The sequence below is a fragment of the Pseudomonas sp. Z1-12 genome (genome assembly GCF_051132015.1).
GTDB classification, from domain to species: domain Bacteria; phylum Pseudomonadota; class Gammaproteobacteria; order Pseudomonadales; family Pseudomonadaceae; genus Aquipseudomonas; species Aquipseudomonas zanjanensis.
In genome coordinates this window covers 6,648,756-6,706,426 of the sequence record NZ_CP071647.1, presented here as the reverse complement: position 1 = coordinate 6,706,426, position 57,671 = coordinate 6,648,756, and the positions used below count along the sequence as shown (strand labels likewise).

The window sequence follows — 57,671 nt, the reverse complement described above, 5'->3', positions numbered from 1 at the left end:
TTCTTCTGGGCCAGCGAACGGGCGGCGGGCCGGGACCTCGAGGGGGCCGTGCGCGACCGCATCCAGGCACCGTACCCACCGTTGATGGAGCGCTGGGCGAGCCTCTGGCAGGACCTGCTGGCGCAGCCCGACGGCTTGGCGATCAAGCAGGGGCTGGACCGGTTCATGCCCAAGAGCCAGGTCATCATCGCGCGTAAACCCGATCGTTCTTCCGGGAGTCCTTCATGAGCAGCAAGCGGATCATGGACATCGAGTTGTTGCGCGCCGTTGCGGTGATCGGCGTGTTGTTCCATCACCTGCAAGGCATGCCGTTTCCTGGCGGATGGCCGCGCCTGGCGGCCCTGGCCGACAGTTTCCAGCTGTGGTGGGGCGTGGACCTGTTCTTCGCGATTTCCGGGTTCGTCATCGGACGCAGCCTGATCCCGCAATTGCGGCGCTGCGACAACCCCCGGCAATTCTGGGCCGTCACCCGGGACTTCTGGATTCGCCGGGCGTTTCGCCTGTTGCCGTCGGCCTGGTTCTGGCTGCTGCTGGTGCTGTTCGCGGTGTTCTTCCTGAACCGCTCCGGGGCGTTTGGCAGCGTGCAGGCCAACCTGCAGGCGACGCTGGCCGGTTTCCTGCAATTCGCCAACCTGCGTTTTGCCGATGCCTTCATGCAGTATGAATACGGCGCAAGCTTCGTGTACTGGACGCTGTCGCTGGAAGAGCAGTTCTACCTGATCCTGCCGTTGCTGGTGTTCGTCTCGCGTCGCTACCTGGTGTGGGTGTTGCTGGCGGTGGTGCTGGTGCAATTCTTCACTTGGCGGGCGCTGTGGTTGTCGGTGATCCGTACCGATGCCTTGGCGCTGGGTGTGTTGTTGTCGATCTGGAGCCTGCGGCCCAGCTACTGGCGCTTCGAGCCCACGTGGTTGCGCCGCCCGCCCATGGGCGTGCTGCTGGTGCTGGGCCTTGGCAGCGTGATGGCCTGGATCGCCACCGAGCATTTCAATTTGTCGTTCTACCGTCTCGGGGTCATTGCCGTGCTCAGCGCCGTGCTGGTCTGGGTGGCCTCGTATGATCGGGATTATCTGTTGCCCCGCGGTCGACTGAAAACGGCGCTGACTTGGGTGGGCAGTCGTTCCTATGGGATCTACCTGATTCACATCCCGGTGTTTTTCCTGCTGCGCGAATTGTGGTTTCGTTTCGCCCCCTTGGGCTCGCCGGACCCGGCAAGCCATCCCTGGCCGGCGCTGGTGTGTGCGTTGTTGTTGATCGGGCTGTTGAGCGAGCTCAATTACCGCTGGGTCGAAATGCCCATGCGCAACCGTGGTGCCCGGCTGGTCGAACGCCTGTCCGCCGCCCGAACCGTCCTTCCTCTCCCTGGAGCCCCGACATGCTGAGCCTTTTGAAGAAACTCACCACGGGCATGCCCGCGCCCGCCGAGCCGGCCGCCGAGAAAGTCGACCCGTATATGCTCGGGCTACACGATGCGATGCTCAGCGGCTGGTTCAACCAGCAAACCGGCGAACTGTTCACGGGTTTCCCGGTGACGCCTGAAGACACGCTGCTGGACGTGGGCTGCGGCGACGGCGGCAACGTGCATTTTTGTGGAATGCGCGGGGCGAAGATCATCATTGCCGACATCGACGCGGCCAAGGTCGAAGCCACTCGCCAGCGCTTGAGCGACACCCCCGCGCGCGAAGTCGAGTGCCACGTGACCGACTGCAACCCGCTGCCGATTGCCGACGCCACGGCCACCCGGGTGGTGTCCACCGAAGTCATCGAGCACGTCGACGACCCGGCGCAGTTCCTCGCCGAGCTGGTGCGGGTCGGCCAGCCCGGTGCGCTGTACCTGCTGAGCGTGCCGCACCCCAGTTCCGAAGACCTGCAAAAGGACATCGCCGCACCGGAGTACTTCCGCAAGCCCAACCACATCCGCATCATCAGCGAAGAGCAGTTCAAGGTGATGGTCAGCGAGGCCGGCTTGGAAGTGTTGAGCCACAGCCAATACGGATTCTATTGGTCGATGTGGATGCTGTTGTTCTGGGAGGCCAAGGTCGATTTCAGCAACCCCGACCACCCGTTGCTCAATCATTGGGCCGACACCTGGCAAGCCGTGCTGAATTCGCCGCGCGGCGCGCAGATCAAGCAGGCGCTGGACGCGGTGGTGGCCAAGAGTCAGGTCATTATTGCGCGTAAGCCTGGCGCGCGCTCCTAGCAGCAAGGGCGCCTTTTGTGGCGAGGGAGCTTGCTCCCGCTGGGTTGCGAAGCGACCCCTTTTGGTGGGCGCTGCGCACCCAAGCGGGAGCAAGCTCCCTCGCCACAGATATTCGTCAGGATCCGGGGGGCGTAATCTGCCAGACTTTTATGGATGGTAAGGCTTCATGACGTTTCTTTTCCGGCTCGCCCTGGCCCTCGCCGCGTTGCTTCTAGGGGGCTGCGAACAATCTCCGGCGCCGGCCCTCGATCAACAACTCTATATCTGGCAACGCCAATGGACCCCGGCCCACGGGCTGGCGCTGCGCCAAAGCCAGGGTGACTTTTCCACGCTGCGGGTGCTGGCGTTGCAGGCGTTTCCCGGGGCGGGCTGGCGTCGTGCGCGGATCGATCCGGCCTTGCTCAAGGCGGACGGCCGTCCGCTGATCGCCGTGATTCGCCTGGACGGCCAGCTCAAGGCCCTGGACCAGGACGAAGTCATCGCGCAAATCCAGCAAGTGCTGGGCGATTGGCATGCCCAAGGCCTGACCCCGGTGGGCGTGGAGATCGACCACGATGCTGGCAATGCACGGTTGCCGGCCTATGGACAATTCCTCGGCCAACTGCGGCACAGCCTGCCGGCCAATCTGCGGCTCAGCATCACGGCGCTACCGGCCTGGCTCGACAGCCCCGCATTGCCGGGCTTGCTGGAAACGGTGGACAGCAGCGTGCTGCAGGTCCACGCGGTGAGTGATCCACGGCAAGGCCTTTTCGATCCGGAACAGGCCCGACGCTGGGCGCAACGCTGGGGTGAACTCACCTCGCAGCCGTTTTACCTGGCCCTGCCGGCCTACGGCGTGGCGCTGCTGACCCAGGAGAGCGGCATGCCGGTGGTGGAAAGCGAAGTGCCGGTCGACCGCGGCGGCGAGCGTCAGGAATTGCTGGCCGATCCGCAACAAGTGGCCGGGCTTGCGGCAGATTTGCGGGCGGATCCGCCACGACATCTTGCCGGGCTGATCTGGTTTCGCCTGCCCCTGGCCGGTGACCGACGGGCATGGAGCCTGACCACGCTCGGTGCTGTCGCTCGGGGCGATCATCTGGACAGTCGCCTGGCGTTGCAGTGGGAGCAGCAGGACGGCTTGTACGATATCCGCCTGGTCAACCAGGGCAATCTCGACAGTCCCTGGCCCCAGCGCCTGACGCTGACGGTCGGCGCCTGTGACGGTGTCGATGCCCTGGCCGGTTATACGTTGCAACAAACTCCCGGACTGCTTACCTTCACCCGCATTCAGGAAGGCCGCTTGGCGGCGGGTAGCCAACGGGCAATCGGCTGGGCGCGCTGTACGAAAATTGACCAAGGAGGTTTCAATGTTTACCCGTGAGTGGCCTCGTCACCTGCTGTGCCTGAGCCTGTGCCTGCCGCTGGGCCCGGCGTTGGCCTGCGGGCCGGATTTCCCGATGCGCCTGCTGGATAACCGCGCCCAGACGCTGGCGGATTTGCCCGAAGGCAGCTTTCGCTTCGAGGTCAGCCGTCTCGGCCAGGCGATTGCCGGACTCAAGCCGGCCACCGAGGCGACGCGCAACCCGGACTACAACTATGACGACCAGGCTTCCTACGTGGAGCAACGCACCAAGGCCGAACAGATTGGGCTGACTGCGCCGCAACAAGCGGTGGTGGAGCGCTTGCGGGCGCTTGCCGACATCGACCAGGTAGCGGCTGAAGCGGCCAAGCTACCGGATGAATTGCGCCTGTATGCGCTCGGCGCGGCGGCTTTTAATGTCGGTGAACATCAGCGCGCCGTGGAGGCCTTCCAGCAATTGCTGGCATTGCCGGCTGAGCAACGTCGGTTGCGCAGCACCTGGGCCGCGTATTCCCTGGGACGGGCCTTGTTCGCCGTGAGCACCGAGGCGGGCAGTGGCGACCCCGTGGCCTTGCAGGACCAGGCGCGCGCATCGTTTCGCCAGGCCCGGGAAATGAGCATTGCCGGCTTCAGCGATCCGTTGGAACTGGGTATTGCCAGCCTCGGTGAAGAAGCCCGGGTGGCCTACACCGCAGACGACTGGGACAGCGCCATCGGCCTGTACGCGATCCAGAACCTGCAAGGCTCACCGGTCGGCTACAGCTCGTTGCTGCAATTGGCACAAGGCTTGAGCGTCCAGCCAGATGAACGCTTGAGTGAATTGCTCAAGACCAAGTCGGTGCAACGGCTGGTCACCGCCTATCTGCTCAGTCGCGTCGGCTGGTGGGACGGTGAAGAACCGTCGGGTGAGAAAAGGCTGGTCAAGCTGTTACAGGCCAACGCTCGGGACAACCTGGACGATGCCGACCGTTTGGCGGCGGTGAGTTACCAGCACGGCGATTACGCCAGCGCCCAGGCATTTGTGCAAAAGGCTGCCGACACAGGCCTCGCCTGGTGGGTGCGCGCCAAGCTGGCCTTGCGCGATGGCGACAAGGTGGCCGCGGCGGCAGCTTATGCCAAGGCTGCCCAGGCCTTTCCGAACGATGAGTCCTGGGGCAACCGTCGCACACCGGATTGGAACTACGAGTCGGTGCAGCCCAAGTGCCGGGTCGAGGGTGAAAGCGCAATCCTGGCCTTGCAGCGCGGTGATTATCTGCAAGCCTTCGATCAGCTCTATCGCGGCCAGGGCAACTATTGGTACGACGCCGCCGCCGTCGCCGAGCGGGTGCTCACGGTGGATGAGCTCAAGCAGTACGTCGACGCCCAAGTCCCGGCGCCACCGGCGTTGAGCCAGGCGGATCGAGACAACTACGTGCCGCTGCCCGTGGCCGCGAGCCTGCGCAATCTGCTGGGTCGGCGTTTGCTGAGGGAAGGGCGCTTTGATGAGGCGCCGGCTTATTTCGATAACCCGGAACTGCAAGATAGGGCCCGCGCCTATGGGCAATTACGCCAGGATGCAGAGTCCAAATGGTGGCCAACCCGGCGGGCCGAGGCGTATTTCGATGCGTCCCGGATGGCGCGTAAATGGGGCATGGAACTGCTCGGCTATGAGATGGCGCCGGATTACGCCAGCCTGGGCGGCAACTACAGCCTGGAACCGGTCGAGCTGAAGGTCGGGCCGCTGGTGGCCGAAGGGGAAGTGCAACGCCAGCAGGCCAGCGCCGCGCAGCCGGACGTGCGTTACCACTATCGGTTTGTCGCTACGGCGTTGGCGAGCCAAGCGGCGGATTATCTGCCCCATACCAGCCAGGCGTTTGCGGCGGTGCTGTGCAAAGCCGTGGGATACAACTCCAGCCTTGAAGAGCAAAGCGCGTTGTACCAGCGTTATGTGAAGGACGGTCCGTATGTGGTTTGGGCCGGGGATTTCGGCCATCAATGCCAGGAACCGGATTTCAGCTCGGCGAACAAACGCTACGTGACCCAGGCCTTGGACCCGATCCGCTCGACGCTGCGGCCTTACAAGGTTTGGCTGCAAGTGGGAGGGGCCGTGCTGGTGGTGGCCATGGCGTTGGGGCTGATCAGCCGGCGCCGGCGCAAGGCGCGGATGTCGGCCAGCTAAACTGACGGCCAGCCGAACCCAAATTGTGGCGAGGGAGCTTGCTCCCGCTCGGCTGCGTAGCGGCCGTCATTTTGCGAGTCCGCTGCCTGACCTGGGAAACGATGGGGACCGCTTCGCGGTCCAGCGGGAGCAAGCTCCCTCGCCACAAAAGATTGTTCGCTCCAGCTTTGCGTGTTCCTACATCTGCGTCGCCATCCCCTCCACATTCATGGCCGCCTGGCGCAACGCCTCCGAGCGGGTAGGGTGGGGGTGGCAGGTCAGGGCGATGTCCTCGGCCGAGGCGCTGAACTCCATGGCCACGCAGTACTCACCGATCATCTCGCTGACGCTCGGGCCCACCAGGTGCACGCCAAGGATTTCATCGGTGCGTTCATCGGCCAGGACCTTGGCGAACCCTTCGGTCTCGTGGTTGATCTTGGCCCGGCTGTTGGCGGTGAACGGAAACTTGCCGACCTTGTAGGCCCGGCCTTCAGCCTTGAGTTGTTCCTCGGTCTTGCCGACGCTGGCCAGTTCCGGACGGGTGTAGATGACGTTGGGGATCAGCCCATAGTTGACCTCGGCGGCCTTGCCGGCGATCTGTTCGATGCAGGCCATGGCTTCGTCTTCGGCCTTGTGGGCCAGCATCGGTCCGGCCGTCACGTCGCCAATCACCCAGACGCCGGGCGCTTCGGTGCGGTGACGCTGGTTGGCGAGCATGCCGCGTTTGTCGGTGCTCAACCCGACGTGCTCCAGCCCCAGCCCTTGCGTGTAGGGCCGACGACCGATGGCGACCAGCACATAATCGGCGTCCAGGGTCTGTGCTTCTCCGCCCGCTGCTGGTTCGACCTGCAATTGCACGCCGCTGGCCGAAGTAGCGGCGCCGGTGACCTTCGCACTCAACTTGAATTGGATGCCTTGTTTAGCCAAGGCCCGTTGCAAGGTCTTGCCGGCCTCGGCGTCCACGCCCGGGCAGATACGATCCAGGTATTCCACCACGGTGACCTGGGCGCCCAGGCGCCGCCAGACCGAGCCCAGTTCCAGGCCGATCACACCGGCACCGATCACCACCAGATGCCGGGGCACCTCACCCAGGGACAAGGCACCGGTGGAGTCGAGGATGCGTTGGTTATCGATGGTCACGCCTGGCAGCGGCATGGGCTCCGAGCCGGTGGCGATGACGATGTCCTTGGCGCTCAGTTCGGTCTTGGTCCCATCGTCAGCGGTGACGGTCACCTTGCCCGGCCCGTCGATGTGGCCCCAACCTTTGATCCAATCGACTTTGTTCTTGCGAAACAGAAACTCGATGCCTTTGGTCAGGCCCGCCACGCTGTCGTCTTTCTGCTTCATCATTTGCGCAAGATTGAGCGTGGGGCTGACTTCAATGCCCAGGTTGGCGAACTCCGCGCCCATGGCCGCTTCGTACAGTTCCGAGGCATGCAGCAGCGCCTTGGAGGGCATGCAACCAACGTTCAGGCAAGTGCCGCCCAGGGTGGCTCGGCCTTCGACGCAGGCGGCCTTCAGTCCCAACTGCCCGGCCCGAATCGCCGCGTTATACCCGCCAGGGCCGCCGCCCAGAATGACCACGTCGTAGTTGCTCATCGCTGTTCTCCCGCTTGGCCTGATAAAAAATTATGGCTGTAATATGAGCGTTTCCAGAGATTTCGGTCAAGGCTTAAGTCAAGCGGCCAGCGAGGGCCTTGCCATGAAGAATTCAAAACGGAAATTTCACAGCAATCGTTATAAGGTAACGACCTATAACAGAGTGTCGGTGGCGTCTGCCCACGGGCCCGGATTTTGATCGCCACAAGTGCTGGGGTGGTATGCAAGTCGATCTAGCTATCGAGGGGGCACAAGTGGCCGAATGGCCGCGTTTTCAGCAAGCGTCGTTCCAAGGGCGCCGCTTGAAACGGATCGCCTTCGCCTTGGGAAGCGTGGCGGGCATGGGCCTGGTACTGGCGTTTTTTATCGGGGTGTTTTCGCCGCAATCGCTGTGGCCAGCCTTGTTGGTCAGCCAAGGTGCGGGGCTGTTGGTGCTGGTGGCAGGCTTGCAATCGGCCTGGTGGGTGACGTTATGGCGCAGCAAAGCGCTGTTGCCGGCTGTGGATAACCTGCCGATTGAAAACGTGCCTGTTGATAACCTGGGTTGGTATGAGCGGTTGCTGGACCGCATCGGCGCACGCTCGGTCGGCCTGCTCAAGCAAATCGGTGCGCCTACGCTGTGGCTGGCCGGTTGGGCGGTGCTGGCATTATTGAGCCTGGAGCAAGCCTGGGACTTGCAACTGCCCGCCGCCGTCCTCGGGGTCTCGGCCAGTGTGGGGGCGGTGCTGTCGTTGTTGTTGGCGTTCGGGTTATTGGTATTCGAGCGGCAATTGGCTCAGCAATCCACGGCGCAATGGCCGGAAGCGCCGGCGCTGGCGCAACTGACCCGAGTGGCGATCATCGTGCTGGTGCTCGGCGCCTTGTGCTTGCTGTTCGCCACCGAAACGTCGCTCTGGCCGATGCGCCTGGCGGTACTGATGGGGCTATTGCCGGGGCTGGTGGCGGCGGAGTTGTTGCTGCGCGCGGTGCTGTCGTTATTCATTCCGCGCCGGGAAAGCCTGGAACCGACGCTGCTGGGGCGCAGCGTCATCGCCGATCTGCTGCGCTGGCCGCCGCAACCGTTGCTGGCCTTGCAGCATGAGCTGCACAACCGTTTTGGCATCGACCTGCGCCAGATCTGGGCCTTCAGCTACATGCGCCGGGCTTTTTTGCCGGTGTTGGCGCTGGTGGCGCTGGTGGGCTGGTTGTTGACGGGCGTACATGAAGTGCCGCTGCAAGGGCGGGGCATCTATGAGCGTTTCGGTAAACCGGTTGAAGTATTTGGCCCCGGTTTGCACGTCGCGTTGCCTTGGCCGTGGGGCAGGGTGCTCAACGTCGAGAATGGTGTTGTGCATGAGCTGGCGACGAGCGTCGCGGATAACCGGGCGATGATCGAGGCTGCGCCGGCGGAAGGCCCGGCGCCGGCAATTGCCAATCGGTTGTGGGACGCCAGCCATGTGAACGACAAATCCCAGGTCATTGCCAGCCGTCGTGCCGACCAACAGAGCTTCCAGATCGTCAACATGGACGTGCGGTTTGTCTATCGCATCGGCCTGACTGATGCTGCGGCATTGGCGGCAACCTACAACAGCGCCGATGTGCCAACGCTGATCCGCAGCACCGCTAGCCGCATCCTCGTGCATGAATTTGCTTCGCGTACGTTGGATGGTTTGCTGGGTGCGGACCGTGTCAGTCTGGCCGACGAAATTGGTCGCGCCGTGCAGGCGGATTTGCAGTCGCTCGACAGCGGTGTGGAAATCCTGGCGACGGTGGTGGAGGCGATTCATCCGCCGGCCGGTGCGGCCAATGCCTACCACGGCGTGCAGGCGGCGCAGATCGGCGCCCAAGCCTTGATCGCCCGGGAGCGTGGTGCGGCGGCGGAACAGACCAACCAAGCGCAGTTACAGGCCAGCATCGCCCATGACCAGGCCACTGCCACGGCCCAGGAAATCAACGCGACCGCCCAGGCTGCCGATTTGCGTTTCAGCGCCGACCGCAAAGCCTACGCCACGGCGGGGCACGCTTTTATGCTGGAACACTATTTGAGCCAACTGAGCCAGGGCCTCGGCAATGCCCAGTTGCTGATTCTCGATCATCGCCTGGGCGGCGGCGGCAACGCGCCGACCATCGACTTGCGTACCTTCACGCTGCCGGCCGACCCCGCGTCGCCGCGTAACCCTGCCTCACCAGGAGCTGCCCATTGAGCCAGTCCTCTTCACACGGTCACCACGACCACGCCGGTCACGATCACGGCCATGGCGGTCATCACCACGGCCATCATCACCACCATCACGGCGATCCGCAGCAAGCCGGTCCGTTTCCTTGGCGACGGATGGGCTGGGCGGCGCTGCTGGTGGTATTTGCCGTCGCGGCCGCGAGCCTGGTGCAGGTGCGTTCGGGAGAGGCCACGGTCATTACCCGTTTCGGTAATCCGGCCCGGGTGTTACTGCAACCCGGCCTGGGGTGGCGCTGGCCGGCACCGTTCGAGGCGGCGATCCCGGTGGACCTGCGATTGCGTACCACATCCAGCGGCCTGCAGGACGTCGGTACCCGCGACGGACTGCGGATCATCGTCCAGGCGTATGTGGCTTGGCAGGTGCAGGGTGATCCGGACAACGTGCAGCGTTTCATGCGCGCGGTGCAGAACCAACCGGACGAAGCGGCGCGACAGATCCGCACGTTCGTCGGCTCGGCGCTGGAAACCACGGCCGCCAGTTTCGACTTGGCGAACCTGGTCAACACCGATGCCAGCCAGGTGCGCATCGCCGATTTCGAAGCCCAGCTGCGTCAGCAGATCGATCAACAATTGCTCACTACTTACGGCGTGCGTGTGTTGCAAGTCGGTATCGAGCGCTTGACCTTGCCCTCTGTGACACTGACCGCAACGGTGGATCGCATGCGAGCCGAGCGCGAGACGATCGCCACTGAACGCACCGCCATCGGCAAGCGGGAAGCGGCGCAGATTCGCTCCGCCGCGGAACGTGATGCCCGCGTGGTGCAAGCGGATGCAACGGTGAAGGCAGCAGATATCGAAGCGCAGTCCCGGGTAGAAGCGGCCGAGATTTATGGTCGGGCATACGCTGGCTCCCCGCAGCTCTACAACTTGCTCCGTTCGCTGGACACCTTGGGCACCATCGTCGGTCCTGGCACCAAGCTCATTTTGCGCACCGATGCCGCGCCATTCCGCGTGCTGGTGGACGGCCCTGCTTCCGTAGAAGGCAAAGGTGGAACACAACCATGAGTGTGGTTCCACGTGGAACAAACGAGTTATCCAGCCCGTGGATCCAGGCCGGGCGCCTGGCGTTCCTGGCGCTTTACGCCGTGACGGTGTTGGCGGCGTTGGCTTGGGTCTTTTCCAATGTGCGGCAAATCGATCCGCAGAATCGCGCGGTGGTCCTGCACTTTGGCGCCTTGGATCGAGTCCAGAATGCCGGTCTCTTACTGGCGTGGCCGCGCCCCGTGGAACAAGTGATCCTGCTCCCTGCCGCGGATCGGGTGCTTGAGCGGCGGGTGGAAAATCTGCTGCGCTCGGATGCGGCCCTGCAAGCCGATCGTGTCGCCAGTTTCGCCACGCCGGTCAGCGATGCGTTGGCCGGTTCTGGTTATTTATTGACCGGTGATGCCGGCGTGGTGCAACTGGATGTGCGCGTGTTTTACAAAGTCACCGACCCTTACGCTTTCGTCTTGCAAGGCGAACATGTCCTGCCGGCGTTGGATCGGCTGACGACTCGCAGCGCCGTGGCGCTGACGGCGGCCCGGGACCTCGACACTATTCTGGTGGCTCGCCCCGAACTGATGGGCAGCGATAATCAGGCCGCCGAGCGGCGCGAACGCTTGCGGGGTGATCTGGTGCAGGGGCTTAACCGGCGCCTGGCTGACCTGGCGGCGACCGGGCAGGGGCTGGGTATCGTAGTGGTGCGGGTCGATGTGCAATCGACTCTGCCGGGGCCGGCGGTGAGTGCGTTCAACGCGGTGCTGACCGCCAGCCAGCAGGCCGACAAAGCCGTTGCCAACGCTCGCACCGAAGCGGAAAAACTCACCCAGGCCGCTCGCCAAGACGCAGACCGTGCGGTGCAAGTCGCCCATGCCCAGGCCAGCGAACGACTCGCCAAGGCTTCGGCCGACACGGCCACGGTGCTCGGCCTGGCGAAAACCCAAGGCAGCGATCCGCAAATGCTGCTGCGCCTGTATCGCGAACGCATGCCCGCCATCCTTCGACAGGCCGGTTCCGTGACCACGGTCGACCCAAAAGACGATTCTCGTCTGATCATCCAGGGAGCCGGCCAATGAGCGCCCAAACCCCCGCAGCACCGATGTTGTCCTCGGCGGAACAACGCACCGCAGCTCGGCAATTGACCTTGGCAATGGTCGCCCTCGGCTTGCTCGCATTGGGCCTGGCATGGCGCGGCTGGTCGCCGGAGCAGAGCGGTGTCAGCCAACTGCTGTTGGGGTTCGCCTCGCTGCTGGTGGCGGTGCCGGTGATGCGTTCGGCCTGGTACAGCTTGCGTTACCCAAGCCTGCACGGGATTACTGACCAACTGATCGCCCTGGCGATGCTCGGCGCCTGGGCCACCGGCGACCTGCTGACGGCGGCGTTACTGCCGATCATCATGATCTTCGGCCATGTGCTGGAAGAGCGCAGTGTCATTGGTTCCCAGGAAGCGATCCATGCCCTTGGCCAATTGACCCGCAGCCAAGGTCGCAAAGTGCAGGCCGATGGCTCGATCATCAATGTCGACAATGCGACTCTCCAGCCTGGCGATGTCGTCGAGGTACGCGCCGGCGACCGAGTGCCGGCCGATGGCCGGGTGTTGTCCGGTCAGGCCAGCCTCGACACCGCGCCCATCACCGGTGAATCGGTGCCGCTGGAGGCGGTCGTTGGCACCGAGGTTTATGGCGGGGCGATCAATCTGGACGGCCTGCTGCGCCTGGAAGTGACCCGCACCGGCGAAGCGTCCACCCTGGGCAAAGTCATTGCCCTGATGCAAAACGCCGAACGTTCCAAGCCACCCATTACCCGTTTGTTGGAGCGCTATGCCGGCAGCTACTTGGTATTGGTGCTGTTGCTGGCAGCCGTGACCTGGTTCGTCACCAACGATGCCCAGGCGATGTTGGCGGTGTTGGTGGCGGCGTGTCCTTGCGCGTTGGTGCTGTCGGCGCCAGCCACGGCCATTGCCGGCATTGCGGTGGCGGCGCGCCACGGGATCCTGATCCGCAGCTCGGCCTTCCTGGAAGAACTGGCGGACCTGACCTCGTTGGTGGTCGATAAGACCGGCACCTTGACCTACGGCGTGCTGCGTCTGCAATCCATCGAACGTGCCCAGGATGCCCACGCATCGTTGTTGCTGCCATTGGCCGCCAGCCTGGGTTCGGCCAGCAGTCATCCGGTCAGTCGTGCATTGGCGGGGTTGGTGGAACAGGAAAACGGCCTGCCGCTGTGGGAGATCCGTGAGCGCCAAGGGTTGGGTGTGGTCGCCATGACCGCACAGGGGGAAGCGGCCCTCGGTCGGCCGGAATTGTTTGCACAGCTGGGCATTCAAACATCGGCGATCCCTGAGCACGATGGTCCAATTGCCGGGCTGGCCCTGGACGGGCAATTTCTTGCCTGGCTGCTGCTGGCCGACAGCGTCAAGCCGGAGGCGCAGATGGCCATGGCTGAACTGCGGGAGTTGGGTCTGGGCCGCCAGTTGCTGTTGACCGGCGACCGTCAGAGCGTGGCTGCGACCCTGGCCCGGGACGTGGGCATCGGCGATGTGCAAGCCCAGGCCTTGCCGGAAGACAAACTTGAACGGGTCATGGCTGAAATCGACCATGGGTTCCGCCCCATGGTGGTAGGCGATGGCATCAACGATTCCCTGGCGCTCAAGGCCGGGGTGGTAGGTGTGGCCATGGGCGCGGGCGGTGCCGACATCGCCCTGGCGTCGGCGGACATCGTGTTGATCGGCAGCGACCTGCGGCGCCTCGGCACCTGCGTGCGGTTGAGTCGCCAGTGCCGACGCACGCTGCAGGTCAACGTGATCATTGGCTTGGGTTGGACGTTGGCCATCGTTGCGTTTGCCGCTTTCGGTTGGCTTGGCGCGGCGGGGGCGATGATCGCAGCGTTGCTGCACAATTTAAGCACGCTGCTAGTCTTGGGTAATGCCGGGCGCTTGCTGCGCTTCCATGAGCCATTGCTCAAGGTCCAAGCGAAAGGCACCGTCGGATAGCTTCAGGCGAACTGTGCGCCACACGCGCAGTCTGCTGTTGGAGAGGGCATACCGCCGCGGGACTTACCCGTCACAGGGAGTGATATGGGACAGCGATAGAAAAAGGCTATAAATTCGATAGCCAGCTATTTTTCTAACATGGTCTACCCTCATTTCAGACGTCTGAAACAAGGGGGATTATCCATGCTCGCGCAACTTCCACCGGCCTTACAGAATCTGCATCTCCCGCTTCGGCTGCGGCTCTGGGATGGCCATGAATTTTCATTGGGTGCCGATCCCAGCGTCACGATTGTGGTCAAGGACCCACAAATGGTCGCGCAATTCACCCACCCCAGCCTGGACGCATTGGGGGCGGCGTTTGTCGAAGGCAAGCTGGAACTCGAAGGTTCGATCCACGAAGTCATTCGGGTCTGCGATGAATTGAGCCAGGCATTGGTGGAGGATGATGCCGGTAACCAGCCGGTACGTTCGGTCCACGACAAGGAAACCGACGCCAAGGCGATCTCCTACCACTACGATCTTTCCAATGCGTTCTATCAGCTGTGGCTCGACAGTGACATGGTCTATTCCTGCGCCTACTTCGAGACGGGCAGCGAAACCCTCGAACAGGCCCAGCAAGCCAAATTCCGTCATCTGTGCCGCAAGCTGCGATTGCAGCCAGGCGACTACCTGCTGGACGTCGGTTGCGGTTGGGGTGGTCTGGCGCGATACGCCGCGCGGGAGTTCGGTGCCAAGGTCTTCGGTATCACCCTGAGCAAGGCGCAGTTGGCCCTGGCCCGGGAACGGGTCAAGGCCGAAGGCCTGGAGGGTCAGGTCGAATTGCAACTGCTGGATTACCGCGACCTGCCCCAGGACGGTCGCTTCGACAAAGTGGTCAGTGTCGGCATGTTCGAGCATGTCGGTCATGCCAACCTCGAGCAGTACTGCAAGACGTTGTTCGGCGCCGTGCGAGAGGGCGGGTTGGTGATGAACCATGGCATCACCGCCAAGCACACCGACGGGCGTCCGGTCGGTCGCGGCGCTGGCGAGTTCATCGAGAAGTACGTATTCCCCAACGGTGAGTTGCCGCACCTGTCGATGATTTCCGCGCAGATCAGCGAAGCCGGGCTAGAAATTGTCGACGTGGAAAGCCTGCGCATGCACTACGCACGCACCCTCGATCACTGGAGTGAACGCCTGGAGGACAACCTTGAGGCGGCGTCCAAGGAAGTGTCGGAGCAGGCGTTACGGATCTGGCGACTGTACCTGGCCGGCTGCGCCTACGCGTTCGCCAAGGGCTGGATCAATCTGCACCAGATCCTGGCGGTGAAGGCACACGCCGACGGCAGTCACGAGTTGCCCTGGACCCGGGACGATCTCTACGTCCCTTAAAGGATCGGCGAAATAAGCCGGGCGATCCGCATGCCGATCTTCTGCAGGCGGTGGGTCTCCCGGCTTTCCTGTTTGTCGATTTCCTGGGCCCGGGCGAAGTCTTCTTCAAGCATCTGCTCGACCTCGCTGGCGAACGGAATATCCACGGTGAGCAGCATGACTTCGAAGTTCAAGCGGAACGAACGGTTGTCCAGGTTCGCACTGCCGATGGCGCTGATTTCCCGGTCGATCAGCACCACTTTCTGGTGCAGGAAACCCGGCGCATAACGGAACACCCGTACGCCGGCCCGAACCGCTTCAAATGCATACAGGCTGGACGCTGCGTAGACGATCTTGTGATCGGGCCGCGAGGGCAGCAGGATGCGCACATCCACGCCGCGCAGTACCGCCAGGCGTAAGGCGGCGAACACCGCTTCGTCGGGGATGAAGTATGGTGTGGTGATCCACACGCGTTCGCTGGCGGCGTGAATGGCCTCGACAAAAAACAACGAGCAGGTTTCATAGTCATCGGCCGGGCCGCTGGCCAGCAATTGGCACAATACGCCCTCGTCTGGATAGCTGTCTGGCAGGATCAATGGAGGCAGCGAACGGGCCGCCCAGAACCAATCTTCGGCGAACGACTCCTGCATGCTTGCCACCACCGGCCCGCGCACTTGGACGTGGGTGTCGCGCCACGGCGCCAAGGGTGGTTTTTCGCCCAGGTATTCGTCACCGACGTTGTGCCCGCCGACGAACCCCAGCACGCCGTCCACAACGACGATTTTGCGATGGTTGCGAAAGTTGACCTGGAACCGATTGAGCCAGCCACTGCGGGTGGCGAACGCTTTTACATGGACGCCGCCGTCGCGCAAGGCTTGCACATAACGGTGGGGCAGGGAGTGGCTGCCGATACGGTCGTAGAGCAGATACACCGCCACGCCTTCGGCGGCTTTTTTCAAGAGCAGTGTTTGTAGGCGTTGACCGAGAAGGTCGTCATGGATGATGAAAAACTGAATCAGCACGGCCTGTCGTGCCTGGTCGATGGCCTGGAAAATCGCTTCGAACGTGGCGTGGCCGTTGACGAGCAACCGCACCTGGTTATTCGCCAGGCACGGCGCGCGCCCCAGTTTCGGCATGGCCCGCAATGAAGCGTAGGCCTGGGAGGCGCGAGCGGTCAGGGCTTCTTCGACCCACGGCCGCCAGTTCAGCTCGGAGATCGCCTTGCGCATTTCCTCGTTGGCTTGCCGGCGCGCCTTGATGTAGCCATCGAAGGTGCTGCGGCCGAACACCAGATATGGAATCAACGTCAGGTAGGGAATGAACGTCAGCGACAGGGCCCAGGCAATCGAGCCTTGGGCGGTGCGTACCGTCAGTACGGCATGGACAGCGGCGATGGAACCCAGGGTGTGCAGCAGCGCGATCAGGTAACCGAAAACATGCGGGCCGAAATAATCCATGGGGCAGCCTTGCTCCTGAAGTTTCAATGCTTAACAGACCATGTTCCAAGGTGAATGTCGCTATTTAATTCACAGGTCTTGGCCCTGAACCGAAGCCTGTCGGTGGCGTCTAACGGCCACTTGTCCTCTGGAGTTTATGCAATGAATGTTCGTCTGCTGGGTGTGGCCTTGGCGATGGGTTTGTCGGTTCCGATGGCGGCTCAGGCGCAGATGCTCCAGCCGGGTTTGTGGGAATTGACCACTAGCAACATGAAGGTCGATAACCAGAACCTGCCGGACCTGCAACTGATCCTCGGCCAGTTGCAAACCCAGATGACCCCGGAGCAACGGGCGATGCTGGAAAAGCAGGGGATCACCATGGGCGGTAAAGGCATTCGCGTGTGCCTGACCCCGGCGCAGGTGCAGACCAATGATATTCCGCTGCAAGACCCGCAATCGGGTTGCAAACAGCAGATCACCGATCGCACCGGCAATCAGTGGAAGTTTCGCTTCAGTTGCCCGAAAGCCCAGGGGAACGGGATCGCTACGTTCCAGAGCGATCGTGAATTCACCACCAAGGTCAACGGTACTTTTAACGCCACCGGCATCCAGCAGAACGGCAGCCTCGACACGCGCGCGGTGTGGCTGGGGCAGGATTGCGGAACGGTCAAGCCGAGGGCTTGACCATTTCAGGCGACAGCAACCCTGTGGCGAGGGAGCTTGCTCCCGCTGGGCTGCGCAGCAGCCCCACGCTCCCCACCCTTTATACAACCTGATCACGGCCGACTCAGGGCTTCATACAACGTATTGAGGTTGTACTCGAACAGGCCAGTGAACGTACTGGCCGGTCCGCTGGCGGCGAGTGCATCGGAGTACAGCGTGCCGCCGATGTGGGCGCCGCTCTCATCGGCGATCTGCTTGAGCAGGCGCGCGTCCTTGATGTTTTCCATGAACACCGCTTTGACCTTCGCCTGCCGGATCTGGGTAATCAGCGCCGCGACTTCTGCCGCCGATGGTTCGCGCTCGGTGGACAAACCCTGGGGCGCCATGAACTCGATGCCATAGGCCTGGCCCAGGTAACCGAATGCATCGTGGGACGTCACGATCTTGCGATTACCGGCAGGCAATGCGCCGAGCTTGGCCTTGGCTTCGGCGAGCAGCGCGTAGATCTTCTTCAGGTACGCCTGGCTGTTGCGTTCGTAATCGGCTTTGTTGGCCGGGTCGGCCGCTTCCAGTGCCTTGGTGATGTTGCTGACGTACAGCTCGGCGTTCGCCAGGTTGTGCCACGCGTGCGGATCGGGAATGGTCTCGCCATCCTCATCCAACGACCGCGGGATAACGCCGCGGCTGGCGCTGATCACCGGGGCGCTGGTTTCGGTGCTGGTCACCAGGCGGTCCAGCCACGGCTCGAAGCCCAAGCCATTCTTGATGATCAGTTTTGCCTTGAGTAATGCCTTGGCATCGTCTGGCGTGGGTTCGTAGGTGTGTGCATCGGCGTCCGGCCCGACCATGTTGGTGATTTGGATATGCTCACCGCCGACCTGCCGGGTCATGTCGGCGAGGATACTGAAGCTGGTCACGACCTGGAGTTTTTCGGCGGCGGACAGGGACATGGACAGCATCAGACTGAGTAGCACGAGCAGAACGCGCATCGGGAGACACCTCATTGGGATGTGAGCAAAGGCGGGCGGCGCAGCAAACCGTGCACCGGACCGAACACCACCGACAACAGATACAACACGCCTGCCACCAGAATGATGGACGGCCCGCTGGGCAGTGAGTAATAGAAGGACAGCAACAGGCCAAGCCAGACTGAGAGGCAACCGAGCAGCCCGGCGATGAGCATCAGCAGCGGCAGACGACGACTCCAGAATCGCGACGCGGCGGCCGGCAGCATCATCAGGCCGACCACCATCAGTGCGCCGATGGCCTGGAAGCCGATCACCAGGTTCAGCACCACCAAGGTCAGGAACACGCCATGGGCCAACGGGCCAAGACGACTGACGGTTTGCAGGAATAGCGGGTCGAGGGTATCGAGCAGCAACGGTCGATAGATCAACGCCATCGCCACCAGGCTCGCGCCGGAAACCCACAGCATGCCGTTGAGTGTCGGTCCGTCTACCGCCAAGGCCGAGCCGAACAGCAGGTGAAGCAAGTCCAGGCGTTTACCCGCCATGCCAAGGATCAGCACACCCGCGGCCAAGGAAATGGGATAAATCGCCGCGAGGCTGGCGTCCTCTCGCAGGCCGGTGCGGCGGGTAATCCAGGCGGCGAGTCCGGCCATGCTCAAGCCCGCGCCCAGGCCGCCAATGGTCAACGCTGGCAGGCTTAGTCCGGCAAACCAGAAGCCCAAGGCGGCGCCAGGCAAAATGCCGTGAGCCACCGCGTCACCAATCAAGCTCATGCGCCGAAGAATCAAGAACACACCCAACGGCGCCGTGCTGCAAGCCAACACCAGGCCGCCCAGCAAGGCCCGACGCATAAAGACAAACTCCAGGAAGGGTTGCCAGAAATGCGTGGCCGTGAGCATCAAGCCACCCACGTTTGGGGTTGTTGGGCAATCAAGTCGATACTGCGACCCAGCACGCAGCCAGTGTTTTTGATCAGCAGCGTATGGGGGACATGTTGGCGTACCGCCGCCAAATCATGACACACCACCACGATCGTTCTGCCCGCGGCATGCCAGCGTTGAATGTGTTTCCACAGGAGCGCCTGGCCTTGTTCGTCGAGGGCGGCGTGGGGTTCGTCGAGCAACAGCAAGGGCGCTTCGGCCAGGCTCAGGCGAGCGAGCAGGGCCCGTTGCAACTCGCCCCCGGACAAAGCCATCAAGGGACGATGTTCAAGGCCGCTCAGTGCCCAATCCTTGAGTACGGTTTGCAGCAACTGTCTTCGCATCGCAGGCGTGTGCCGATTGCCCCAGGAACCGGCGGCCACCAGTTCTTGCAAGCTGATGGGAAATTGCCGATCCAGATGTTGCTGCTGTGGCATGAATGAGACGCCACCACGTCGTGGAACATTCAGGGTGACCTTGCCGGAGAGCGGTTTTTGCAGCCCTGCGAGCACTTTCAGCAAAGTGCTTTTGCCCGAGCCGTTGGCACCGATGATGGCGGTGAGGCTGCCTTCCGGACGCTCCATGGCGAGCGGCGGCGTGAGCGGTTGGCCGGAAATGCCCCAGCGCAGTGCTTGGCAGTTGATCATGATGGGTCTCGGGTCCAGCGGCTTTGAGCCACGGCGTCATGGGCATGGAGGCTTTCGGCATGAACGACGCGTACCTCCAGGGCAGTGATCCCGGGGGACCGGGCCAGGGCCGTACTCAGTCGCCGCGCAGCGTCTTCGCAGAACATCAGGTTTTGGCCGTTGGCCAGGGCGAATGCTTGTTCATCGGCGCGTTTGACGGCGGTCTGCACAGCGGTGCCGAGGGCTGCTTCGGCTTCGTCGATGAACGACTGTAGGGGCAATTCCTCAACATCGGCGTCCAGGCGCAGGGTCAGGGTCGCGGTACTGCGCTGGCTATGAGGGGTGGCGACGATGCCCTTCGATGAACCCAACCAAGCCAGGATTTCAGCATGCTCGAGTTTCTTGTTGGCGAAGTCGTCGACGAATTGCTGCTGAATCAACTGCCGGGAAAGCGCTGCCGAGCATGGGCAAGTCGAGGAATAGGGAATCTGGATTTTCAGTTCCACGTGGAACATTGTGCTTTTCAAGTGCGCTTCAATGCTCACCGGATAGCCTTTCCAGCCCATCAACGGGCTGATTAACGCCGGACGCTTGAGCAGCAGATCGGTGTGCACGCTGAGCGAAGCCGCAACGGACAAACCTTCATGACTGTCGAGGAATTGCTCCAGGATTTGGCGCATCAGCGATGGTGAAAGCGGCCTTTCCTCAAGCAACCCTAGCGCCAGGTATAAACGTGACATGTGGATACCGCGCGCTTCACCGTCATCAAGGCTGACGCCGGCGTCGGCCGTTGCACTTAGACGCTGACCGTCAATCAACACCGGTGTGGCGATGCCACACATGCCCACCCAATCAAGGGGCAGGGTTTGACGTGAAACCTGCGCAGCCACGTCGGGCAGCGTTAACGCATTCATGGTTAAGGCCCATCGAAGGTTCAAAAACTAGATGTTATATTATAACGGTAAGGTTAAAGAAGCCTTTTCCAATGAAAGGAGTTTCATCTTCTTAAACGTTCACGTTCCACGTGAAACATCAGCGCGGTGAAGCCTGACAACCGTTCATACGGCCGCATACAAATGACCCGCCGCTACCGCCCGAGCTTGAAAAGCGATTAAGGGTTGTCCAGCCCACACGCCGGCTGTAGCCAACCCAACTTTCTCCATCCGATGCGAGGCCCGTAAAGAACGTAAGCTGACCGTAACGGCTGTTTGTTTGCGCCCAATAGCGGCGACTGGCGGCTTCAAAACCGCGTAGATAAATCGTCTTTCCCGCAGTCGCGACGCTGTAGGCATTGCCTTGGCCATCCACGCAGGCCAGCAAACTCGCGCTTCGGGTGCAGTTCGCCAAAGGTGGACTTTGAGCCGCCGCACTCAGCGTCCATAACAACAGCGGACCCGCCAAAACAAATTTCAGATGGTTGCGCATGGATTGATCTCGGACCAATGAGAGCCGGCGGGGCTGGTTGAATTGTGTTGTTATACTATAACATAAAAAGAACCAGGCCCTGAACCCAGCCAAACCCAGGAAACGAGCCGTCGTCGAAGCGGCCGCCCGATGAGGATATACCGATGCCCAACCGCCTTCCCGTAACCGTGCTTTCCGGATTTCTCGGTGCCGGTAAAAGCACGCTGCTCAACCACGTCCTGCGTAATCGCGACAATTTGCGGGTCGCCGTAATCGTCAACGATATGAGCGAAATCAACATCGATGGCGGCGAAGTCCAGCGAGATGTCACCCTGAGTCGTTCCGAAGAGAAATTGGTCGAGATGAGCAACGGCTGCATCTGCTGCACGCTGCGTGAGGACTTGCTTGAAGAAGTCGGGCAGCTCGCCAGGGAAGGGCGTTTCGATTACCTGTTGATCGAATCCACGGGGATCTCCGAGCCGTTGCCCGTGGCGGAAACTTTCACGTTTCGTGATGAAGAAGGCCGAAGCCTGGCCGACGTGGCGCGGCTCGACACCATGGTCACGGTGGTTGATGGGGTGAACTTCCTGTTGGATTACCAAGCTGCCGAAAGCCTGGCCTCAAGGGGCGAAACCTTGGGAGACGAGGATGAGCGCTCGATCACCGATTTGCTGATCGAACAGATCGAGTTTGCCGACGTCATTCTGATCAGCAAAATCGACTTGATCAGCCAACACGAGCGGGAGGAGTTGAGCGCGATTCTGCGGCGCCTCAACGCCCAGGCACAGATCATTCCCATGGTCATGGGGCAGGTGCCCCTGGGCCGAATTCTCGACACGGGGCTTTTTGATTTTGAACGCGCCGCCCAGGCGCCCGGCTGGCTACAGGAACTGCGTGGCGAGCATGTGCCAGAAACCGAGGAATATGGCATCGCCTCGACTGCCTACCGTGCCCGCCGGCCGTTCCATCCCCAACGCTTCTTCAGCTTCATCGACCGTCCGTGGCCCAACGGCAAACTCCTGCGCTCCAAGGGTTTTTTCTGGCTGGCCAGCAAGCCTGAGGAGGCGGGCAGTTGGTCCCAGGCGGGAGGCTTGATGCGGCATGGCTTCGCCGGGCGCTGGTGGCGGTTCGTGCCGAAGAATCAATGGCCGCAGGATGAAGAGAGCACGACGACAATCATGAAGAACTGGCTGGCCGCCACGGGCGATTGTCGCCAGGAACTGGTCTTCATTGGCCAGGACATCGATTTTGCCCAACTTACCGCTGAGCTGGACGATTGCCTGCTCACCGATGCGGAAATGGCCCTCGGCGTCGAAAGCTGGCGGCTGTTGCCCGATCCGTTCGGCCCATGGCATGAAGAGGTCGCAGCGTGATGTTGGCGCCGACTTTGAAAAAAATGATGCAGGTCCGGCAGGTCCAAGGCGACACGCCAGGAATCTTCACGAAGATCCTGGATGACGGCACCAACCTGGCGGTCTGGCAGCGGCAGCTTCCTGCACACATCGGCGATTTTGCCGCCATGGTGCTGGCGATGGACCAGCCACTGGCCGAATCCCGTGTGCTCGACTTGCCAGAGGAAGACACCCAGCCGGCGCTGCACGGCCTGGCTGCAGGTTTCAGCGACCTGCAGGGCTATGAAGGCTTTATCGCCGATGTTTCCTGGCTCGTCAGTGCGTTTGCCTGCCTGCTGGGCGCCCAACGTGTCGGTTTGCGTCTACGCACCCTGGATAAGGCCATGTGCCCGCGCTTCCATGTCGACCACGTGCCGGTGCGGTTGCTGACTACCTATGCGGGTGTCGGCAGCCAGTGGCTCAAGGAGGAGGCCATGGACCGCCGGCGCCTGGCACAGCCTGAAGCCGGGCCGGTTGATCCGCGCGTGATCCAGCAGTTTGGTTGCGGTGATGTCGGCTTGCTTAAAGGCGAGAAATGGCACGGTAATGAGGGGTTTGGCCTGATCCATCGATCACCGGAACTCGCGCCGGGAGAGCGTCGATTGATTCTCACCCTGGACTGGCTGGCTTAAGGCTTGAGCCAGGTGCCTTGGCTCTGCCCTTCGCAAAAGGGCTGTAGATAAGCGGCATCGGTCGCCACGCCGTAATAGTGAATATCCTGGCGGTAAGGCATATTGGCGACCTGGGCGTTGCTGCACACGCCGAACGCGCCGCCAGGGCATTGATCGACGTATTGCACCTCGACTTTCTGACCGGCAAGGTTTGGCTGGCAGAAACCGTCGGCAAACAGCTTCTGCGGGATGTTGCGGTTCTGCTGGCAGACTTTCACATCCAGTCGTTCCGCCTGGCTGTGGACCACGCAAGCCTGGGCCAATGCTTGGTTCGAAGTCAGTGCCAGAAACAACCAGGCGATCATTCGCATCTTCACCTCCATCGAAAGTCGTCGATTATGTTGCAGCACATTCCCACCCATGTCATCGCCGGTCCCTTGGGCGCCGGCAAGACCAGCCTGATCAGGCATCTGCTGGCCCAACGCCCGGCCAATGAGCGCTGGGCGGTGCTGAACAATGAGTTTGGCCAGATCGGCCTGGATGCCGCGCTGCTGACCCAGGCTGGCGATGGTATCGCACTGGGCGAAGTGGCCGGCGGCTGCTTGTGTTGCGTCAACGGCGCGCCGTTTCAGATCGGTCTTGGGCGTTTGCTGCGCAAGGCCAGGCCCGATCGGCTGTTCATCGAACCCTCGGGCCTGGGTCATCCGGCGCAGTTGATGCGGCAGTTGAGCGAAGCGCCATGGCTCGGCGTGCTGGCGGTGCAACCCTGTGTGCTGGTGTTGGATGCCCGGGCGATGGCGGACGGCAAGCCCTTGCCCGATGCACAGCAACAAGCCTTGGCGGATGCCGGACTGCTGGTGCTGAACAAATCCGAGACCCTCACCCAAGCCGACCGCGAACGGTTGACGGCGCAACTGCCAGGGCGGGCGTTGTACTGGACGCAACAAGCTGCGCTGCCGATCGATCGATTGCCAGGCCTTGCGGCTCGGGGCAGTGGGGCTGTGGATAACTTGAATCTACCGAAGCGCTTGGGCCAGATACCGGCCATCTGGTCCGACCCGACGATGCCGATCTGCTTGTATCAGCAGCAGGAAGGTGGCTGGAGTATTGGTTGGCGCTGGCACCCCAGCCAGCAATTCGACGCAGCGGCATTGACGCGATGGCTACAAGGCCACGACTGGAAACGGGCGAAGATGGTTATCCACAGCCTCGACGGCTGGGTTTCAGCCAATGCGCTGGAGGGGGCGGTGCTTAGTTGGCAAGCCAGCGAGTGGCGCCAGGATTCTCGGATCGAGCTGATTTTCGATCAGCCGCAAGACGTCGATCACCTGCAAGCCGGTCTGGCGAACTGCCGGTGTGCCTGAATCAACGCTGTTTCAAGGCTTCCACTTGTTGTGTTCCTGGCGCCACTGGCTCAACTCGATGACTTCAGCCCTGGGCCTGGTCTGGACCGGTTCAATGGGCGTTGGCGGTGTTTCTTCGAACGGCATCGGGTAGGGCGCCAGTTCTATGTGGGCGCTGTGGGCACCGAACTGGGTGATGGTGCCCGAATGGCGGCTTTCGCCGGTGACGGTGAACTCGAAGGTGTAGACGCGAGCCAGGCGTCGTCGACCATTGGCGTCCTTTACGAAGCCGATTTTTTTCAGCGCCACGTTGCCATCCAGCAGCTCGATCTTGAGATTGGCGCAATGCTGCATGACCCTCGCCAACGCCCGTTCGCGCAAGCCATGGTTGTGCCACAGCCAGGCGCCGCCGCTGGCCAGCAGCATCAGCACGAAAATGTTTCCAAGGGTCAGCATGAACGAAGTGCTCCGACAAGTTGCTGCCAGCTTAACTGTCTCGCCGGTCTGTCGTACAGGCTGCGTTTAGTCGCATACTGCGCGGCTTGAATTTCAATCGTTTTACGGAAACTTCCCGCATGAAACGTACGCCTCATCTGCTTGCCATTCAGTCCCACGTGGTGTTCGGGCACGCCGGCAATAGCGCCGCAGTGTTTCCGATGCAGCGGGTCGGTGTGAACGTCTGGCCGCTCAATACCGTGCAATTTTCCAATCACACCCAGTACGGCCAATGGACCGGCGAGGTGCTGGCGCCCGAGCAAATACCTGCATTGGTAGAAGGCATCGCCGCCATCGGTGAGCTGGGGCATTGCGATGCGGTGTTATCCGGTTACCTGGGCAGCGCGGCCCAGGGGCGGGCGATTCTGACGGGCGTGGCGCGGATCAAGGCGGCCAATCCAAAGGCGCTGTACCTGTGTGACCCGGTCATGGGGCATCCAGAGAAGGGCTGTATCGTGGCGCCCGAGGTAAGCAAATTCCTCTTGGAAGAAGCCGCTGCCGTGGCGGACCTCATGTGCCCGAACCAATTGGAACTGGACAGTTTTTCCGGGCGCAAGGCGAAGTCGTTGCTGGACTGCCTGGCGATGGCTCGCGCACTGCTGGCCCGTGGGCCGAAAGCGGTGCTGGTCAAGCACTTGGCGTACCCCGGCAAACCCGATGACAGCTTCGAAATGCTGTTGGTGACCGCCGAGGGCAGTTGGCACCTGCGCCGTCCACTGTTGGCTTTCCCGCGCCAGCCGGTGGGTGTGGGTGACCTGACCTCGGGGTTGTTCCTGGCACGGATACTGTTGGGGGACAGCCTAGTGGCGGCGTTCGAATTCACCGCCGCTGCGGTGCACGAAGTGCTGCTGGAAACCCAGGCCTGCACAAGCTATGAACTTGAACTGGTCCGTGCCCAGGACCGGATCGCCCATCCACGGGTGCGGTTCGAGGCGGTGCCGATCAGCCTCTGATCGCCCCTGTGGAAATGCTGCAAAACCCCTGTGGGAGTGAGCTTGCTCGCGATAGCAGCCGATCAGTCAATACTGATGCTGACTGACACACCGCCATTGCGAGCAAGCTCGCTCCCACAGTTGATTTTTCATTGACCGATTAAGGCCCGTCCGCCTTGATCTCCTGGTAGCGCCTCTCCAGTTCCTGGCGAATCTGCCGCCGTTGCTGGGCTTGTTCGTAGCGGCGCTTTTCTTCGCTGTTTTGCGGCTGCAAGGGCGGCACGGCAGCGGGTTTGCGCTGGTCATCCACTGCAACCATGGTGAAGAAGCAACTGTTGGTGTGGCGCACCGAGCGTTCGCGAATATTTTCGGTCACGACTTTGATGCCCACTTCCATCGACGTGTTGCCGGTGTAGTTCACCGAGGCCAGGAAGGTCACCAGCTCGCCGACATGAATCGGCTCGCGGAAGATCACCTGGTCAACCGACAGGGTCACCACGTAGCGCCCGGCGTAACGGCTGGCGCAGGCGTAGGCGACTTCATCGAGGTATTTGAGCAAGGTGCCGCCATGGACATTGCCAGAGAAGTTGGCCATATCGGGGGTCATCAACACTGTCATCGACAGCTGGGCGTTTCCGGGTTCCATAACGTACTCACGGTTCAAGGCAGTCATTCGGGAGTGCACCTCTGCGGATGCTGGGGAGTGGCCTGCAAACAGGTCACCCCGTTTTAAAAACCACCGATATCGGGACGCTGCGCCTGTGCTTACCGTCACGCGCCGATGGATCTGTTTCCATATATTGCACCGTCTTTTTGTCGGAAGTCGCGGTGTTACCCTTCAAAAGCCCTTTGCGAGGGCAATTCCTACAGCGGAAACGGATTTCTCCAGCTCGGCCGTGCGTCATTTGAACAGGGAGCCCCGACATGCATGCCATCAGTTTCATCCAGGATCTGGCGATCATCATGATGGCTGCGGGGCTGGTAACCGTACTCTTTCATCGTTTCAAACAACCGGTGGTACTGGGCTATATCGTGGCCGGCTTCATCATTGGCCCGCACACGCCGCCGTTTGGTTTTATCCACGACGAAGACACGATCAAGACCCTGGCCGAGCTCGGGGTGATCTTCCTGATGTTTTGCCTGGGGCTGGAATTCAGCCTGCGCAAACTGTTCAAGGTTGGCGCCACGGCCTTCATCGCGGCGTTCCTCGAAATCGTGTTGATGATCTGGATCGGCTATGAAATCGGTCGCTGGTTCGAGTGGAGCACCATGGACTCGCTGTTTTTGGGCGCGATCCTGGCCATTTCCTCCACCACCATCATCGTCAAGGCCCTCAACGACCTGAAGATGAAAAACGAGCGCTTCGCGCAGTTGATCTTCGGGGTGTTGATCGTCGAGGACATCCTCGGTATCGGCATCATCGCCTTGCTGTCGAGCATTGCCGTCAGCGGCACCGTGAGCTCCGGCGAGGTGTTTTCCACCGTCGGCAAGTTGTCGCTGTTCATGATCGTCGCGTTGGTCATCGGCATTCTGCTGGTGCCGAGGTTGCTGGCCTACGTGGCGAAGTTCGACAGCAACGAAATGCTGCTGATCACCGTACTGGGCCTGTGTTTCGGCTTCTGCCTGCTGGTGGTGAAGCTGGAATACAGCATGGTGCTCGGGGCGTTCCTGATCGGCGCAATCATGGCCGAGTCCCGGCAACTGCTGAAGATCGAGCGGTTGGTGGAGCCGGTGCGTGATCTGTTCAGCGCGATCTTCTTTGTCGCCATCGGGCTGATGCTCGATCCGGCGATATTGCTGCAATACGCCTGGCCGATTGCGGTGATTACGGGCGCCGTGGTGCTAGGCAAGATGTTGTCCTGCGGCCTCGGTGCCTTTATCGCCGGCAACGATGGACGCACCTCGTTGCGCGTTGGGATGGGGCTTTCGCAGATCGGCGAATTCTCCTTCATCATCGCGTCGCTGGGGATGACCTTGCAGGTCACCAGCGATTTCCTCTACCCGGTAGCGGTCGCCGTCTCGGTGCTGACCACACTGCTGACGCCTTACTTGATTCGGGCCGCCGACCCGCTGTCCGTCAAGTTGGCAACGGCCATGCCGCAACGGCTGACGCGAGTGCTAGGGATGTATGGCGAATGGCTGCGTAGCATCCAGCCCCACGGCGAAGGCGCGATGCTGGCGTCGATGATCCGGCGGATTCTCCTGCAGGTCGGCGTCAACCTGGCGTTGGTCATCGCCATTTTTGTCTCGGGGGGATATTTCGCCGAGCGGATGTCGGCTTACCTGCAAGCCTGGATCAGCGATCCGAGCTGGCAAAAAGCATTGATCTGGGGCGGAGCGTTACTGCTGTCGCTGCCGTTCCTGATCGCCGCTTATCGCAAGCTCAAGGCGCTGTCGATGCTGCTGGCGGAGATGGGCGTGAAGCCGGAGATGGCTGGCCGCCACACCCAGCGCGTGCGCCGGGTGATCGCCGAAGTGATCCCGATTCTCTCGCTGCTGGTGATCTTCCTGCTATTGGCAGCCTTGTCGGCCAGCATCCTGCCGACCAACAAGTTGCTCGTACTGATCGCCGTGGTGGCGACTGCCGTGGCGGCACTGCTCTGGCGCTGGTTCATCCGCTTGCATACGCGGATGCAGGTGGCCTTGCTTGAAACCCTGGACAACCACAAGGAGTCGTCCGGGCATTGACCGGCGGCGGGGCTCAGCTTTCCAGCCAGACGTCCCGGGCCCAGTGCCAGACCGATTCCCAGGTTTCCTCGGCGATCAGTTCTTCTTCGGCTTGCCACAACACCACCGTGCCGTCCTCTTCGACGCAGTAATAATCATCGCCGTCCTGGCAGATCGGGATCAGGCTGCGGTCGACACCAGCATCCCAGGCATTGGCGGCCACATCCGGCAGGTAGGTGTGGGACTGTGGATCGGTGACGGTTACCGGTTCCAGGCTGCCGTAGACGACGTCGCTGACGGTCAGCAAAAACTCCCTGAAGACGAACGGGATATCGATGAACAGCTGCTCTTCGATCTCTACCAGCAAGTCTTCGTCGGGCAATTCCAGCGGGACCGGTACGGGCTCGTTGGCTTCACGCAATTGTTCGATGATTTCTTCCACGTCCGGGGATCCTCTTTCTCGATGGCGCGGTTTTATATGGAGCGGTTTATACAGTAGCTCGCTATAGATGCAACCGCGAAATAGAAAACCCCGGCCTGAGCCGGGGTTCTTTTATTTCAACATGCAAAACCGGTAAAGGTTCAACCGTTCTGGCGGATACCGGCCACCAGCCAAGGCTGGTCATCGCCCTGGGCACGTTCCATGTTCCAGCTTTCGCTGAACGCTTCGCCCTTGTCGAAGCGAGAATCCTTCGACAGACCGCTGAAGGTCAGGGTGGCGATGGTCTTGTCGGCGCGATCGTCGACACCATCCAGTTGCACCTGGAGGTTGTCGATGTAGGTGGACTGGAAGCCGTCACCCAGTTCGGCCCGTTCGCGCTTGAGGAATTCCAGCAATTGCGGGGTGACGAACTCAGAGATCTTGTCCATCTCGTTCGCGTCCCAATGCTGCTGCAGGGCCATGAAGTGGTTGCGCGCGGCTTCGATGAAGCGTTGTTCATTGAACCAGGCCGGCGCATTGATCACCGGACGAGCGGCCACAGGCGCTGCCGAACCACCGAAGATCGAACCGCTGGCAGGCTGCTGATTGAACACTTCACGCTGCATCGGCGCGTGGCCAGCTGGAGCGAGTTGCTCCTGCTGCTTGCGACGACGAGCGGCAATGAAGCGGAAGACCAGGAAGGCGATGACCGCCATGATCAGGATGTCGAAGATCTGCATGCCCTGGAAGCCGTCACCCATGAACATGGAGGCGAGCAGGCCACCGGCAGCGATGCCGGCCAGGGGGCCGAGCCAGCGCGACGCGCCGCTGGCCTTGGTGGCAGCGCCCGCGGCACCGGCCGCGCCTGCGGTGGCAGCGGTAGAGCCGGCGGCAGAAGACGGCGCCATCTGGCTGGTCTGGTGAGTCGGGGCTGCTCCCGAGCTTTTACCACCGCCAAAGCGCTTGGCGGCATTGGCGTCGATGGCCATCGTCAGGCCGATGCACAACGCCATGGCGATGCTAAGAAAACGTTTCATATAAAGGCATTCCCATTTGTGGATAGCACGCGCGCCATGTTGCACAGCAGAACTGTTGCTGGCTAGCAGCAGAGTGTTTCGGGCTTTTGCGTGACAGGTGAGGTTCAGCTTCAGCTGCGCAAGAAAGCTTGTTCGCTTTGGGCTGTAGGAAAGAGGAACAAGTTCTATCGGAAATGTTTGGCATCCCCAAAACAACCTGTGGGAGCGAGCTTGCTCGCGATAGCAGTGTGTCAGTCAGCAACTATAGTGACTGATCCACCGCTATCGCGAGCAAGCTCGCTCCCACAGAGTTCCTACAAGGCCTTTAGATCGCTTCGAGCTTGGCATACCCCAGCATCAGCCACTTGCTGCCTTCGCTGAAATTCACCTGCACCCGGGCCTGGGCGCCGGCGCCTTCGAAGTTGAGGATAACGCCGTCGCCGAATACCGAATGCCGCACGGTCTGGCCGAGGCTGAAGCCGGTTTCCGGGATATCGCTGCCGCCAAACAGGCTGCTGGTGCTTTGTTGCTGGCCGCCGCCGAACGGCCGGCTGACACTGTTGGACAGCCGCACTTCCTGGATCAAGCCCTTCGGCACTTCACGTACGAAGCGCGACACCTTGTTGTAGGTCTCGCTGCCATACAAGCGTCGGGTTTCGGCGTAGGTCATGACCAGGTTCTGCATGGCGCGGGTGATGCCGACATAGGCCAGGCGTCGTTCCTCTTCCAGGCGTCCCGGCTCTTCCAGGCTCATCTTGTGGGGGAACAGGCCTTCTTCCATGCCTACGAGAAACACGTAGGGGAATTCCAGGCCCTTGGCGCTGTGCAGGGTCATCAGCTGGATGCTGTCTTCATGTTCGTCGGCCTGGGTGTCGCCGGCCTCCAGCGAGGCGTGACCGAGGAAGGCCGACAGGGGCGACAGGTCTGCATCTTCTTCGGTGTTCTCGAAGTTGCGCGCGGCGCTGACCAGTTCCTCGAGGTTTTCCACCCGGGCCTGGCCTTTCTCGCCTTTTTCCGCTTCGTGGTAGGCGATCAGGCCGGACTGCTCGATGACAGTCTGGGTCATCAAGTGCAGGGGCATTTCCCCACACTTGGCGGCCAGGTCTTCGATCAGGTCCATGAAGGCCTTCAGGGCACCGGCGGCGCGACCGGTCACGCCTTTGTTGGTGACCAGCTGGCGCATGGCTTCCCACATGGACACATGGCTGTGGCGCGCGTGATCGCGAATCGCCTCGACGGTTTTCTCGCCAATGCCCCGCGTCGGCACGTTGATGACCCGCTCCAGGGCCGCGTCGTTGCCCCGACCTTCGATCAGGCGCAGATAGGCCATGGCGTTCTTGATTTCCGCACGTTCGAAGAAGCGCTGGCCACCATAGATGCGGTAAGGGATCCGTTCGCGCAGCAAGGCCTCTTCCAGCACTCGCGACTGGGCGTTGGAACGGTACAGGATGGCAATGTCGCTACGGGCCAGGCCGGTTTTCAGCGCGCTCTCGATGGTTTCCACCACGTAGCGGGCTTCATCGTGTTCGTTGAAGGCGGCATAGAGGTTGATCGCTTCGCCTTCGCCGCCATCAGTCCACAGTTCCTTGCCCAGGCGCCCGGTGTTGTTGGCGATCAGGGCGTTGGCGGCTTTGAGGATGCCGGCGGTGGAGCGGTAGTTCTGTTCCAGGCGGATGACTTCGGCGTCGGGAAAGTCCGCCGAGTACTGGTGAATGTTCTCGATCTTGGCGCCGCGCCAGCCGTAGATCGACTGATCGTCGTCACCCACCACCATCAGGCTGTCGCCGCCCTTGGCGAGCAGGCGCAACCAGGCGTATTGCACGGCGTTGGTGTCCTGGAACTCGTCCACCAGTACATGCCGGAAGCGCTTTTGGTAGTGAGCCAGCAGGCCCGGGTGGTCGCGCCACAGGTCCAGGGCCCGCAGCAGCAGCTCGGAAAAGTCGATCACCCCGGCACGCTGGCACGCCGCCTCGTAGGCTTCGTAGATGCTGCGCATGGTCGCCAGGAACAGGTCGCCGCTGGCCTGGATATGCTGCGGGCGCAGGCCTTCGTCTTTCTGGCCGTTGATGAACCACTGGGCCTGGCGGGCCGGCCAGCGTTGTTCGTCCAGGCCCAGCTCGCGGATCACCCGCTTGACCAGGCGTTGCTGGTCGTCGCTGTCCAGGATCTGGAAGGTCTGGCTCAGCCCGGCCTCCTGCCAATGCGCCCGCAACAAGCGGTGCGCCAGGCCGTGGAAGGTGCCGACCCACATGCCGGCGGGGTTGATGCCCATCAGTTGTTCGATGCGATGGCGCATCTCGGCCGCGGCCTTGTTGGTGAACGTCACCGACAGGATCGAATGGGGCGAGGCGTTCTCGACCTGGATCAACCAGGCGATACGGTGCACCAGCACTCGGGTTTTACCGGAGCCGGCACCGGCCAGGACCAACTGACGACCCACGGAGGCGGCTACGGCCTGGCGTTGGGCATCGTTGAGGGAGTTCAGCAGAAGGGAGAGATCATCGCGCATCGGAGCATTCTAGGGTGCGGCGTCACCCCGGGCAAACCGAGCTTTGCATCGGCCGATAAAAGACCGTTTGGTGATGACCGGCGAGTCACGGGCTACAGGCGTTGGCGGGACTCGCTCGGGAGGGGCGCCATCCAATGAAATAGCGACTTTTTTCAATATTTTTATGAGCTGGGGCAGTGTGGGATGGCCCATGGCTTGTGTATGCTCGGCGCTTGTTTCGGGTTCTCCACGCTCCTCTCTATAAGAACAAGAACAGTGCCAATGACCCTCAATTCCGATCCGGCGGGCCCCTGTGTGGAACCGCGGGTCATCTGCAAGCAGTACGCCATGGAGATGGCGGTCGAGCGCACACGTCTGCTGTATCAGGGCTCACTGCTTCCTACATTGTTCATGCTGCTCAACGGTCTGGTCTGCGCCGCACTGTTATGGGAGCCGCGGCGCTATTTCCTGGTCAGCGTCTGGCTCGTCTGGCTGTTGTCACTGGTGGCGTTGCGGGTGATCCAGGTGGCGGCTTTCGATTCGGCAATGCCAAGCCGCCAGGCCCACCCGATCTGGTTGCGTATGTTTTTGCTGGGCTCGGCGATGACCGGTCTCACGCTGGCCGGTGCCGGCATCGCGTTGGTCCCGGCCGACAGCTTCCAGCAGCAGGCCTGGGTGTTCGGCCTGATAGGCGCCGCCGCGTTGTCGGCCAGTGTGGCCTATGCCGTGAGTCTTCCGGCGTTCCTGTCCTTTGCCTTGCCCTGCCTGTTACCGGCCATCGGCTATCTCTTCTGGGGCGGCGATGAGCAGCAAAGGGGCTGGGGCTGGCTCGGGCTGATTGTGTTGGTTTCCTTGAGCGTGGTGGCTTGGCAAGTCAACCGCCTGATTCAGAATGGCATGTTGCGCCGTTTCCAGAACCAGGCGTTGATCGAGCATCTGCAGCAAACCCAAACCCGCGGTGCGATGCTCAACGAGGCGCTGGGCCGGGAGGTTGAGCAACGGCGCTCGGCCGAGGAAAAATTGCGGGCGGCTCAGGTGGGCCTGGAGGCGCGGGTCGCGCAGCGCAGCCTTGAGCTGGAGGCCGCCAGCCAGGCCCTGAGCAAAAGCGAGGCGCGCCTGGCCCTGGCCCTCAAGGCCAGTGAGCTGGGGTTGTGGGATTGGAACCTGCAGACTGACGAAGTCCATCATACCCAGCTCAAGGAACTGTTCGGCCTGGAGCCCGAGTACATCACCGCCATGCTGACTCACCTCACGCCACGCTTGCATCCTCAAGACCTGCCGGCGCTCAAGCGGGCGCTGGTCGAACACCTCAAGGGCCGCAGCGAGGATTACCAGATCGAATATCGCGTGCGGCACGGCGATGGCCATTGGGTCTGGATCGAAGACCGTGGCCGGGCCGTGGAGCGCAGCGCCAGCGGACGGGTGCTGCGCATGGTCGGGACTCGGCGCGACATCAGCGCGAGCAAGGAACTCGAGCAGCAACGGCAGCTGGCGGCCACTGTGTTCGAGGCCGCCAGCGAAGGGATTGTGATTTTCGACCCCAACTATGTGCTGCTCGCGGCCAATCAAGCGTTCACGCGAGTCACCGGTTTCAATATCGATGACATGCTCGGGCGCAACGTCGTCAACCTGCCGTGCAGTCGCGACGCGCGCCGGCACTACCCCATCATTCGCCAAGCGCTCAAACAGCATGGCACCTGGCAGGGTGAGCTGGTGGAGGCGCGGGCCAACGGCGAGTTGTACCCGCAATGGCTACAACTGAACGTCGTGCGCGATGCTCGGGGAAATATCAGTCATATCGTGGGCTTTTTCGCCGATCTTTCGGCGCGCCGCGAATCCGAAGAGCGCATGCGCTACCTGACCCATTACGACGAGCTAACCGGGCTGGCGAATCGCTCGCTGTTCCGTGAGCGCCTGAACGAAGCTCATCAGCGGGTGCGCCAGGGTGGACGGCGTAGCCTGGCGTTGCTGCATATCAACCTGGACCGTTTCAAACTGCTCAACGATAGCCTGGGCCATGACATCGCTGACCAGTTGTTGCAGAAAATGGCGCGGCGCTTGATCAATGCACTGCCCGAGGCCGATACCATTGCCCGGTTATCCGGCGATGAGTTTGCGGTGTTGTTCGATGCCTACGGCAGCCTTTCCAGCCTGGCGCGGGTGGCGACCCGGCTGGCCGCCAAGCTGCGCGTGCCGCTGACCATCGAAGGTCATGAACTGGTGCTCAGTGCCTCCATCGGCGTCAGTTTGTTGCCGGACAACACGCGAGAAATTGCCACGCTGGTCAGCCAGGCGAACATGGCCATGCAGCACGCCAAGCACCTGGGGGGCAACAACTTCCAGTTCTACACCGAGAGCCTCCAGGCCAGCACGCTGGAGCGCCTGCAACTGGAAAACCAACTGCGCAAGGCCTTGGAAGAGCAACAACTGAAGGTCTTTTATCAGCCTAAGTTGTGCCTGGCCACCGGTCGCCTGAACGCCGCCGAGGCGCTGGTGCGTTGGGATCATCCGGCCATGGGCCGAGTCCCGCCGGGGGATTTCATCGGCTTGGCTGAAGAGACCGGGCTGATCGGACCGATTGGCGAGTTCGTGTTGCGCCAAGCCTGTTGGCAGGCGTGCGAATGGCAGCGCCAAGGGCTTGAGCCGATCAGGGTGTCGGTCAACCTGTCGGTGCATCAGTTGCGCCAGGGCAAGCTGGTCAGCCTGGTGCGACAAGTGCTGGAGGAAACCGGCCTGGCGCCCCAGTACCTGGAGCTGGAGTTGACCGAGAGCCAGTTGCTCGACAGCGTTGAACACATCATCGCCACGTTCCAGCAACTGCGTGACCTTGGGGTCAAGCTGGCGATCGACGATTTTGGCACCGGCTACTCATCCCTGAGCTACCTCAAGCGTATCCCGGTGGACTACGTGAAGATCGACCAGGCGTTCATTCGCGGGCTGGGCGAGGGCAGCGTGGATACCGCCATTACCCGGGCAATCATTGCAATGGCCCATGGCTTGTCGCTCAAGGTAGTGGCCGAGGGCGTTGAGCGCCAGGAGCAGCTTGAGTTCCTCAGGAACGAGGGTTGCGATGAGGTGCAGGGGTATCTGATCAGCCGGCCGGTGGAGGCTGACGGTTTGGCCGGGTTGTTGCGGGCGCAGCACCTGGGTTGAATTAACCTGAACGACGACGATAACTTCCCGGCAGACGACGAGCGCGTCTGCCGGGAAGTTGTTTGTGGGCGAATGCTTAGTGGGTAATTAGAACTTCATCAATGTGGTGCAGCAACTTGCCTTCGAAAAAAATACTGACGCCGGTGACGTTGGGTTCACCCAGCTCTTTGTATTCGACAACCTTGTCTGTGAGCACTTGTAGCGAAACCCCGTCGGAGTTTTGAAGTATCAACTCCAACCGTAGATCAAAAGATTTGTCCTGTATGTCGCTCCGGACCAGCGTCGGGATAACGCCGGAATGTGCTACGGTTACGGTGCCAAAGGTGCGGAAAGATGCAGCGCCTGGCATACGATCGATTTGTGCTGTCCAATCTTTAGTTGTGATTTTCATAGTGGTAACTCCTTTAGTTAAGTTGATTGCTTCCTGCGGGAGCCAATATAACGGCTTTGACTTTATGGTGTTAGTTAAGTGGTGGTTGGTATTGTAAGGAAAAATGAGCTTTCGCTAGCCTACTTGGTTTTGGCTTGAGAGCTACTGTCTATAGTTGTAGGGGTATATATTGTTGAGGGCTGCAAGTTTTTTGAGTGTTTGGCTCATTGGAAATAGACGCTATTGCCTACGTTGGAAGTTCTGGCCGGGTCGGGAAGTCAGGCGATCGACAGCGCAGAGGGTTGCGCTACGGCCCAGGCTGCTACATCGGGCAATCCTCGGCCAAAACAAAGGGGCAGCGAGGTAATCCAGTTACGTTTTGGACGGGCAAAGAGCCAATTCTTGTAGTATAACTACAAGCTTGCTACATCCCGGCACCTGCCCATAACAAGAGTCCAGCCCCTTGAACCTGTTGCAACACATCGCCCAGTCACGCCACTTGCTGCGCAAGTCGGAGCTGAAAGTCGCCGATCACGTACTGCTTGATCCCGCGGCCGTGATGCATAGCTCCATGGCCGATCTTGCCCACAGCGTCGGCATCAGCGAACCGACCATCGTACGCTTCTGCCGGGCCATCGGTTGCTCGGGTTTCCAGGACCTGAAACTCAAGCTGGCCCAAAGCCTGGCCGCCGGCGCGAGCTTCGGTCAGTTTGCGATCCATGAAGATGATTCGGTGGCGGACTACAGCCTGAAAATCTTCGACACGACCCTGCATACGTTGATGGAGGTTCGCGAGAAGCTCGACCCGGTGGCGTTGCAAAAAGCCGTCACGGCCATGTCCCAGGCCCAGCGAGTCGAGTTTTATGGCTTCGGCGCCTCGGGCGCAGTGGCCGCCGATGCCCAGCACAAGTTCTTCCGGTTGCTGCTGACGGCAGCGGCCTATTCCGACCCGCACATGCAGGCCATGTCGGCTGTGACCTTGAAACCCACCGATGTGGCGATCTGCATTTCCCAATCGGGGCGTTCCAAGGACCTGCTGATCACCGCGAACCTGGTGCGCGAAAGCGGTGCTTCGCTGATTACCTTGTGCCCGAGCCAGACCCCCTTGGCGGAGTTGTCCACGGTGAACCTGGCCATCGACGTGCATGAAGACACTGAAATCTACACGCCGCTAACCTCGCGCATCGCCCATCTGGTGGTGATCGACGTACTGGCGATGGGCGTCGCCATGGCCCGTGGCCCGAGCTTGGTCAACCACCTCAAGAGCGTGAAGCGCAGCCTTCGCAGCCTGCGGCTGTCGCCCAAGTCGGTGAAGGCGCTGGACGACTGAGCACTGCTCTTGGAAGTCAGGCGCTTTGTGGCGAGGGAGCTTGCTCCCGCTGGGCTGCGAAGCGGCCCCAACGATTTTCCCCAGGTACACCGCATTGGCTGGTTTGCGTCTGCTGCGCAGCCGAGCGGGAGCAAGCTCCCTCGCCACAGGGGATCATTTCCCCTGAATTCATCGTTCTGTAACGCACGCGCCGCCAAACCGTCATCCCTCATCGTCATCGTAAAGCTCCCGTATACGTCTTGGGAGTCTCGACATGACCCAGTCCTACGAAGAACGCAGCGCCGTCAAAACCCGTCGTCAGCAGGAAGACCAGCGCCGCATGGCGTTCCGTCGTGCAATCGAAGACCGCTATGAACAGCGTCAGCTTCTGGCCGAGATCAGCGAATTTCCTGACGCGGTAGAGTTCAATTACTGGCAGGCAACGCCGGCGGCTTCCCGTCGAAACGCTCAACCAGGCCGATGATCTGAGCGCGCTCGCCACGAACGAAGGCCAGAAAGGCATGGGCCACCGGTGACAGGCGCTTGGCCCTGGCCTGCACCAGGCACCAACTGCGGTACAGCGGCAATTCCTCCACCGGCAACTCGATGAGTGCGCCGGACGACAATTCCCGGCTCACGGCGTGGCGTGTCAACAGCGCCACGCCCAGCCCGGCCACTACGCATTCGCGCTGGGCTTCCGCCGACGCCACTTCCAGCGTCTGGGTGAAGTGCACCCGTTTCTCCTTGAAATATTCCTCACAGGCCAGTCGCGTGCCGGACCCCGGCTCGCGCAACAGCAACGTGTAGGGCTCCAGGTCCTGCAAGCGCAGCGGACCCAGGTGGCACAGCGGATGGTCGGGCGGCGCCACGGCGACGATCGGATTGTTGAGAAAGGGCAGGAATTCCAGGCCCATGTCCTGGGGCACCATGGACATGATCACCAGGTCGTCGCGGTTGTCCGAGAGCCGGCGGATGACCTGGCCGCGATTGACCACCGTGAGGTTGAGGTTGACCTCCGGATGCTGGCGCTTGAATGCGGCGAATAAATGCGGGACGAAGTACTTGGCGCTGGACTCCACCGCCAGCTTCAATTGGCCTTGCAGCGAACCCTGCATGTCCGAGAGCTGCATATCGAGGTTTTCCAGGCGCCCGAAGATGTCCCGGCTGGCACGTTGCAGGGCTTCGGCGGCTTCGGTCATGTAGAGTTTCTTGCCGACGTACTCGAATAACGGCTGGCCAATCAGCTCTTCCAGAGATCGAATCTGTAGGCTAACGGCCGGTTGTGTGAGAGACATTTCGTCGGCTGCACGGCTGTAGGACCTCAAGTCGCACACCTCGTTGAAAATCTGCAATTGACGCAATGTCATACGCATCAACGACTTACGCATCTTTTAAGTACTCTGGTGTGGGAAGGACAGCTCAACTATAAGTCTTTGCTTATGCATGACCCAATAATTATTCATTTTTGTTAATCCACAGCCAGGACTAGTGTGGAGCTGCGACCAATTGTTACATCTGGTCACGCGTCGGCCTGGATCCCAGGCCGTGGTATCACCGGCTCAAGGGAACCTCCAATTGATAACAAAGATCCTGATCGCCAACCGTGGTGAGATTGCCGTCCGCATCGTGCGCGCTTGCGCCGAGATGGGCATTCGCTCGGTCGCGGTCTACTCCGACGCGGACCGCCATGCGTTGCATGTCAAGCGTGCGGACGAGGCCCACAGCATCGGCGCCGATCCGCTGGCCGGCTACCTCAACCCGCGCAAACTGGTGAACCTGGCGGTGGAAACCGGCTGTGATGCCTTGCATCCTGGCTACGGGTTTCTTTCGGAAAATGCCGAACTGGCAGACATCTGCGCTGAACGCGGGATCAAATTCATTGGCCCTTCGGCGGAAGTCATTCGCCGCATGGGTGACAAGACCGAAGCGCGTCGCAGCATGATCAAGGCCGGTGTGCCGGTCACGCCGGGCACCGAAGGCAACGTGGCGGGCATCGAAGAGGCCCTGACCGAAGGTGATCGGATCGGTTACCCGGTGATGCTCAAGGCCACCTCTGGTGGCGGCGGTCGCGGTATCCGTCGTTGCAACAGCCGTGAAGAACTCGAACAGGCCTTCCCGCGGGTGATTTCCGAAGCCACCAAGGCGTTCGGTTCGGCGGAAGTGTTCCTGGAAAAATGCATCGTCAATCCCAAGCACATCGAAGCGCAGATCCTGGGCGACAGTTTCGGCAACGTGGTGCACCTGTTTGAGCGCGATTGCTCGATCCAGCGCCGTAACCAGAAGCTGATCGAAATCGCCCCGAGCCCGCAACTGACCCCCGAGCAGCGCGCCTACATCGGCGACCTGTCGGTGCGCGCGGCCAAGGCCGTGGGCTACGAAAACGCCGGCACCGTGGAGTTTTTGCTCGCCGAAGGCGAGGTGTACTTCATGGAGATGAACACCCGGGTGCAGGTGGAACACACCATCACCGAAGAAATCACCGGTATCGACATTGTTCGCGAACAGATCCGCATCGCCTCCGGGCTGCCGCTGTCGGTCAAGCAGGAAGATATTCAGCATCGGGGTTTTGCGTTGCAGTTCCGCATCAACGCCGAGGACCCGAAAAACAACTTCCTGCCCAGCTTCGGCAAGATCACCCGCTACTACGCCCCGGGCGGCCCGGGTGTGCGCACCGACACGGCGATCTACACCGGCTACACCATTCCGCCGTTCTACGACTCGATGTGCCTGAAACTGGTGGTCTGGGCGTTGACCTGGGAAGAAGCGATGGACCGTGGCCTGCGAGCCCTGGATGACATGCGCCTGCAGGGGGTCAAGACCACCGCCGCGTATTACCAGGAAATCCTGCGCAATCCGGAATTCCGCAGCGGCCAGTTCAACACCAGCTTCGTTGAAAGCCATCCTGAACTGACCAACTACTCGATCAAGCGCAAACCCGAAGAGCTGGCCTTGGCCATCGCCGCCGCCATTGCCGCCCACGCAGGCCTGTAAGGAATCATGACAATGTCCAAGAAGATCCACGTTACCGACACAATCCTGCGCGACGCTCACCAATCGCTGCTCGCCACGCGCATGCGCACCGAAGACATGCTGCCGATCTGCGACAAGCTCGACAAGGTCGGCTATTGGTCGCTGGAAGTCTGGGGCGGCGCAACCTTCGACGCCTGCGTGCGCTTCCTGAAGGAAGACCCGTGGGAGCGCCTGCGTCAACTGCGCGCGGCGCTGCCCAACACGCGCCTGCAAATGCTCCTGCGTGGCCAGAACCTGCTGGGCTACCGCCACTACAGCGACGACGTGGTCAAGGCCTTCGTGGCCAAGGCTGCCGTCAACGGCATCGATGTGTTCCGTATTTTCGATGCGATGAACGACGTGCGTAACCTGCGGGTGGCCATCGAAGCGGTGAAAGCTGCCGGCAAGCACGCCCAAGGCACCATCGCCTACACCACCAGCCCGGTGCACACCATTGACGCGTTCGTGGCCCAGGCCAAGCAGATGGAAGCCATGGGGTGCGACTCGGTGGCGATCAAGGACATGGCCGGCCTGCTGACCCCGTATGCCACTGGCGAGCTGGTGAAAGCGCTGAAGAGCGAGCAATCGTTGCCGGTGTTCATCCACTCCCACGACACCGCCGGCCTGGCCGCGATGTGCCAACTCAAGGCCATCGAAAACGGTGCCGATCACATTGACACCGCGATCTCCAGCTTCGCCTGGGGCACCAGCCATCCGGGCACCGAGTCGATGGTTGCGGCCCTTAAAGGCAGCGAATTCGACACCGGGCTGGACCTGGAGCTGTTGCAGGAAATCGGCCTGTACTTCTACGCCGTGCGCAAGAAGTACCACCAGTTCGAAAGCGAGTTCACTGCGGTGGACACTCGCGTCCAGGTCAACCAGGTGCCGGGCGGGATGATCTCCAACCTCGCCAACCAGCTGAAAGAGCAGGGCGCGCTGAACCGGATGAACGAAGTGCTGGCGGAAATCCCGCGAGTACGCGAAGACCTCGGCTTCCCGCCGCTGGTGACCCCGACCTCGCAGATCGTCGGCACCCAGGCGTTCTTCAACGTGTTGGCCGGTGAGCGCTACAAGACCATCACCAACGAAGTGAAGCTTTATCTGCAGGGCGGTTACGGCAAGGCGCCGGGCTCGGTGAGTGAGAAGCTGCGTCGCCAGGCCATCGGCAGCGAAGAAGTGATCGACGTGCGCCCGGCCGATTTGCTCAAGCCGGAAATGACCAAGCTGCGCGGCGAAATCGGTGCGCTGGCCAAGTCCGAAGAGGACGTGCTGACCTATGCCATGTTCCCGGACATCGGTCGCAAGTTCCTCGAGGAACGCGAAGCCGGCACCCTGACCCCGGAAGTGCTGCTGCCAATTCCTGAGGCAGGCAGCGTGAGCTCCGCGGGCGGTGAAGGTGTGCCGACCGAGTTCGTCATCGACGTGCACGGCGAAACCTATCGCGTCGACATTACCGGTGTGGGCGTCAAGGCCGAAGGCAAGCGTCACTTCTACTTGTCCATCGATGGCATGCCCGAAGAGGTCGTGTTCGAACCGCTCAATGAATTCGTCGGCGGCGGCAGCAGCAAGCGCAAGCAAGCCACTGCGCCAGGCCATGTCAGCACCACCATGCCGGGCAACATCGTCGATGTCCTGGTCAAGGAGGGCGACGTGGTGAAGGCCGGCCAAGCGGTGCTGATCACCGAAGCCATGAAGATGGAAACCGAAGTCCAGGCGGCCATCGCCGGCAAGGTCACCGCCATTCATGTGGCCAAGGGCGACCGGGTCAACCCGGGCGAGATCCTGATCGAAATCGAAGGCTGATTCCAACAGCCTCGATGCAATGTTTTACCTCGGGGGAGCAGGTGCTCCCCTTTTTTTCGCCCGTCAGAACATCATCCGCCATTGCCCGGTCAACGCACCGTTACGGTTGTCCTGGCCCGTTTCGCCGCTGTAATTCAGTCCCAGGGTATGACGTGACGATACGGCCAAATCTAGCCCTGCCTGCCAGAGCAAGCTGTCACGGTCCAGTTCGACGCCTTTGATGGTGTAAGTTTTGCCGCCATTAACCAAGTGCTGATGGGAGCTGCCCCTGATGTCGCCGTATAGGTGCTTCCAGCCGACATCGACGCGCGGCGTCAACCGCATGCCTTGGTCGAACACAAAAGGGCGAGCGAGGCGCAGGCCGAGGTCGCTGCTGTAGTGCTCCTGCGCCTGGCCGTTGTACCGCAATGCAGCATCGCCACCTTTTTCTGAATAGTCATCGCGTTGATAGCGCTGGTAACCCACTTGGGCATAGGGTTCGATATCGAAATGACCGACGTCCAGGTTGTAGCCAACCTGTCCAAAGACCTGTTGCGTCGTGGCGTCGTAACGACCCTTGAGGTGATCCTTGAAATCATTGAACGCGACATGGCGCTTGGTGCTGCCGTCATGGCTGCCATGGACGGCACCCAGGCGCAGCGCCAGCGGTCCTTCCTGGTGCACGGCGTAGGCGCCTACGAGCCAACTGTCGAGCGCTCCCTCGAATTGATAGCTGTCCAGTCGTGTCTGGGTCTTGCTGCCGATGACGCCCAACCGCCAATTGGAGCTGACAGCCCAATCGGTTCCCAGCATCAGGCCCTTGGTGGAATGCTTGAGGGCAAAGTCGCCCAGTTCCTTGGCGAGACTGCCGCTGTTGCCGATGGCCTGGACCCAGATTTGGCCGTTGCCATGTTCGCCGACCGGATTGTTCCGGCCCATGGCGGAAAGCATTCCCGAGCTGAGCGGTGCGGCACTGCTCAGGGTGGCATTGCCTAGATCTGCAGTGTCGTAGCCGCCGAGTTGGTCGATGGCATCGGCGGCTGTGGTCTTGTTAGTACCGAGCAATGCGCTAATTGCGGCGTTGGGTTTGGGGGCAGGCTTTATGGCTTGCAACTTGGCGACGGACTTGGGCGGGGCGCTGGCAATGATTTTTGGTGGTTCGGTGGATGTTGATGTTGGGCTGCTGGTTTGCGAATCGACGGCAGGAGAAGGCGCAGCCACCAAGGTACTGGACAGTTCCGGTTTCGGTGTTTTTGGCGGTTGTTGCTCTTCGATAGATTCCATCAAGTTGCGACCGTTGGAAGAGGTGGCTGCGTCTCCCAGCGGAACGTTGTTGCGCTCAAAGACCAGCCCTACCTGTTTCTCTACCGTGTAGTCAGGTGTCGCTGTCAGAAAGGCAAGTTCACTGTCGATCTTTCCGAATTTCCCCTCGATCTTGCCCGCATCAATCACGACGCGCCTGTGCGTATCGGTGTATTCGCCAGGTACGGCGGGGATTTTCAACGTTGCATTGCCCAGCGTCGCGGTACCGCCAACCTTGATCGTGGCGCTGCCTTTCTCCGCGTCGATTCCGTAAACCAACGTCGCGCTCTTGGAGAGTTTGAGGCTGTTGGTAACCGAAGGAGCGCCAATGTCTGGACCGACCTTCATCAAGCCCGTTACATCCAGCGCATCGACCGTCCCGTTGCCGCTGAACGTGGCGTTTCTTCCAACGAACACGGGACCGGCCACGGTACCCCGGTTATCGAATATACCAAGCACGTGCACCGCATTCGCAATCTGACCGGTGTTGGTCAGCTTGGCCTTCGAGTCGACCAGGCTTGCACCGTTGAAAGCGACGCCGTTGGACCATTCGCCTTGCTTGAGATGCAGATCGTTAACGTTACTTATTTGATTGATCACGCCTCCCTTGGCGATATCCAATTGCAGGACATTAGTCCCGCCGCCTCCGTCAGTAAGCCCGAAAAGTTCGCCTTGCTTGCTGACAATCACCAAGTCGTCGCTGTCGCCCAGCGATAGGGGAGCTTCCTGAGCTTCGGTGACCCTCTCGGTCTTTATATCCGGCGCCGCCGCGAACGCCTTGAGCCTCGCCTGCATCTTGGCGGTTGTTTCAACGGGGCGGGCTTCCCCGACAACTGACTGAGCCATTGAAACCTCGGCACAGCCAAGCGCCAAGGTTATTGCCAGTGCGAGGTGTTGGGGCAGGAATACATGTTGGGTAGGCATCGAAAGTGACCTCTCATGAAGGAGGTCGCACTTTAAAAATTTCACCCTGTGCGGCGATGCCAGCCATCTTCTCGCCATGGGAAAGATTCGGCGGATGAATTTGTAGGCCGCCTGTGCTGCAATCAGGGTGTTGGTTCGTTGGCTTTCATAGTTCGAAGCTTTGCCCTACGACCCTTTCAGAAAACGGAAAGCGTCTTTTTAAGGTCGGTGTGTATCACCGTTTCTGCGGTTCTTGGTGGGATCGTGCTTCTCCTGTGGGATATGAATTTTGTGTCCGCTGAAGATTGAATGTGGGAGCGAGCCTGCTCGCGATGGCGGTGGTTCAGTCACGTGGATGTTGGGCTTGCCGGCCTCTTCGCGAGCAAGCTCGCTCCCACAGAGGGGCTGTGTTGAGCATAAGTTTTATGTTCACTGAAGATCGAGTGTGGGAGCGAGCTTGCTCGCGATGGCGGTGCGAAACCGCCAGTCGCCGTTACCGCAGCAATGGATCTACACGCTGTCCTCAAAGGCACCTCGGAACAGCTCAACGATTATTCAGATAAGCCTTCCCATAATGCCGCTCCATCCGCGCCTGGATCAGCTCCAGCGCAATGGACATCAACCAGTAAATAATCGCCGCCGTCGTCAGCATCTCGATATACCGATAGCTGGAACGCCCATACGACTGCGCCAGAAACATCACCTCCCAGACCCCCATCACCGAGATCAGCGAGGAATCCTTGAGCATGGAGATGAATTGGTTGGTGGTCGGCGGGATGATGGTGCGCATGGCCTGGGGCAGGGTGACGCGCCAGAAGATCACGGTTTCCCCCAGGCCCAGGGCGAGGGAGGCTTCGCGTTGGCCGTGGGGGACGCCGAGGATGCCGGCGCGGAAGATTTCGCTCAGGTAGGCGCCGTAGTTCAGCGACAGGGCGATGATGCCGGCGGCAACGGCGCCCGGGACCACGCCCAGTTGGGGCAGGCCCAGGTAGATCAGCAAGATCTGGATTAGCAGCGGCGTGCCGCGAAAGAACGACGCGTAGAAGCTGGCGATGCCGAAGGCCACCGCACTGCTGGACAGTCGCGCCAGGGCAGTGATGAAACCCAGCAACGATGAGGCTACGATCGAACACAAGCACAGGAACAGCGTCAGCACCGCGCCCTGTAAAAAGCCATTGGGGGCCAAATGCAGCCCCAGCAGGTTTGGCAGTTTGTCGAGGATGATCGAGAACTTCAGGTCGAAGCTCAGGAAAAAACTGGCGAACAGCACCAACATCGCCGCCCAGGTCAGGTACAGCCGAGTGCGAAAGCCGAAGATTTTCTGCAGGCGTGATTCAGCCACCGGTGGCGGTGGCTGAGGGGGTGGAAAAGAAGTCATTGAGTGATGTCGGCGCCGATCCATTTCTGCGAGAGTTTGCTCAAGGTGCCATCCTGTTTCAACTGGGCAAAGACTTCACGCACCTTGCTGTCCCACTGCGCGTCGCCCTTTTCGATGGCCACCGAGTTCGGTTCGGAGTAAAGCGCCTCGCCGGCCAGCTTGAAGCGCTTGTCTTCGGTCAGGCGCGGCTGCGCGGTCACCAGGTTGGTCAGCACCGCGTCCAGGCGCACCCCGGCGCCCAGGCCCAGGTCCTGGAACGCCACGTTGTCGGTGTCGTACGGAGCGATCTGCACGTCCTCGAACGGATAGCTCAGTTGAGTATCCTCGGCGCCTTCGATCACCAGGTTCTTGTTCAGGTAGCTCTCGTAGCTGGAGGCGCTGGTGAGGCCGACCTTCTTGCCGCTCAAGTCCTTGGCGCCGTGGATACGCTCGTCCTTGGCGTTGACCACGATCACCGCGGGCGAAGCGTAGTACTGCACCGGAAAGTCGAACACTTCGGCGCGGGCCTTGCTCGGCGTCATGGAGCAGATGCAGATGTCATAGCGCCCGCTCCAGTGACCGGCCGCGATGACGTCCCAGGACGGTGTTTCCAGGCGCAGCTTCACCCCCAGTTTCTGCGCCACGGCCTTGGCGACGTCCACATCGAAACCGTCGAGCTGGTTCTGATCGTTGAGGAACGAGAAGGGCGGATAGCTTTCCATCAGCACGCCAACCAGCTCTTTTTTCTGTTCGATGCGGTCCAGCGTGGCACCGGCGAACGCTTGCGAAGAGGCAGCCAGCAGCGCAAGGCCCAGGGCCAGCAATGGTTGTAATTTCATGTGAGGGCCCTGTTAGAAAAATAAGTTGTAGTTCTCTGAATGGAGCGTATTAAATAGTTATAAGAACAACTCCGGTAGTGAGTATTTTTCATAAGCTTATGAGTGAATCGCATATGGGCGTAGCAACAGTCATTCTCGATGGCGGCATGGGCCGTGAACTGCAACGCCGTGGCGCGCCGTTTCGACAACCCGAGTGGTCGGCGCTGGCACTGAGCGAAGCGCCCCGGGCCGTGGAAGATGTTCATGGGGCGTACATCGCCAGCGGTGCCAATGTGATCACCACCAACAGCTACGCCGTGGTGCCGTTCCATATCGGTGAGGCGCGTTTCGCCGCCGAAGGCCAGGCGCTGGCGGCTTTGGCCGGTGAGCTGGCGCGGCGGGCTGTGCAGGCTTCAGGCAAGGCCGTACGAGTGGCCGGATCGCTGCCGCCGCTGTTCGGCTCCTATCGTCCCGATCTGTTCGATGCGTCCCGCGCCGCTGAACTGCTGACGCCCCTGGTGGCGGGCCTGGCACCCCACGTTGACCTGTGGCTGGCGGAAACCCAAAGCTCAACGGTCGAGGCGCGAGCCATACGTGCCGGGATCCCGCAGGATGGCAAGCCATTCTGGCTATCGTTCACCTTGAAAGACGAGGACACGGATGAAGTGCCGCGCCTGCGTTCCGGTGAACCCGTGGCGGATGCCGCGGCAGTCGCAGCGGAGCTGGGCGTCGAGACGCTGCTGTTCAACTGCAGCCAGCCGGAGGTGATCGGTGCGGCCATCGATGCCGCGCGGCAGACGTTCGAGCGCCTGGGCGTGAAAATCCACATCGGTGCCTACGCCAACGCATTTCCGCCGCAGCCCAAGGAGGCGACCGCCAACGACGGGTTGGACCCGCTGCGTGACGACCTGGATCCGCCGGGGTATCTGCAATGGGCGGCGGACTGGCAAAAGCGCGGGGCCAGCCACTTGGGCGGCTGCTGCGGAATCGGGCCGGAGCATATCGCCGTCCTGGCGCAACAATTGGATTGAGTGGCGTGGCGGTTGGCCGAGGAATCGGCCGACCACCTGTTCATCCCCGCTTACGATTTTTACCCAAAGCGACAGCGACGCCATACATATGTATGGCCGTGCTGCGTGACTGACGCGTTAGGTTTCCGGACTTTCCAATCAACCCTTGGACAGTCCGATGCCCTCTGATTCGACAAATCAACCCAACCCCCTACCGATATCCAGCGCGGCGCCATTGAGTGGTGACCGCCAGCCGTCCTGCGAGCCTGTACCAACAGAAACGCCCATGCCAGACGACGACCTCAGCGCCGCCGGCAAAGAGCAGCTGCGGCAATTGAAGCTGCTGGACGCCAACCAGAAGAGCCTGGCGCTTCTATTCGCCGGCCTGCCAACTTTCGATTCGGTGATCAATAACCTGTTGGTCAGCTCGATCAAGAAAAAAATACCCGAGCGTAAGCTCCGTCCATCGCTGCTTGAACATATCGACCCTGATCATTGCTACGTGAATCACTTCGCCATCGATTCGGATGGCAGGCGCGCGTTGACGCACTCGCAGAGTTTTACCGACGTGATGCGTAGCAGTTTGAAAACCGATACGCCGCCCACCTATACGGCCGGTGCCGTGGGTTTCTACATTCGCCCGGATACCCTGGACGAAGCTGACAGCATTTTTTCCAGCCCTGCGGATAGCAAAATCCTACAAGCGATGGAGTCGGCGTTTTACATAGCCGGCCCGACGACCAACGAGACGGTGAGGCAGCAATTGCGTGACGACCTCAGTCTCTTTCGCAACAGCGAGCGCTGGGCGGGCATCCTCGACAAGGCAGACTCTTCGACGGCGCAAGCGGTCTTCGCTCATCTGCTTTCAAGGCGCTTCCTGCACATTTGCAACCTGTACAAAGCCGACCGCAAGCCGGCTGCCTCACCGGGTGAGCGAACGCAACAGGCAGAGGATGACCGCCTGTTGAACATCATCAGCACCCACCCCTCCATGCTCGACAGGGGGCGCTTGCAGCGAGCGCCCATCCCCCATGTTTATGCGGTCATGCTCGATACGGGACGCGCAACGCCGCAGCAGTGGCCCGCCGCTATGGTGATCAAGCAAACCGAACGACAACGGTTGTTTTTGTATTCCCTGGAAGGCGGCCTGCAGGGCTTCCCGTCCTTTGAGGCAATGACCGCCGCGGTGAGTCCGCTCTATGACGGGCAGGAACGCACGATCCTGAATATTTCCTCCGAGCTGTCCGGGCATGTGTTTGAAGTGGCGGCCTCAGCTCTTTTCCAGCGGCAAAGCGCAGCGCTCGAGAAATGCCTGAGCACACCCATCGACGGGACGATAACCCTGGAGGCTTTTGCCCAACAGGCAGAAGATGCCCTGAGTCTGCCTGTGCTATCGCTCTCCGGGCCATTGGCGGTGCGTCGGTTGACCCGAGTCGAAAACAACCGTCCGGTCTTCTACGCATCCGCGACACCGTCAGAGCAAGCGACCTATCGTCGTCTGGAAGCCCAGGTGTACCGGGGGGTCTATGAACTGAGTGGTCGAGTCCAGACGCTCGTGCAATTCACTCAGGAGAAGATCAAGCAATACCTTAAGCAAACGTTGCACCCGGCCATTAAGCCCGATCCGGACCGGACCCAGGTCACGCTGTCTTTTGGCAACAAAGCCAACCCAAGGCAGTCGCGCACCATCAGCCTGACCCAGCTGATGCTGGACAATCTCCGCTCGCCAGACTATCCGGAGGCGATGAGCGAAGTGTCGACCGTCTATCTTGTCGACCAGCACTGCCAGCGCATTCGACACCCGGAGAATAACGTTCTGATCACTTTGACCGGGAACGAGCTCGCCCGCATGGCCAAGAGCCTGGATGTCGGCGGCAACTATGAAATCCTGCTGCGAGAGGAAATGAACAAACCGCAATACAAGGCGGCGTGGCAGGCGGCGTATCTGGCGAACTTGAAGTTCAAGGGCTACGAGGCCGGGCTGAGGGGCGATAGCATGTTCAAGGCTACTGGCCAGGACAAGACCGGCAACCCACCGAAGCTGCAAAAGCGGGTGCCTCTCTGGTTGGCCGCCGTGTTGAGGTCTCCGGTGGCGGAGGCTCGTGACCAGGTCTTCGGACGAAGGGTGCATGTCCATGGCTTGCTGCTCGGAGGAAGCGTGGGCGCGGGAGGGCAGCACGGGACGATGGGCAACGCCCTCAGTGTGGATGGCGCACTGATTTTTACCGATCAGCTCGGACCGGAAATCAACGGCCCCGTCGGGGTGTACTTTCCAGACAGCCCTGAGGGCGACGACTTCCAGGAATTTTCCGATCTGGGTGAGGGCGTCGGGGCGCTTCTGCTGCAAGAAAAATGGCAGGCGTATTTCCGTTCGCGGATCTCCGCGCCCGATGCTGACGAATTGAAGGGTTCATCAGCACAGCGGCGCGGTCGGCCGCTGATTCGGGGCTGCTTGATTACCGGAGACTTGCTGGAGACGCTTCATCGCGCCTATGTAAATTTTCACAGCGCCCATGCCGATCACTTGTCCAACAGCAACCTGGACGTTCGGCGTCACCACGCTGCCCGGGTGTTCATGGTGACGGTCGATATTCTGTTGGAAGTGGCAGGTGTGCTGGCGGTGCCGGGTGTCCAGCTACTCAAGCGAGCCGTGAGAACCGGCTCGCTCGTGCTCAGGAGCGGTGTGGTTCCACGGGACTTCGATACCTTGGTCTTCATCGACAAAGTGGCTAACCGTCTTGGGCAGGGCAGTGCCCACGGCTGGATGATTCCATCGCGAGGCCAAGCCTCGTTTCTAGCGGTGAAAGCTCGTCAACATGCAGACGAAGCGTTGGCCGGATTGCCCCTGGAGGACGCGATCTACCATCGTTACGCCGTTAAGGATACGGCGCCGATCCGAGGGCTGGCCCCTGATGCCCAAGGCTTCTATCGTCCCAGGCTCAACAATGACGGCACGGCACAGGTCTATGTGCGGCAACCCGACGGGACGGTTTTTCGCGTACACGATCACACGAAAATGACCGCCACCGAGGCCACGATCGTCGATCCATTAACGGGTCTGAACATCCGTTCCAGTGGTGTGATGAGAAGTACCGTGGCACGCATGCCCAATGGCGAATGGCGCGCCGTGGGATTCGGCCAGGGCGGGGGTAAACGGCCTTCCCAGACACCGCCTCCGTCGGGCCCCTCCAAACCCAAGGTGCCAGCCCTGGCTGACTCGGGTATCGCCGACGCCGTCCGTACTTTGGGCAACTGGGACAATGAGGTCATGGACCTGGTCCCCTCCATCATCACCCGAATGCCGAGTTGGCCGCAGAATCGCAGCTTGTTGATCATCGATGAAATGTCCGCTGGACGCGCATGGTCAGTGCGCTACACCCCAGGGCGGGACGAACGTGTATATCCAAGTAGTGTTCATCCCGACAGGGCGAGCACGGATGTTGTCCTGCGGCGAACGGGCCAAAATCACTACAGCCTGATCCTCGGTAATCGTGTCATGGAAATTCCTCGTAACGGTGACTGCTTTTTCAACGCCGTTGCTCGCGGCCTGCATGATGGGCGGCTACAGGAGGACTTTTCGATAAGAGGGCTGCGCGACGCCGCCGCCGATTACATCGATCAGCATCCAGAGATCCATGATTATTTGGCCCCTCAAGTCTCCGGGATACGGCAGGCGCTTGTCGATAACGCGCCGACGTTGGAGCAATCGATGGGAAAGGCGGCAGTGCTTGACCTGACGCAAATTATTCATGGAGCCCCCAATCCGCATCGCTTGTTCCAACCGATCATGAACTATTTGCGTTCATACGCCGAAGCTTCGCTGCGTGACTATTTGCGAAATGCACAATCCTTGAGCTTGCCTCCGGAAATGCTGCATAGCATCGCCAGACATTTCTCGCCACGAACGCCCGGCCAATTGATCCAGAGCGAATTCCCTTTTTACTTGGCCAACGAAGACGACCTGATCAAGTTTTTCGAGGACATATTATTGGGGCCAATTGTTGATCGAGAAATTCTCGAACTGATGAACAACGAATACCTCATGCTCTCCCAGGACGTGTTGCACATCATGCTTGAATACGGCCTGCGCGCTCGGGAATTGACGGATCACCATCCGCGCAATCTGATGGGCTACGTCAAGTTTGATCAGGCCGTGCATGGCGAAATGAGCGAGGAGCAATTGGAGGAACTGGTGGGTGAGGCTTATCTGATAGATCGAGATGACCTCAAGGATGTCCAGCGCAGGCTTGAGCGCGAAACAGGCAAGGTCGTCAATGACGAGGCGCGGTTGATGGATCAATACATTTACTACGACCGCGCCGAAGACCTCGTCGACTTGCTCAGGGTAGCCCTTGGCAGGTTTCCCGATTTGCTCAGGCGCGCCGAAATCGCTTTGCAGTCCCCGGTTATCGCTTCCAACCTGGGCGGCATGCTGCCATTGAGCGTGGTGTCCCAGTGGATACGCGATCCGAGCCTGACCGATGAGCGGCTTAGACACATCGCCGCCTACACCGTCACGCGTTATACCGAAGTCGTGATCACCGGCGATATTGATATCAGCTGGATGCGGGCGTTCGACGACGATAACCTGCGCGATATTATCTTCCGCCAGCAGATATTGATGAGTTTCATGCGATTCATTGGCGGTGTTCGGGGCAATCTGGTGGATGTCGATCTACCTGCCGTCGTCAGGCTGTTCAGCGTCCCAGGGCACCCTCCCTCTAACACTCGGGTTGCTTTGTTGTTACAAAGCCCTGGTGTCTGGAGCTCAATCTACAACATGCCCGGCATCACAGCCGAGGGGGCCAGAAGCGTCTGGGACGATCTGATCGGCGTGCAATACAGCGACGACCTGATTCGCGAAACGCTCCAGCGGCCTGGTTCGCTGGCGTCCGAATCGGCTTTCGCGGGCGCACTGGTGGACAGTCTGCTAAGCGAGGAAACGCGTGCGCACCAACTGCTGCTGGGGGCATACGCGGTGAGCCAAGGAGAGGCCCAGCAGTTCCTGCGGCGCTTCAGGTTTTCGGGCAACCGGGCGGAGCACAGCCGCCTGAGCTTCGCGCGCTACGTGAGTCATCACGGCGGAATACCCGAATGGGCGTGGCAGTATGCCAACGAGGGCGTGACACCCGAATCCCTCAGTCGATTTCTGGCCAAGAGACGACCGCCACAAGTGAAGTGATCCAATTTATATGGGAACCGTAGCAACGATATTGAAACGTTAACTCACATATGGATAGAGGCCGCCCAAGGTCGCCTATATATATGTATGGCTTCATGGCGGTGACGGAAGGATAGGGTCTGGGTTCTTCAATAAACAAACGGACCCCCCATGATTTTATTGTCTAACGATGAACCAGGCGTGCCGCTCCAAGCGCCTGGCATCACGCTAACGCCTATCCATTCACTACCCGACGGCCATGCATTCGAACCGCACAAGTTCGCCGATCAGTGGTTGCTGGAGTTGGGACTGCTGGGCGATACACCGCTTCGTGTGATTTACCGGGAAGTTGGAGCCGCTGATTCGGCTGCTGAAGATAAAGTCGCATCGGTTCCCTTGCGTGCCGCTGTCACGCAGGGCTTTCTCAAGGCCTATCAAAGCAAGCCTATTGCTTCCCTCGCGGCTTTCAACCGATGCGAGGATTGGATCGAGTATCCCCACAGAAGCCATATGAAGCGGGATTTTTCGGCACTTCGTATCGACGGCCTTGTACTTTCAAAGAACCTGTTGCAGAAGTTGCAAGCAGGCGTGCCGCCGGGCTATAGGGGGCCTGGACTCGCTTTCGAGACCGATTCCGTCAGTCAAGATAACCCGCTCGCCCCTCAAGAAGCGGCTCGCCACAAACAGCTGACACGTCTGGCCACCCATAAGGCCGATCTGGATCGTTTGTTCGCAGGTTTGCCCACGTTCGACACAGCGCTGAAGAACCTGCTGGTCAATTCGATCAGGGAAAAGATCGAGCCGGAAAAATTCCGTGGCGCAGCGCTACTGGCGATCGACCCGGACAATTGTTATGTGAATCACTTCACGACAGATTCGCTCGGGGCGCGCTCATTGGTTTCTTCATTGAGTTTCAGCGAAGTCATGATGGACTGTTTGTCCACTGATGAGCCTCCTGTATACGCCCAGGGAAGCGTGGGTTTTTTCACTCGCTCGGACACGGTGCAAGAGACCGAAAGCCTATTCGTCGACCCGGTGGATGCGCATATCCTGGCGGCCATGACGTCGGCGTTCCATATCCAGAACCCGACAACCCATATTCACCTGAGGCGTCAGTTCCTTGATGATCTGGCCGCATTTCGCACGAAGGAGACCGTGAGAGATGTGCTCGACCCGGTTGTCCCCTCCACCGCGGAAGATGAGCTGGTTCTCAGGCTTTCCCAACGATTTCTGTATTTATTCGATTTATACAAAGCTGATCGAGACCCCGCTGCACGGCTAACCGAGGCAGAGCGGAACCTGCGCAATGACGAGGATCGCCTGCTGAGCATCATCACGACGCACCCTTCAGAGTCGGCCAGGGGGAGTTTGATGAAGCAAGCGCATCGTCCCCATGTGTACAAAGTCATGCTTGAAAAGGACGGCGACCTGGCTCAGAAGTGGCCGGCCGCGATGGTGATAAAGCAATCGGATCAGCCGGCTCTATTCCTGTACTCCATGGAGGGAGGCATACAGCGGTTCGATGAGTTCCGCGAGTTGGTGGATTCGGTAACCCCGGTCTATCAAGGGCAGCAGCGCAAAATCAAAAGTATTGACCAGGCGCTTCCCGAACATGTTTTCAAGCAGGCAGCAAAAGACCTGCTTGATCTTCAGTACGCGGCGTTACAAGCCGTTCTGAAAGCACCGGAACGGGTTCAGTTCGATTGGGCCCGCTTTGCCCTGGATGCCGAGCAAGCGCTGGAGTTGCCGATGCTGGCACTCGACGGTGTGCTGATCGCCCGAAGCGAAACCTTGTTCAAGAACAGCCGTCCGAGCGCCTACAAAGTCGCGACGGTTGCGCAGAAGCGCATCTATCGCTTCCTCGAAGATGAGGCGCTGACCGCGGAAGGCGAAATTGCCAAAAGACGCGTTCAGACACTGTCGGAGTTCACTCGCGAAAAAATCGTCGCTTATCTTCAGGAGCATCTGCACAAGGATATTGATCCGGATCCAGACCGGACGTTGATTACCCTGTTTCAAGGGCGCGCGTGTACCTCGAAGGACTCGCGGGCCACCAGCCTGACCCAATTGATGATCGAGAATACGCGCCCTTCGCAGTACCCCAATGCAATGAAGGAAATCCGGCCTGTCTATCTGGTCGATCAGGACGGCCAACCCATCAGCCATCCCCAGACCCGTCGTTTCATTCTTTTGAAGGGGCCTGAGCTTGCCAAGATGGCGACAAGCCTTGATATCGGTGGCCGCTACGAGACGTACCTCAGGGAAAAAATGAATGCGCCGGACTACAAGGAGGCCTGGTGGGACGCTTACTTGGCCAATATGACTTTCAAGGGCTACGAAGCCGCCCTCAAGGGTGATGATGTATTCAAAGAGACCGTGACGGATGTCACTGCCCATCCAGCACGCACCGAAAAACGGGTCGTGCTCTGGCAGGATGCGGTTATCAAATCATTGCTGGCGAAGGATCGCATAAGGGTTCAGGGAAGGGAGGTACACGTCTACAGTCTGCTGCTCGGTGGAGCGGTAGGCGCTGGAGGCCAGCATGGCACCTTGGGCAACGCAACCAGTGTCGACGGTGTGTTGATTTTTTCAGATCAGGACGGGCCGATAATACAGGGCACCGTTGGCGTCTATTTTCCGGACAGTCCCGGTGGCGATGATCTCCATGAGTTTGCCAATCTCAATGATGGTGTTGCGCAGCTTCTTCAACAGGAAGAATGGCAGGTCTATTTCTCCTCCCGCATCGCCACTGACAATCCTGAAGAACTGAAACAAATCTTCGGGACGCGAAGCGGTCGCCCCTTGGTTCGTGGCGCGTTGATCAGCGGTGATTTGTCTGAAGCGCTGCATGAGGCGCACGTGAGATTTCGAATCGCCCATGCCGATCATCGTTCAAACAGCAACCGCAACATCCTGCACCAAACCATTTTCAACCTGACAATGATGGCGTTCGAAACGCTCCTGGATGTGGTTTCGTTTGTAGCCCCTGGCTATGCCGCTTTGCAGATGTACTTGAGGGTAGCCAAGACCGGCCAAATCCCGCTTCACCTGAACATCGTCAAATACTTGATCCGCGCCGGCATCGCGCCGCGACCTGTCGGCGGTGCGATGGGCATCTCGCGCAATAGATCGTTCTCCCGAGCGGTATTGGCCCGTCTAAGCCAACAGGAAAAACCGATTGGGTTGCCGTTGGAACAAGCAATCTACAGCCGCTACGCGGTAGGGGATGGAACGGTTATACGAGGGCTAAGCCCGGATGCAGGTGGGTTTTACCGCGTTACAGTGCGGGATGCAGCCACAGGCGCTGTCACCGCTCGCCCGGTGTATGTGCGGCAACCGGAAGGAATGGTGCTCCGGGTGCACGACAGTACGAAGCTGAACGCAACCGAGGCGACGTTGGTCGATCCAGTCTCAGGGTTGAGCATCCGCTCCAGTGGCGTAATGAGGAGCACCGTGGCGCGGATGCCAGACGGGGAATGGCGAGCGGTGGGGTTCGGCCGGGGAGGTGGCGGGGACCGTCCAACGCGGCAGTCCTCGCGGCCGGGCCCCTCAGGTTCAGGAACTGGGGGCCAGACGCTTGAGGAAATGATCGCTGTGCTGGAGCAGCCCGGCCAATGGGACGTTCTCCTGATGGATATCGTTCCGGAACTCGTGCCCCATGTTCCGGGCTGGCCGCAAAACCGGGGCCTGGTCATCATGGACGTCAGGCCCGGGAGGCCCGCCTCGACCATGCGGTTCACGCGCCAGGCAGGACGGCAACCTCTGGCGGGCAATCCGGATCTCACCACGGATGTCGTCGTGAGGCGATCGGGCGGCAACCATTATGACTTGGTCCAGACAGGTGGTGTCATTCGAATCGCGCCTGACGGTGATTGTTTCTTCCGGGCTGTTACCCAGGGCTTGGACGAACTCGAGGGAAGGGTCCTTTTTTCGCCAACAGAGTTGCGTCTGGCGTCGGCAAGATACATTCGCCAAAACCTTGAATCGTTTCGCCACTTGGAAATTCAGGACGCCCCCCGTCGGGTGTGGCGGCCGGTGAGCCGGATGGAGGAGGCGGTTGCCAAGGCGAAGCAGGAGTTGGCGAAAACGGAGTCCACGCTTGAAAACCTCTTGGGCAGGGAGACCTTGGACGTTTTAACGAACCTGCTCGCGGGTGCGCGCAATCCACATAAATTGTTTAGAACGCTTCGGTTACATTTGTCGTTGCGTGCAGATTTGACAGCCGTCGGTATTTCATCGTTGGAGCTCTGGAGACAAATCGAGCAACTGACGCCGGCCCGGCCCTTGTATGGATTGGCAACCTCATTCACGCCCTACACGCCCTCCCAAAGAAGCGCTATCGAAGAGCTCCTGGATATGACGCTGGTCGGCAGCGACGGTGGGCGAACGATAGATCTGCTGGCCAGAGATGGCTATTTTCAGTTGAACCGGGATTCGATCCATATCTTGCTTGAGTACGGCGTGGGTATCGATGACTGGTATAAATTTTATCCCAAGAGCCCGAAAGCTTATATTCCGAGCACCGAGGCGGCTGCGGGGGATGTGCGGGGACTCCTTAACGGCAGGGAACTGGTACATCCATATGAGTTGGCCGAGCTTGCCGATACACTTCAGAAAAATCGTGGTCAGGGAATCCCGAACAGCGAGCTGATAGAACTTTTTCGCTATCAAAAAATGGTCGGCCGAACAGTGGGCTTACTTCGAGGGGCTCTACGTAGTCGAAGTAGGTTGTTGCTCAGGGCCGAGAGGGTTCTAGCCTCTCGTGTGATCGCGACCAATCTTGGCGGTGCGTTGCCCGTATCCGTATTTTCGAGGTGGATAAGTCATCCAGCGCTCAGTCCGGCAAAGCTGGATTTTATTGCCAGGTATGCTAACACCCGTATGCATGAGCTGTTGGACACCAGCAACATCGATATTCGATGGATCCACCTGTTCACTGACCAGGCAATGAAAACCATCGAGACACATTTAGGTGCGCTGCAGGCTTTTATCCGGTTCCTGGAACCTCAAGCGGGAAGAGCAACGGATATTGGTATGGCGGATGTCGCCAGGCTGTTAAATGGCGCTGAGAAGTTTCCGTCAAACTCCAGAATTATTGTGTTGCTCGATACCCCCAACTTATTGGCTAATCTCACCAATAACTTTACTCGGGATGAGGCCAGGAGCCTTTGGACAGAGCTCATCAGCCCAAACTACAGTGACCTTAATATCTACGATGCGCTTGGGCAGGTCCGCCCGTTGAATTCCGAAGCGAATTTCACATCGGCTTTGATTAACGTTCTCCAGCAGGAGGTGGCACGCGCCCATCA

General features: G+C 60.5%; 42 protein-coding genes (2 of these 42 cut by a window edge). 24 read left to right on the top strand and 18 right to left on the bottom strand.

Annotated features, from left to right (window positions below):
• The 5 genes from J3P85_RS29365 to J3P85_RS29345 form a co-directional block, all read left to right on the top strand.
• Window positions 1-228, top strand: the final stretch of a protein-coding gene (locus J3P85_RS29365; protein WP_225917674.1) for a class I SAM-dependent methyltransferase. The gene continues 645 nt to the left of window position 1, outside the view; only the last 228 of its 873 coding nucleotides appear in the window; its start codon lies off the left edge, out of view; its stop codon occupies window positions 226-228.
• On the top strand, window positions 225-1,379 hold the full coding sequence (locus J3P85_RS29360; RefSeq protein WP_434704381.1) for an acyltransferase family protein: 1,155 nt from the start codon (window positions 225-227) through the stop codon (window positions 1,377-1,379). Before J3P85_RS29365 ends, J3P85_RS29360 begins: the two co-directional genes overlap by 4 nt.
• The gene (locus J3P85_RS29355; protein ID WP_434704380.1) at window positions 1,373-2,197 is read left to right on the top strand and encodes a class I SAM-dependent methyltransferase; all 825 of its coding nucleotides are present in this window, start codon (window positions 1,373-1,375) and stop codon (window positions 2,195-2,197) included. Before J3P85_RS29360 ends, J3P85_RS29355 begins: the two co-directional genes overlap by 7 nt.
• Window positions 2,198-2,363: 166 nt before the next feature.
• Complete coding sequence (locus J3P85_RS29350) at window positions 2,364-3,557, top strand: DUF3142 domain-containing protein (RefSeq protein WP_434704379.1); 1,194 nt, start codon at window positions 2,364-2,366, stop codon at window positions 3,555-3,557.
• The gene (locus tag J3P85_RS29345; RefSeq protein WP_434704378.1) at window positions 3,544-5,694 is read left to right on the top strand and encodes a tetratricopeptide repeat protein; all 2,151 of its coding nucleotides are present in this window, start codon (window positions 3,544-3,546) and stop codon (window positions 5,692-5,694) included. The genes J3P85_RS29350 and J3P85_RS29345 overlap by 14 nt, the downstream gene beginning before the upstream one ends.
• A 177-nt stretch (window positions 5,695-5,871) precedes the next feature.
• On the opposite strand, the gene lpdA is transcribed toward J3P85_RS29345, so the two are convergent.
• Window positions 5,872-7,272, bottom strand: coding sequence for a dihydrolipoyl dehydrogenase (gene lpdA / locus J3P85_RS29340; protein WP_434704377.1), 1,401 nt, complete (start codon window positions 7,270-7,272; stop codon window positions 5,872-5,874).
• Window positions 7,273-7,493: 221 nt separating this feature from the next.
• Between lpdA and J3P85_RS29335 the strand changes: the two genes are divergently transcribed.
• From J3P85_RS29335 to cfaB, 5 genes are all read left to right on the top strand, one after another.
• Window positions 7,494-9,455 (top strand): SPFH domain-containing protein, encoded by a 1,962-nt coding sequence (locus tag J3P85_RS29335; protein ID WP_434704376.1) that lies wholly within the window; start codon window positions 7,494-7,496, stop codon window positions 9,453-9,455.
• The gene (gene hflC, locus J3P85_RS29330; protein WP_434704375.1) at window positions 9,452-10,492 is read left to right on the top strand and encodes a protease modulator HflC; all 1,041 of its coding nucleotides are present in this window, start codon (window positions 9,452-9,454) and stop codon (window positions 10,490-10,492) included. The genes J3P85_RS29335 and hflC overlap by 4 nt, the downstream gene beginning before the upstream one ends.
• Window positions 10,489-11,541, top strand: coding sequence for a protease modulator HflK (hflK, locus tag J3P85_RS29325; protein WP_434704374.1), 1,053 nt, complete (start codon window positions 10,489-10,491; stop codon window positions 11,539-11,541). Before hflC ends, hflK begins: the two co-directional genes overlap by 4 nt.
• On the top strand, window positions 11,538-13,457 hold the full coding sequence (locus J3P85_RS29320; protein WP_434704373.1) for a heavy metal translocating P-type ATPase: 1,920 nt from the start codon (window positions 11,538-11,540) through the stop codon (window positions 13,455-13,457). The genes hflK and J3P85_RS29320 overlap by 4 nt, the downstream gene beginning before the upstream one ends.
• Window positions 13,458-13,640: 183 nt before the next feature.
• Window positions 13,641-14,828, top strand: coding sequence for a C17 cyclopropane fatty acid synthase CfaB (cfaB, locus tag J3P85_RS29315; protein WP_434573446.1), 1,188 nt, complete (start codon window positions 13,641-13,643; stop codon window positions 14,826-14,828).
• On the opposite strand, the gene cls is transcribed toward cfaB, so the two are convergent.
• On the bottom strand, window positions 14,825-16,264 hold the full coding sequence (gene cls, locus J3P85_RS29310; protein ID WP_434704372.1) for a cardiolipin synthase: 1,440 nt from the start codon (window positions 16,262-16,264) through the stop codon (window positions 14,825-14,827). The genes cfaB and cls overlap by 4 nt on opposite strands.
• Window positions 16,265-16,405: 141 nt before the next feature.
• Here cls and J3P85_RS29305 point away from each other — a divergent pair, with 141 nt between their 5' ends.
• Window positions 16,406-16,927 carry a DUF3617 domain-containing protein gene (locus J3P85_RS29305; RefSeq protein WP_434704371.1) on the top strand — a complete coding sequence of 174 codons (522 nt, stop codon included), beginning with the start codon at window positions 16,406-16,408 and terminating at the stop codon, window positions 16,925-16,927.
• 92 nt (window positions 16,928-17,019) lie between these two features.
• Here J3P85_RS29305 and J3P85_RS29300 read toward each other — a convergent pair whose 3' ends face one another.
• From J3P85_RS29300 to J3P85_RS29280, 5 genes are all read right to left on the bottom strand, one after another.
• Window positions 17,020-17,895 carry a metal ABC transporter substrate-binding protein gene (locus J3P85_RS29300; RefSeq protein WP_186706501.1) on the bottom strand — a complete coding sequence of 292 codons (876 nt, stop codon included), beginning with the start codon at window positions 17,893-17,895 and terminating at the stop codon, window positions 17,020-17,022.
• A gap of 11 nt (window positions 17,896-17,906) precedes the next feature.
• Window positions 17,907-18,773, bottom strand: a complete 867-nt coding sequence (locus tag J3P85_RS29295) for a metal ABC transporter permease (protein ID WP_434573454.1) — start codon at window positions 18,771-18,773, stop codon at window positions 17,907-17,909.
• A complete protein-coding gene (locus J3P85_RS29290) occupies window positions 18,773-19,441 on the bottom strand; it encodes a metal ABC transporter ATP-binding protein (RefSeq protein WP_434704370.1) in 669 nt (222 codons plus the stop codon). Before J3P85_RS29290 ends, J3P85_RS29295 begins: the two co-directional genes overlap by 1 nt.
• Window positions 19,438-20,334 (bottom strand): GTP cyclohydrolase FolE2, encoded by an 897-nt coding sequence (gene folE2, locus J3P85_RS29285; RefSeq protein WP_434704369.1) that lies wholly within the window; start codon window positions 20,332-20,334, stop codon window positions 19,438-19,440. Before folE2 ends, J3P85_RS29290 begins: the two co-directional genes overlap by 4 nt.
• 118 nt (window positions 20,335-20,452) lie before the next feature.
• Window positions 20,453-20,845, bottom strand: coding sequence for a glutamine synthetase (locus J3P85_RS29280; RefSeq protein WP_434704368.1), 393 nt, complete (start codon window positions 20,843-20,845; stop codon window positions 20,453-20,455).
• Between the two features lie 143 nt (window positions 20,846-20,988).
• Between J3P85_RS29280 and zigA the strand changes: the two genes are divergently transcribed.
• Together zigA and J3P85_RS29270 are read left to right on the top strand one after the other, a co-directional pair.
• Window positions 20,989-22,197 carry a zinc metallochaperone GTPase ZigA gene (gene zigA / locus J3P85_RS29275; protein WP_434704367.1) on the top strand — a complete coding sequence of 403 codons (1,209 nt, stop codon included), beginning with the start codon at window positions 20,989-20,991 and terminating at the stop codon, window positions 22,195-22,197.
• Window positions 22,197-22,847, top strand: coding sequence for a DUF1826 domain-containing protein (locus tag J3P85_RS29270; RefSeq protein WP_434704366.1), 651 nt, complete (start codon window positions 22,197-22,199; stop codon window positions 22,845-22,847). Before zigA ends, J3P85_RS29270 begins: the two co-directional genes overlap by 1 nt.
• Here the strand turns inward: J3P85_RS29270 and J3P85_RS29265 are convergent.
• The gene (locus tag J3P85_RS29265) at window positions 22,844-23,197 is read right to left on the bottom strand and encodes an NADH:ubiquinone oxidoreductase (RefSeq protein ID WP_434704365.1); all 354 of its coding nucleotides are present in this window, start codon (window positions 23,195-23,197) and stop codon (window positions 22,844-22,846) included. The two genes, J3P85_RS29270 and J3P85_RS29265, sit on opposite strands and share 4 nt — an antisense overlap.
• Window positions 23,198-23,224: 27 nt before the next feature.
• Between J3P85_RS29265 and J3P85_RS29260 the strand changes: the two genes are divergently transcribed.
• Window positions 23,225-24,190 carry a CobW family GTP-binding protein gene (locus tag J3P85_RS29260; RefSeq protein ID WP_434704364.1) on the top strand — a complete coding sequence of 322 codons (966 nt, stop codon included), beginning with the start codon at window positions 23,225-23,227 and terminating at the stop codon, window positions 24,188-24,190.
• A 12-nt stretch (window positions 24,191-24,202) separates the two neighbouring features.
• Here the strand turns inward: J3P85_RS29260 and J3P85_RS29255 are convergent, their stop codons facing one another.
• Entirely contained in the window at window positions 24,203-24,625 is a 423-nt protein-coding gene (locus J3P85_RS29255) for a DUF3301 domain-containing protein (RefSeq protein WP_250965395.1), read from the bottom strand.
• A 119-nt stretch (window positions 24,626-24,744) separates the two neighbouring features.
• Here J3P85_RS29255 and pdxY point away from each other — a divergent pair, with 119 nt between their 5' ends.
• On the top strand, window positions 24,745-25,617 hold the full coding sequence (pdxY, locus tag J3P85_RS29250) for a pyridoxal kinase PdxY (RefSeq protein ID WP_434704363.1): 873 nt from the start codon (window positions 24,745-24,747) through the stop codon (window positions 25,615-25,617).
• Window positions 25,618-25,756: 139 nt separating this feature from the next.
• Here pdxY and J3P85_RS29245 read toward each other — a convergent pair whose 3' ends face one another.
• The gene (locus J3P85_RS29245) at window positions 25,757-26,242 is read right to left on the bottom strand and encodes an acyl-CoA thioesterase (RefSeq protein WP_047226692.1); all 486 of its coding nucleotides are present in this window, start codon (window positions 26,240-26,242) and stop codon (window positions 25,757-25,759) included.
• A 278-nt stretch (window positions 26,243-26,520) separates the two neighbouring features.
• On the opposite strand from J3P85_RS29245, the gene J3P85_RS29240 reads away from it, so the two are divergent.
• The gene (locus tag J3P85_RS29240) at window positions 26,521-28,284 is read left to right on the top strand and encodes a cation:proton antiporter (protein WP_186728409.1); all 1,764 of its coding nucleotides are present in this window, start codon (window positions 26,521-26,523) and stop codon (window positions 28,282-28,284) included.
• A 13-nt stretch (window positions 28,285-28,297) separates the two neighbouring features.
• Here the strand turns inward: J3P85_RS29240 and J3P85_RS29235 are convergent, their stop codons facing one another.
• The 3 genes from J3P85_RS29235 to uvrD form a co-directional block, all read right to left on the bottom strand.
• Window positions 28,298-28,705, bottom strand: a complete 408-nt coding sequence (locus tag J3P85_RS29235) for an SMI1/KNR4 family protein (protein ID WP_003187120.1) — start codon at window positions 28,703-28,705, stop codon at window positions 28,298-28,300.
• Window positions 28,706-28,845: 140 nt separating this feature from the next.
• A complete protein-coding gene (locus tag J3P85_RS29230) occupies window positions 28,846-29,721 on the bottom strand; it encodes a Tim44 domain-containing protein (protein ID WP_186728407.1) in 876 nt (291 codons plus the stop codon).
• A 304-nt stretch (window positions 29,722-30,025) separates the two neighbouring features.
• Window positions 30,026-32,209 (bottom strand): DNA helicase II, encoded by a 2,184-nt coding sequence (gene uvrD, locus J3P85_RS29225; protein ID WP_434704362.1) that lies wholly within the window; start codon window positions 32,207-32,209, stop codon window positions 30,026-30,028.
• Between the two features lie 261 nt (window positions 32,210-32,470).
• Between uvrD and J3P85_RS29220 the strand changes: the two genes are divergently transcribed.
• Window positions 32,471-35,341: a putative bifunctional diguanylate cyclase/phosphodiesterase gene (locus J3P85_RS29220; protein ID WP_434704361.1), complete on the top strand. Its 2,871-nt coding sequence runs from the start codon at window positions 32,471-32,473 to the stop codon at window positions 35,339-35,341.
• Between the two features lie 76 nt (window positions 35,342-35,417).
• Here the strand turns inward: J3P85_RS29220 and J3P85_RS29215 are convergent, their stop codons facing one another.
• Window positions 35,418-35,732 (bottom strand): hypothetical protein, encoded by a 315-nt coding sequence (locus J3P85_RS29215; RefSeq protein ID WP_434704360.1) that lies wholly within the window; start codon window positions 35,730-35,732, stop codon window positions 35,418-35,420.
• A 442-nt stretch (window positions 35,733-36,174) separates the two neighbouring features.
• Between J3P85_RS29215 and hexR the strand changes: the two genes are divergently transcribed.
• Complete coding sequence (gene hexR, locus J3P85_RS29210; RefSeq protein ID WP_003187110.1) at window positions 36,175-37,041, top strand: transcriptional regulator HexR; 867 nt, start codon at window positions 36,175-36,177, stop codon at window positions 37,039-37,041.
• Between the two features lie 253 nt (window positions 37,042-37,294).
• Window positions 37,295-37,504 (top strand): PA3496 family putative envelope integrity protein, encoded by a 210-nt coding sequence (locus J3P85_RS29205; protein WP_080675527.1) that lies wholly within the window; start codon window positions 37,295-37,297, stop codon window positions 37,502-37,504.
• Here J3P85_RS29205 and J3P85_RS29200 read toward each other — a convergent pair.
• Complete coding sequence (locus J3P85_RS29200; protein WP_053126704.1) at window positions 37,446-38,408, bottom strand: LysR family transcriptional regulator; 963 nt, start codon at window positions 38,406-38,408, stop codon at window positions 37,446-37,448. The two genes, J3P85_RS29205 and J3P85_RS29200, sit on opposite strands and share 59 nt — an antisense overlap.
• 187 nt (window positions 38,409-38,595) lie before the next feature.
• Here J3P85_RS29200 and J3P85_RS29195 point away from each other — a divergent pair, with 187 nt between their 5' ends.
• Both J3P85_RS29195 and oadA read left to right on the top strand, forming a co-directional pair.
• Window positions 38,596-40,011: an acetyl-CoA carboxylase biotin carboxylase subunit gene (locus tag J3P85_RS29195; RefSeq protein ID WP_003187105.1), complete on the top strand. Its 1,416-nt coding sequence runs from the start codon at window positions 38,596-38,598 to the stop codon at window positions 40,009-40,011.
• A gap of 12 nt (window positions 40,012-40,023) precedes the next feature.
• A complete protein-coding gene (oadA, locus tag J3P85_RS29190; protein ID WP_186710765.1) occupies window positions 40,024-41,832 on the top strand; it encodes a sodium-extruding oxaloacetate decarboxylase subunit alpha in 1,809 nt (602 codons plus the stop codon).
• 63 nt (window positions 41,833-41,895) lie between these two features.
• On the opposite strand, the gene J3P85_RS29185 is transcribed toward oadA, so the two are convergent.
• The 3 genes from J3P85_RS29185 to J3P85_RS29175 all read right to left on the bottom strand — a co-directional run bounded on the left by J3P85_RS29185 (window position 41,896) and on the right by J3P85_RS29175 (window position 46,212).
• Window positions 41,896-44,037: an autotransporter outer membrane beta-barrel domain-containing protein gene (locus J3P85_RS29185; protein ID WP_434704359.1), complete on the bottom strand. Its 2,142-nt coding sequence runs from the start codon at window positions 44,035-44,037 to the stop codon at window positions 41,896-41,898.
• A gap of 523 nt (window positions 44,038-44,560) precedes the next feature.
• Window positions 44,561-45,394 (bottom strand): amino acid ABC transporter permease, encoded by an 834-nt coding sequence (locus tag J3P85_RS29180; RefSeq protein ID WP_434704358.1) that lies wholly within the window; start codon window positions 45,392-45,394, stop codon window positions 44,561-44,563.
• Entirely contained in the window at window positions 45,391-46,212 is an 822-nt protein-coding gene (locus tag J3P85_RS29175) for an ABC transporter substrate-binding protein (protein ID WP_434704357.1), read from the bottom strand. The genes J3P85_RS29180 and J3P85_RS29175 overlap by 4 nt, the downstream gene beginning before the upstream one ends.
• Window positions 46,213-46,325: 113 nt before the next feature.
• Here J3P85_RS29175 and J3P85_RS29170 point away from each other — a divergent pair, with 113 nt between their 5' ends.
• The 3 genes from J3P85_RS29170 to J3P85_RS29160 all read left to right on the top strand — a co-directional run.
• On the top strand, window positions 46,326-47,222 hold the full coding sequence (locus J3P85_RS29170) for a homocysteine S-methyltransferase family protein (RefSeq protein WP_434704356.1): 897 nt from the start codon (window positions 46,326-46,328) through the stop codon (window positions 47,220-47,222).
• A gap of 265 nt (window positions 47,223-47,487) precedes the next feature.
• Window positions 47,488-52,383, top strand: a complete 4,896-nt coding sequence (locus J3P85_RS29165) for a dermonecrotic toxin domain-containing protein (RefSeq protein WP_434704355.1) — start codon at window positions 47,488-47,490, stop codon at window positions 52,381-52,383.
• A gap of 150 nt (window positions 52,384-52,533) precedes the next feature.
• Window positions 52,534-57,671: the 5' portion of a dermonecrotic toxin domain-containing protein gene (locus J3P85_RS29160; protein ID WP_434704354.1), read on the top strand. Its footprint extends 172 nt past the window's final position; the window shows 5,138 of its 5,310 coding nt (coding positions 1-5,138); it begins with the start codon at window positions 52,534-52,536; its stop codon lies off the right edge, out of view.

Bases quoted from the DNA above. Each gene is read 5' to 3' on its own strand.
- J3P85_RS29355 (WP_434704380.1), top strand. From the start codon at position 1,373: ATGCTGAGCCTTTTGAAGAAACTCACCACGGGCATGCCCGCGCCCGCC.
- J3P85_RS29175 (WP_434704357.1), bottom strand. From the start codon at position 46,212: ATGAAATTACAACCATTGCTGGCCCTGGGCCTTGCGCTGCTGGCTGCC.
- J3P85_RS29295 (WP_434573454.1), bottom strand. From the start codon at position 18,773: ATGCTCACGGCCACGCATTTCTGGCAACCCTTCCTGGAGTTTGTCTTT.
- J3P85_RS29180 (WP_434704358.1), bottom strand. From the start codon at position 45,394: ATGACTTCTTTTCCACCCCCTCAGCCACCGCCACCGGTGGCTGAATCA.
- pdxY (WP_434704363.1), top strand. From the start codon at position 24,745: ATGAAACGTACGCCTCATCTGCTTGCCATTCAGTCCCACGTGGTGTTC.
- J3P85_RS29240 (WP_186728409.1), top strand. From the start codon at position 26,521: ATGCATGCCATCAGTTTCATCCAGGATCTGGCGATCATCATGATGGCT.
- J3P85_RS29165 (WP_434704355.1), top strand. From the start codon at position 47,488: ATGCCAGACGACGACCTCAGCGCCGCCGGCAAAGAGCAGCTGCGGCAA.
- J3P85_RS29220 (WP_434704361.1), top strand. From the start codon at position 32,471: ATGACCCTCAATTCCGATCCGGCGGGCCCCTGTGTGGAACCGCGGGTC.
- J3P85_RS29265 (WP_434704365.1), bottom strand. From the start codon at position 23,197: ATGCGAATGATCGCCTGGTTGTTTCTGGCACTGACTTCGAACCAAGCA.
- J3P85_RS29360 (WP_434704381.1), top strand. From the start codon at position 225: ATGAGCAGCAAGCGGATCATGGACATCGAGTTGTTGCGCGCCGTTGCG.
- zigA (WP_434704367.1), top strand. From the start codon at position 20,989: ATGCCCAACCGCCTTCCCGTAACCGTGCTTTCCGGATTTCTCGGTGCC.
- J3P85_RS29270 (WP_434704366.1), top strand. From the start codon at position 22,197: ATGTTGGCGCCGACTTTGAAAAAAATGATGCAGGTCCGGCAGGTCCAA.
- J3P85_RS29200 (WP_053126704.1), bottom strand. From the start codon at position 38,408: ATGCGTAAGTCGTTGATGCGTATGACATTGCGTCAATTGCAGATTTTC.
- J3P85_RS29260 (WP_434704364.1), top strand. From the start codon at position 23,225: ATGTTGCAGCACATTCCCACCCATGTCATCGCCGGTCCCTTGGGCGCC.
- J3P85_RS29290 (WP_434704370.1), bottom strand. From the start codon at position 19,441: ATGATCAACTGCCAAGCACTGCGCTGGGGCATTTCCGGCCAACCGCTC.
- J3P85_RS29350 (WP_434704379.1), top strand. From the start codon at position 2,364: ATGACGTTTCTTTTCCGGCTCGCCCTGGCCCTCGCCGCGTTGCTTCTA.
- J3P85_RS29280 (WP_434704368.1), bottom strand. From the start codon at position 20,845: ATGCGCAACCATCTGAAATTTGTTTTGGCGGGTCCGCTGTTGTTATGG.
- J3P85_RS29205 (WP_080675527.1), top strand. From the start codon at position 37,295: ATGACCCAGTCCTACGAAGAACGCAGCGCCGTCAAAACCCGTCGTCAG.
- folE2 (WP_434704369.1), bottom strand. From the start codon at position 20,334: ATGAATGCGTTAACGCTGCCCGACGTGGCTGCGCAGGTTTCACGTCAA.
- oadA (WP_186710765.1), top strand. From the start codon at position 40,024: ATGTCCAAGAAGATCCACGTTACCGACACAATCCTGCGCGACGCTCAC.
- J3P85_RS29245 (WP_047226692.1), bottom strand. From the start codon at position 26,242: ATGGAACCCGGAAACGCCCAGCTGTCGATGACAGTGTTGATGACCCCC.
- J3P85_RS29215 (WP_434704360.1), bottom strand. From the start codon at position 35,732: ATGAAAATCACAACTAAAGATTGGACAGCACAAATCGATCGTATGCCA.
- hflK (WP_434704374.1), top strand. From the start codon at position 10,489: ATGAGTGTGGTTCCACGTGGAACAAACGAGTTATCCAGCCCGTGGATC.
- cfaB (WP_434573446.1), top strand. From the start codon at position 13,641: ATGCTCGCGCAACTTCCACCGGCCTTACAGAATCTGCATCTCCCGCTT.
- J3P85_RS29305 (WP_434704371.1), top strand. From the start codon at position 16,406: ATGAATGTTCGTCTGCTGGGTGTGGCCTTGGCGATGGGTTTGTCGGTT.
- J3P85_RS29300 (WP_186706501.1), bottom strand. From the start codon at position 17,895: ATGCGCGTTCTGCTCGTGCTACTCAGTCTGATGCTGTCCATGTCCCTG.
- J3P85_RS29335 (WP_434704376.1), top strand. From the start codon at position 7,494: ATGCAAGTCGATCTAGCTATCGAGGGGGCACAAGTGGCCGAATGGCCG.
- J3P85_RS29170 (WP_434704356.1), top strand. From the start codon at position 46,326: ATGGGCGTAGCAACAGTCATTCTCGATGGCGGCATGGGCCGTGAACTG.
- lpdA (WP_434704377.1), bottom strand. From the start codon at position 7,272: ATGAGCAACTACGACGTGGTCATTCTGGGCGGCGGCCCTGGCGGGTAT.
- uvrD (WP_434704362.1), bottom strand. From the start codon at position 32,209: ATGCGCGATGATCTCTCCCTTCTGCTGAACTCCCTCAACGATGCCCAA.
- J3P85_RS29255 (WP_250965395.1), bottom strand. From the start codon at position 24,625: ATGCTGACCCTTGGAAACATTTTCGTGCTGATGCTGCTGGCCAGCGGC.
- J3P85_RS29320 (WP_434704373.1), top strand. From the start codon at position 11,538: ATGAGCGCCCAAACCCCCGCAGCACCGATGTTGTCCTCGGCGGAACAA.
- J3P85_RS29230 (WP_186728407.1), bottom strand. From the start codon at position 29,721: ATGAAACGTTTTCTTAGCATCGCCATGGCGTTGTGCATCGGCCTGACG.
- J3P85_RS29185 (WP_434704359.1), bottom strand. From the start codon at position 44,037: ATGCCTACCCAACATGTATTCCTGCCCCAACACCTCGCACTGGCAATA.
- cls (WP_434704372.1), bottom strand. From the start codon at position 16,264: ATGGATTATTTCGGCCCGCATGTTTTCGGTTACCTGATCGCGCTGCTG.
- J3P85_RS29345 (WP_434704378.1), top strand. From the start codon at position 3,544: ATGTTTACCCGTGAGTGGCCTCGTCACCTGCTGTGCCTGAGCCTGTGC.